Here is a 52,957-nt window from a genome sequence, read left to right as displayed (position 1 = left end):
AAACAAAGCGGGGAGGCCTGTCGGCCTCCCCGCTTTATACCCATTCTTGCCCGTTACAGGCTCGGGAAGGCGAACTGCGATGCCTCATGGCTGGCCCGCTGCGGCCAGCGCTGAGTGATTGCCTTACGGCGGGTATAGAAGCGCACACCATCCGGCCCGTACGCATGCAGGTCGCCGAACAGCGAACGCTTCCAGCCACCGAAACTGTGGTAGCTCACAGGCACCGGCAGCGGCACGTTCACACCCACCATACCCACTTCGATCTCGTCGCAGAACAGGCGCGCCGCTTCACCGTCGCGGGTGAAGATGCAGGTGCCGTTACCGTATTCATGCTCGTTGATCAACTGCATGGCCTGCTCCAGGCTGCTCACGCGCACCACGCACAGCACTGGGCCGAAGATCTCTTCCTTATAGATGCGCATGTCTGGAGTAACGTTGTCGAACAAGGTGCCCCCCACGAAATAGCCATCTTCATTGCCTGCTACGCGCAGACCGCGACCGTCGACCACCAGTCTGGCCCCCGCAGCCACACCGTCGTCGATGTAGCCAAGCACCTTGTCACGGGCAGCAGCCGTCACCAACGGCCCCATGTCCAGGCCACAGGAAGTACCTGCACCGATCTTCAGCGCCTTGATCTGCGGCTCAAGCTTGGCAATCAGCGCATCCGCCACCTGGTCACCCACGCATACAGCGACCGAGATCGCCATGCAGCGTTCGCCACAGGAGCCGTAGGCAGCCCCCATCAGCGCACTGACCGCATTGTCCAGGTCAGCGTCAGGCATCAGCACCGCATGGTTCTTCGCACCACCCAGAGCCTGCACACGCTTGCCGCGCTTGGTGCCCTCGGCATAGATGTACTCGGCGATCGGCGTCGAGCCAACGAAGCTCAGGGCTTTAACCTCTGGCGCCTCGATCAGCGCATCCACCGCTTCCTTGTCGCCATGCACCACATTGAGGATGCCTTTTGGCAGGCCAGCCTCCAGCAGTAGCTGGGCGATGAACAGGGTCGAACTCGGGTCACGCTCGGACGGTTTCAGGATGAACGCGTTGCCACAGGCGATGGCCAGCGGGTACATCCACAGCGGCACCATGGCCGGGAAGTTGAACGGGGTGATGCCGGCGACCACGCCCAGCGGCTGGAAGTCGGACCACGCATCGATGTTCGGGCCGACATTGCGGCTGTACTCACCCTTGAGCAACTCCGGGGCAGCGCACGCGAACTCGACGTTCTCGATACCGCGCTTGAGTTCACCCGCCGCGTCTTCCAGCGTCTTGCCATGCTCCTCGCTGATCATCTGCGAGATCTTCGCTTCGTTCTGCTCCAGCAGTTGCTTGAAGCGGAACATCACCTGGGCACGCTTGGCCGGTGGTGTGTTGCGCCAGGCCGGGAAGGCCGCCTTGGCCGAATCGATGGCCTGCTGGATAGTCGCACGACTGGCCAGCTCGACCTTGCGTACGGCCTGGCCGGTGGATGGGTTGAACACATCGGCGGTGCGCTCGCCTTTGGTAACCAACTCGCCGTGGATCAGGTGCTGAACGATGCTCATGCAGAACTCCCTATAAAGAAGGTGAAGGCGGGCGCGAGGTTTACGCGCCCGACGTCAAAATCGGAAAAGTCAGTCGACCTTGTTCAGGGCTTCGCCCACAGCGTCGAACAGGCGGTCCAGCTCTTGCGGCTGGGTATTGAAAGTAGGCCCGAACTGCAAGGTGTCGCCACCGAAACGTACATAGAAGCCGGCCTGCCACAATTTCATGGCCGCCTCGTAGGGACGCACGATCGCATCACCGTCGCGGGCGGCGATCTGGATAGCGCCAGCCAAGCCATAGTTACGAATGTCGACAACGTTCTTCGTGCCCTTGATGCCATGCAGCAGGGTCTCGAAATGCGGCGCAAGCTCGGCCGCCGATTGCACCAGGTTTTCCTTCTGTAGCAGGTCCAGCGCAGCGATACCTGCCGCGCAGGCCACCGGATGCGCCGAATAGGTGTAACCGTGCGGGAATTCCACGGCATATTCGGGGGTCGGCTGATTCATGAAGGTCTGATAGATCTCGCCGGTGGCGATCACCGCGCCCATCGGGATGGCGCCGTTGGTCACCTGCTTGGCAATACACATCAGGTCCGGGGTCACGCCGAAAGCCTCGGCACCGGTCATTGCGCCCATACGGCCGAAACCGGTGATCACCTCGTCGAAGATCAGCAGGATGTTGTGTTGGGTGCAGATCTCGCGCAAACGCTTCAGATAGCCCTTGGGCGGGGGTAGCACGCCTGCTGAGCCGGCCAACGGCTCGACGATGACAGCAGCGATGTTAGATGCGTCGTGCAGCTCGATCAGCTTGAGCATTTCGTCTGCCAGCGCAATCCCGCCCTCCTCCGGCAACCCCTTACTGAAGGCGTTGGCCGGCAGCACGGTATGCGGTAGGTGATCGACATCCAGCAGTTGGCCGAACATCTTGCGGTTGCCGTTGACGCCTCCCAGGCTGGTGCCGGCGATATTGACACCGTGATAACCACGGGCACGCCCAATGATCTTGGTCTTGGTGGCCTGCCCCTTCAGGCGCCAGTAGGCACGCACCATTTTCAGCGCGGTGTCGGCGCACTCGGACCCGGAGTTGGTGAAGAACACATGGTTCAAATCGCCTGGGACCAGGTTGGCGATTTTTTCAGCCAGTTGGAACGACAGGGGGTGGCCGAACTGGAAGGCAGGCGAGTAATCGAGGGTCGCCACCTGACGTGCGACCGCCTCGCTGATTTCCTTGCGGGTATGCCCTGCGCCGCAAGTCCAGAGGCCCGACAGGGCATCGAACACCTTGCGCCCTTTGTCATCGACCAAGATATTGCCTTGCGCCGCCACGATAAGGCGCGGATCGCGCTGGAAGTTACGGTTGGCGGTGTAGGGCATCCAGTGGGCGTCCAGCTTGAGCTGGCTGGCCAGACTGGCGTGGTCGGTTTCAGGCATGTTCATCGGCGGTTCCTCGGAATACGACTAAGCAACGATGGATGTTGTTGCAGCTAGTATTGGCACGGCGATAAAGTCTGGAAAACCCAACATTTCTAACCTTCAGTCAGTTACAGGCTAAACAGATGAGCCGACGCCCCGATGCCCTCGCCCAAGTCAGTGATTTCGATATCCGCTTGCTGAAGATCTACCGCAGCGTGGTCGAATGCGGTGGATTCTCTGCCGCCGAGAGCGTACTGGGCATCGGCCGCTCGGCCATCAGCCAGCAGATGAACGACCTCGAGCAGCGACTGGGCCTGCGTCTTTGCCAGCGCGGGCGCGCCGGTTTTTCACTGACGGAGGAAGGCCGCGAGGTGTACCACTCGGCCTTGCAATTGCTCGGCGCTCTGGAAAGCTTTCGCACCGAAGTCAACGGACTGCACCAGCACCTGCGCGGTGAACTCAACATCGGCCTGACCGACAACCTGGTGACCCTGCCACACATGCGCATTACCCACGCCCTGGCCGAGCTCAAGGATCGCGGTCCAGATGTACGCATCCAGATCCGCATGATCGCCCCCAGCCAGGTCGAGCAAGGTGTGCTCGACGGCAGCTTGCACGTCGGTGTCGTACCGCAGACCAGCCCGCTCTCGGGCCTGGAATACCAGCCGCTGTACAGCGAACGCTCGCTGCTCTATTGCGCGGTCGGCCACCCGCTTTTCTATGCCGATGACCATCAGATCGATGACCTGCGTCTCAACAGCCAGGATGCCATTGCCCCCACCTTCCGCCTGCCAGCTGAGATCCAGGCGCACTACCAGGCACTGCGCTGCACGGCCAGTGCCTCGGACCGCGAGGGCATGGCATTCCTCATCCTCACCGGGCGCTATATCGGCTACCTGCCCGACCACTACGCCAGTGTTTGGGTGCAACAAGGCCGCTTGCGCGCACTCAAGCCCACTCAGCGCTTCTACGACCTGAGCCTGAGCTGGGTGACGCGCAAAGGGCGGCGACCCAACCTGGTGCTGGAAAGCTTCCTCGACAGTCTGGCCGCGACACGCTGATGCCTGTCTCTGACGCAAACGCTTGTTACTTCAGCACAGGCAGGTAATCTGTCCGACATCCGTTGCCACCGACCCTGTACGGAATCGTCCATGACCCTAGAAGTCCCTGCGCATCGCCTCCTGGCCTCGGGCAAGCCCGCCGGCCGCATCCGCCAGAAGAACGAACAGGCCATCATCCAGGCCGCCGAGGACGAGTTCGCCCGCCACGGCTACAAGGGTACGAGCATGAATACCATCGCGCTCAAGGCCAACCTGCCCAAGGCCAACCTGCATTACTACTTCACCAACAAGCTCGGCCTGTACATCGCCGTTCTGAGCAACATCATCGAACTGTGGGACAGCACCTTCAACGCCCTGAACGCCGACGACGACCCCGCCCAAGCGCTGAGCCAGTACATCCGCACAAAGATGGAATTCTCTCGACGCAACCCGCAGGCCTCGCGGATCTTTGCCATGGAAGTGATTAGCGGCGGCGAGTGCCTGACCGAATATTTCAGCGCCGATTACCGCGAGTGGTTCCGTGGACGGGCTGCGGTGTTCGAAGCCTGGATGGAGGCTGGCAAGATGGACCGGGTCGATCCCGTGCACCTTATCTTCCTGCTCTGGGGCAGCACCCAGCACTATGCCGACTTCGCCACCCAGATCTGCCAGGTCACCGGCCGCAGCCGCTTGACCAAGCAGGACATGGAAGACGCCAGCAACAACCTTATCCACATCATTCTCAAAGGCTGCGGCATCACCCCGCCCGCCTGATTCGGACCTATGCCTTCTACCCTGCTCGAGCTCTGCGAATTCCGCGAGGAGATCCGCAAGAGCCGCTTCATCACCCTCGCCGGCCCGATCAGCAGCCCTGCCGAGGCCATGGCCTTCATCGAACGCCACAGCGACCTGGCGGCCACGCACAATTGCTGGGCGTGGAAGCTCGGTGCCCAATACCGCAGCAGCGACGATGGCGAGCCAGGCGGTACGGCCGGACGGCCGATCCTCGCAGCCATCGAGGCCCAGGACTGCGATCAAGTGGTGGTGCTGGTCATCCGCTGGTACGGCGGCATCCAACTGGGCACCGGCGGCCTGGCGCGAGCCTACGGCGGCGGCGCCAACAAATGCCTGCAACAGGCCCCAAAGCGACTGCTAGTGCAACGCAGCGAGTTCAGTTGCAGTTGCAGTTTCAGTGAACTGGCCCTGGTCAAGCTGCGCCTGGCCGAAGTGGACGGCCTGATACTGGATGAGCAATTCACTGCCAACGGCGTGGATTTGCACATCGCCCTAGGCGATACCCACCTGGACAGCCTGCAACAACAGCTGGCTGACCTGAGCCGCGGTCGGATCCTGCTGGAACGGCGCTGAGGCTTGCCCACAACTCCTGTGGGCGTGCTTGTGGATAAGCTTTGGGCTTTTCGACGCAGGTCTTGTACTACAAGGCTTTCAGCGTATTGAGCATATTTTGATCAGAGTTAGGTGACAGCCGCTTAAACCACGCAGGATCAGTGAGTTATCCCCAGCCGACTAGTCGCAAACCGCTAGATAGCGCCCTTTTCCGGCCTTCATGCTTGCTCACAGTAACTGTGGAGCAGCCTGTGGATAACCCGTTGAACAACGCGCTGCCCCCCAGCGAATGCGGGGCTCAGGCGCCGTTGATCATTTTTTGTTCAACCAAGCGTGCCTTAGGCCAGCACTTCAGCACCGCACAGAACAGTTCAAGTACCAAGCCCCCTGCGATCAAAGAAAGCGCAAGGCTAAAGCCTGGGGTATCCTCCAAGGTCAAGCCCGCTAATCTGCGAGGCCACCACCCTGCGAATCGGCCAACTGGCCCTGAATTACGCGGCGAACTTCGCCAACGCCTCGTGCAGGCCCGCCCACTTCGCCCCGAAAATCTTCAAGGAACATCGCAATGACCGAACACAAGACCGCGTTGATCATCGGCGCCTCCCGAGGCCTCGGCCTGGGCCTGGTGCAACGCCTGCACGAAGATGGCTGGAACATCATCGCCACCGTTCGCGACCCGCAAAATCCCGGCGCCCTCGCCGAGGTGCCGGGGGTTCGCATCGAACGCCTGGAAATGAACGACACCGCACAGCTTGACGGCCTCAAGCAGCGTTTGCAGGGCGAGGTGTTCGACCTTTTATTCGTCAACGCGGGCGTCATGGGTCCACTGCCCCAAGACCTGGAAGCCGTGAGTGTCGGAGACGTCGGCGATCTGTTCTTCACCAACGCCGTAGCACCGATCCGCGTCGCCCAGCGCCTGTCCGACCAGCTGCGTCAGGGCAGTGGTGTACTCGCCTTCATGAGTTCGATCCTGGGCAGCGTGGGCATTCCCGACGGCGGCGAGATCTGCCTGTACAAAGCCAGCAAGGCCGCACTCAACTCGATGATCAACAGTTTCGTGGTTCAACTACAGCGCCCCGACCTGTGCGTATTGGCCATGCACCCCGGCTGGGTGAAGACCGACATGGGGGGCGAGAACGCCGAGATCGACGTCCTCACCAGCACCCGCGGCATGCTCGAACAGATCAAGGCGCACAGCGGCAAAGGCGGCCTGCGCTTCATCAACTACAAGGGTGAAAGCCTCGCCTGGTAAGCCGCCAACGGCATAAGCGCTCGGATCGTCGGTCGAACGACAAGGGCCTGAGCGGGCGCATTGCCCGGCCAGGCCCTGTAGAATGTCGCTCAACCGTACCTGATCGAGACTTATACACATGTATGAATGGCTGAACGCCTTGCCCAAGGCGGAACTGCACATGCACCTGGAGGGTTCACTCGAACCCGAACTGTTGTTCGCCCTGGCCGAACGCAACAACATCGCACTGCCCTGGGCTGACGTGGAAACACTGCGCGCCGCCTATGCCTTCAACAACCTGCAAGAGTTCCTCGACCTCTACTACCAAGGTGCCGACGTGCTGCGCACCGAGCAGGACTTCTACGACCTGACGTGGGCCTACCTGCAACGCTGCAAGGCACAGAACGTGATCCACACCGAGCCCTTCTTCGACCCGCAGACCCACACCGACCGCGGCATCCCCTTCGAAGTGGTGCTCACCGGCATTACCCAGGCGCTCAAGGATGGCCGTGAGCAATTGGGCGTCGGCAGCGGATTGATCTTGAGCTTCCTGCGCCACCTGAGCGAGGACGAAGCGCAAAAAACCCTCGACCAAGCCCTGCCATTTCGCGATGCCTTCGTTGCCGTCGGCCTGGACAGCTCAGAAAAAGGCCACCCGCCCAGCAAGTTCCAGCGTGTCTTCGACCGCGCCCGCAGCGAGGGCTTCCTGACCGTCGCCCACGCAGGCGAAGAGGGCCCGCCCGAATACATCTGGGAAGCACTCGACCTGCTCAAGATCCAGCGTATCGACCATGGCGTACGCGCCATCGAGGACGAGCGCCTGATGCGACGCATCATCGACGAGCAGATTCCGCTGACCGTCTGCCCACTGTCCAACACCAAGCTGTGCGTGTTCGACCACATGAGCCAGCACAACATCCTCGACATGCTCGAACGTGGCGTGAAGGTCACGGTCAACTCGGACGATCCGGCCTACTTCGGCGGCTATGTGACGGAGAACTTCCACGCCTTGCACGAGCACCTGGGCATGACCCAGGACCAGGCTCGCCGACTGGCGCAAAACAGCCTGGACGCCCGCCTGGTGCGTTAACCCACCTGTCGGTTCGGCAACCGGGCAATCGCCGCGATCTGTCGGACGCCGAGCGGTACCACGCGTACCGCCCGGCTTTCTTCCTGCTCATGCACCCAGCCCGACTGGATGAACAACTTGAGCAACGCATACCCCAGGCTTCCGCCCAGGTGCGGCCCCTGGTCGCTCCATTCACTACAGTGACAGAGCGTGCAGCCGCGCGGCTGTCCGGGTGCCAACGAGTCGGTGAACACCCCCAGTGCCTCCAATTGCACCCGGCCCTGCGGGCTGACATTCAGGTGGTGCGGTTCGCCCTCCAGCCAGCCAGCCGCCAGCAAGCGCTGGAGCAGCTGCGCGGCAATCTCGCCACCCAGATGATCGCCGCACCGCCGGGCCTTGCGCATGGAAACGGGTATCTGCAACGGTGAGTGGGCACGCTCACCGTGTCGGTTGGCCAACTGAATACTGGCCAAGGCCTCGACCGCGGCACCGACTTCCGGCGTCGCCAGGCGGAAATGGCGTTTGCGCCCACGCACCTCGATACGCAACAAGCCGGCGGTGGCCAGCAGTGAAAGGTGCATGCACGCCGAAGAGGTGCTCAAGCCGGTGGTGATGGCCAGCTCGTCCGCCGCACGGGGCGCGCCATCGATGAGCGCCCAGAGCATGGCGCTGCGTTTTGGGTCGGCCATCATGCCAGCGACCCGAGTGATGCTGTTGACTGCATTCATGAATGCTCTAATCCCTGAGAGTTATCGTCTGGTTGCCATGACAGTAGGCGCGACTCATTCTGCCGTTACGCAGCAATCGCCGTGTGCGATGAGGGGGAAATGCCTCGGGCTTGCGCTAGCCGTCGGGCGCAGTATAAGCCGCGAGTTGCACAGCGTTTTGTAGGCAAAACGACCAACTCGCGTGGTCCGCCGAACGTTGCGCTCGACATGGCTTCTCGCATAAACCCCGCGTGAACGGAGCAAAAGCCCGCGCTAAAGCAGGCGTTTGGCGTACGACGTAAAATTTCCCACACCACGCGTACACCTTGCTCACGCCCCGACACCTAAAGTAAGGCACGCAAAGCAGAATGCTCCCACCCAAGACTGACCGTCAGTCAGACTACTGAGCGCGCTCATGGCAGGTAACCGAGGTCACGCTACACTTCATCGGCGCTTGCTCACTGGAGGTAGATCGCGATGAAGATTGTCGTCAGTGCGTCGAACCGAAACCCCAACTGCCCCTGGCTGGTGCAGATGGACCAGCATAGGGTCAGCTTTCGCAGTGAAGCCGAAGCCAGGGCCTTCGTCAGCTTGCTGGAAAGCCGACTGAAGGCGCCCCACTCGCTTACCCAGGCCGCTTGGCCTGAGCGCGCCGGACCAGCACTGCAACACTGACCACCAGTGCGCCGCACAGGCTGATCACCAGCGCCATGGGTACCGCGCTGCCATCGTGCAGCACGCCGACCAACGCCGCGGCCCCGGCCGCGACACTGAATTGCAGGCATCCCATCAACGCCGAAGCACTGCCTGCCCGGGCACCCTGCCCGTTCATGGCGCAAGCAGAGGCGTTGGGAATAATGCAGCCCAGGCTCGCGATACACACGAACAGCGGCACCAGCAATGGCCACAGCGCCGCTGGACGCAGCGCAGCCACCGCCAGCAGTGCAAGGCCTGCAACCCAGTACAGCCACACGGCCCGCGCCAGCAAGAAGGCAGGCCCCCGACGGGCGAGCAAGCGCGCGTTGACTTGCGCCACGAGGATGAACCCGGCGGCATTGGTCCCGAACAGCCAGCCATAGTGCTCAGGCGGCACGCCATAGAGCTTGATGAAGACGAAAGGCGAACCGGCGATGTAGGCGAACATACCCGCGATGGCGATACCGCCGGTCAGGGCATGCCCGATAAATACCTTGTCGCAGAGCAGACGCAGGTACTGGCGCAACGCGCCCGACAAGGGTTGGCGCGGCACATCGGCCGGCAAGCTCTCCGGCAGGCCCAGGCCCACTGCCAGCAGGCACAGAGCACTGAACAAGCCCAAGGTGAGAAAGATCGACTGCCAGCCGGCCAGGTTCACCAGCACGCCCCCCAGCATCGGTGCCAGGATCGGCGCCAAGCCCATGACCAGCATCAGTTGGGAGAACACTTTGGCCGAGGCGATGGCGTCGCACTTGTCGCTGACGATAGCGCGTGACAACACCATGCCCGCACAGCCTCCCAGGGCCTGGACAAAACGCGCCAAAATCAGGCTGTCGAGGTCAGGCGCAAAGGCACAAACCAGCGAGGCCACGGTGAACAGACCGACGCCGCACAGCAGCGGGATACGTCGGCCAAAGCGATCGGCGACCGGGCCGTAGGCCAACTGGCCAAGCGACAGGCCCAGAAAATAGGCCGCAAGAGTCGTCTGCACATGCTGCTCATCCGTGCCAAAGGCAAGCGCCATGGCCGGGAAAGCCGGTAGATAGAAGTCGATCGCCAAGGGCCCGAACGCACTAAGGGCGCCGAGAATCAGCAGGGTTCGCAGGTTCATGGAAAATCCATAGCAGGCTAAGCAAGTACGCTAGTTTACCTGCACCGGACACCACGGCGACGAAAACCTTTGTAACATTTGCACGACCCCGCTGCCCCGACGTGCCCCCAGTACCGTGCCAGCCAATCAGCCTGCCGCGACCTCCGCGGCGTAGCCTTCTTCACGAATCGCCGCCAGCAGCTGCTCGGCGCCCAGGGCGCTGTGCACCCGCACCTGCCGCGCCGCCAGGTCCACCTCGACCTGCGCCTGCGCATCTTGCGCCTGCACTGCGCGGGTCACGGCCTTGATACAGTGGCCGCAGGTCATACCTTGCACATTGAATACTTGCATCGAGGTTACCTCCTTCGGGATTTGGCCCAGTTTCGACCTTGCCATCGGGGCAAGGTCAAGTTCTGCAGCGAACTGCCGGGGTGGAAATCCGCGCCGGCCTCGGCCAAGCTGCGTGTTTGACGATTTTGGCAAGCAGGAGATTCTTCATGATCAGGGCAGCAATGGGCCTCGTCGGACTGCTGGGCACGCTGGCCGTAGTGCCGCCGGTCAGCGCCGAGGGCAACAGCGACTACAGCGTGCTGATCATTTCCCGGGAGCGCCTGGAAGTGGCCACCACCTGTGAAATCGGCGTGTACCTCAACGATCAACTGTCGGGGCGGGTGTTCCAGGAACAAGCGACCTCGTTCAACCTGCCGCCCGGCCCGGTGGATGTGCGCCTGCGCCTGCTGCCAGGACAAGCCCCAGGCTGCGCGCCTGGGATAGAGGACCAACGCAGTACCCGCCTGACCCTACAGGCGGGCCAGATCAACAAATACCGAATCGCCATGGGGCATGATGGCCTGGTGCTCAAACGGGCCAGCCTGGGCTATTGACCTTGACCACGTGACAAGGTTGATGCTGCTGGCATGTCCACGGAGGAAAGCGCCATGCCCGCATCCACGACCTTCGACCTGCCCATCGGCGGGATGACCTGTGCCAGCTGCGCCGGCCGGGTCGAGCGCGCCCTGCGCAACGTCACCGGTACCGAACAGGTCAGTGTCAACCTGGCCACCGAACAGGCCCGCGTCCAGGCGCCGGCCGACAGCCTGCCAGCCTTGGTCGGCGCCGTGCGCGAAGCCGGCTACAGCGTTCCCAGCAAAACCTTGGAACTGGCGGTTGGCGGCATGACCTGCGCCAGTTGTAGCGGCCGCGTCGAGCGCGCCTTGGCCAAGTTGCCGTGGGTCGAGCAGGTCAGTGTCAACCTGGCCAGCGAGCGGGCCCACGTGCAGGTCGTGCAAGGCATCGACGTCAGCCAACTGATCGCCGCAGTGGAAAACGCCGGCTACAGCGCCAGCCTGCCGCACAACGACCAGGATGATCGCCAACAAACCCAACGCCGCCTGCGCAAGGAGCGCCTGACGGTCGCGGCCGCGCTCGTGCTGGCACTGCCCTTGGTCCTGCCGATGCTCGCGCAGCCGTTCGGCCTGAACGGGATGCTGCCGGCCTGGGTGCAATTCCTGCTGGCCACCCCGGTGCAGTTCATCCTCGGCGCACGCTTCTATGTGGCGGCCTGGAAAGCGGTGCGTGCCGGGACCGGCAACATGGACCTGCTGGTGGCCCTGGGCACCTCCGCCGGCTATGGCCTCAGCCTTTACCAATGGGCCAGCGCCCACCCAGGCATGCAGCCACACCTGTATTTCGAAGCCTCGGCAGTGGTGATTGCCCTGGTGTTACTGGGCAAATACCTGGAAAGCCGTGCCAAGCGCCAGACGGCGAGCGCTATCCGCGCGCTGGAGGCCCTACGCCCAGAGCGCGCGCTACGGATCATCGACGGGCGTGAAGAGGACGTGGCTATCAGCCAGTTGCGTCTGGACGATGTGGTCGTGGTCAAGCCCGGCGAGCGCTTCCCAGTCGATGGCGACGTGCTCGAAGGCTCCAGCCACGCCGACGAAGCGCTGATCAGCGGTGAAAGCCTGCCGGTGCCCAAGCGACCCGGCGATACCGTCACCGGCGGGGCAATCAACGGCGAAGGCCGGTTGCTGGTCAAGACCCGTGCGCTTGGCGCCGAGACCGTGCTGGCGCGCATCATTCGCCTGGTCGAAGATGCCCAGGCCGCCAAGGCGCCGATTCAGAAACTGGTCGATCGGGTCAGCCAGGTGTTCGTCCCCAGCGTGCTGGGGCTGGCGCTGCTCACCCTGCTGGGCTGGTGGCTGGCCGGGGCGGGGCTCGAGACCGCGCTGATCAACGCCGTGGCCGTGCTGGTGATTGCCTGCCCCTGCGCCCTGGGCCTGGCCACCCCGACCGCGATCATGGCCGGTACCGGCGTGGCCGCTCGCCACGGTATCCTGATCAAGGACGCCGAAGCCCTGGAACGTGCCCATGCTGTGAACCGGGTGGTGTTCGACAAAACCGGCACCCTGACCTCGGGCAGCCCACGCATCGTCCATCTGCAATCGACCCACAATGACAACGACGAGCCACTGCGCCTGGCCGGTGCGCTGCAACGGGGCAGTGAACACCCCTTGGCCAAGGCCGTGCTGGACGCCTGCGCCGAGCGTGGCCTGGACGTCCCGACAGTGAGCGACAGCCAATCGTTGAGCGGACGCGGCATCGCCGGCCAGGTACAAGGCCGCACACTGGCCCTGGGCAACCGCCGCCTGCTCGACGAAAGCGGGCTCCCGGCCGGCGACCTGGCCACCAGCGCCAAGGCCTGGGAGGCCGAAGGTCGCACCCTGTCATGGCTGCTCGAACGAGCCCCACAGCCCAGGGTACTGGGTCTGTTCGCCTTCGGCGACAGCCTCAAGCCCGGCGCCGCCCAGGCCATCGACGCCCTGCATGCACGCGGCATCAGCAGCCACCTGCTGACCGGCGACAACCGTGGCAGTGCCGCCGTGGTGGCCAAGGCTCTGGGCATCGACGACGTGCACGCCGAAGTGCTGCCCGCCGACAAGGCCGCCACCGTGGCGCTGCTGAAACAGAACGGCGTGGTGGCCATGGTCGGGGATGGCATCAACGACGCACCGGCCCTGGCCGCTGCCGATATTGGCATCGCCATGGGCGGTGGCACCGATGTGGCCATGCAGGCCGCAGGCATCACGCTGATGCGCGGCGACCCGCGCCTGGTTCCCGCCGCCCTGGAAATCAGCCGCAAGACCTACGCAAAAATCCGCCAGAACCTGTTCTGGGCGTTCATCTACAACCTGGTGGGCATTCCCCTGGCCGCCTTGGGCTACCTCAACCCGGTACTGGCCGGCGCCGCCATGGCCCTGTCCAGTGTCAGCGTGGTAAGCAATGCCCTGTGGCTGAAGACCTGGCGCCCCACCGACACTCACCCGGAGGCCCCATGAACATCGGCCAGGCCGCCCGCCACAGCGGGCTGAGCGCCAAGATGATCCGCTACTACGAGTCCATCGGCCTGCTGCGCCCAGCCAAGCGCAGCGACAGCGGCTATCGCCTGTACCAGCAGGAGGACCTGCACAGTCTGGCGTTCATCAAGCGCTCCCGCGACCTGGGCTTTTCCCTGGATGAGGTCGCCCGTCTGCTGACCCTCTGGCAGGACCGCCAGCGCGCCAGCGCCGATGTGAAGGCCCTGGCCATGCAGCACATCGACGCACTCAATCAGCGCATCGAAGAGTTGATGAGCCTGCGCGACACGCTCGGCGAGCTAGTCGCCGACTGCCAAGGCGACGACCGCCCGGACTGCCCGATCCTCAAGGACCTGGCCAACGGAGCCGGTTGCTGCCGCTGAACGTCTGCGGCGCCCTTCGAACAGCATGCGGTATGCCGTAATAGCCTAAACACGACATTTTTTCGCCCGAATACGCCCTTCACCCACTAAATGCGGCATCTGCCCTTTAAAACCGCATGCCCTTGCCGATGCAGTGAATACCTGCCTTGCGTAATGAAAAGAAGAAACTGGGAGCGTGGATGAACATCAAGCAAAAATTGACTTGGGCCTTTGCCGTCATCGCCGGCCTGCCCATCGTCCTGGTCGCCAGCCTGGTGATCCTCAACCTGCGCGGTGAAGCACGCGACAATTTCCTCGACAACAGCAGTCGGGAAATCCGCCAGGTCGGCAACGCCATGAACATCTTCTTCCAAGGCATCGACCAGAACGTCGAGTACATTGCGTCCCAACCGCTGATCGCCGCCACCGGCAACGAACTCAACAAGTTCATGAGCGCCAATCCGTCTTACGAGTTGGGCGAGCGCGCCACACAAGTGCTCGACTTCTTCACGCGCCTGGCCGACTCGCACCCCAGCTACGCCTACATCTCCTACGGCGTCGCCGACGGCGGCTACGTCGGCTGGCCGGCAGGGCAGAAATTCGTCAACTACGACCCGCGCCCGCGTCCCTGGTACCAGTTGGCCATGGCCAACCCCGGCAAGACCCTGCGTACCAATGCCTACTACTGGGCAGCGGACGACGCAGTCCTGATCAGCACCGTGCGCAGCGTACCCAACCAGCTCGGCAATAACGGCGGTGTAGTCAACATCGACGTATCGCTCAAAGGCCTTACCGAGATCGTCAAGAAGATCAAGCTGGGTGATAGCGGCTACCTGATGCTGGTGGAAAGCAACGGCAACGTGATGGTCGACCCACGCGACGCCAGCCACAATTTCAAGCAGCTCTCGAGCTTCGGCGAGGGTTATGCCGAACTGGCCAAGGCCGGCAAGGGCCTGGTCGAGGTCGAAATCGGCGGCCAACGCTACATGGCCAACGTGTATCCCGACGAGCAACTGGGCTGGACCTTCATCGGCCTGATCCAGGAAAGCGAAGTGATGCAGACCACCACCCGCCTGACTTGGCTGATCGGTATCGTCGCCCTGGTGCTGGCCGCCCTGTTCGCCGTGGTCGGCGCCACCTTCGCCAAGCTCATCGTGCGCCCGATCAACAGCGTCACCAATGGCCTGGAAGACATCGCCCAAGGCGAAGGCGACCTGACCCGCAACCTGGAAATCCGTGGCCGTGACGAAACCGCACAGCTGGCCAGCTGGTTCAACCAGTTCCTCGGTGCCATCCGCAGCCTGATCCAGCACATCGGCTCGGCAGCGGGCAAAATCCTCAGCACCTCCAGCAGTTCCACGCGGGTCTCGGCCGACATGTCCGAGGCTGCCGGTCGCCAGCGTGAAGCCGTGGACATGGTCTCCACCGCCTTCCACGAAATGGTCGCCACCGCCAACGAAGTGGCGCGCTCGTGCAGCCAGGCGGCGATGTCCGCCGACAGCGGCCAGCAGCAGGCCCGCGAAGGCCAGCAGCAGATCGACGCAGCGGTACAAAGCGTCGATCGCCTGAGCCAGGAGATCGAGCAATCGGCGCAATCGATCCAGCAGTTGGAACGTGACAGCAACGCCATCCAGTCGATCCTCGGGACCATCCGCTCGATTGCCGAGCAGACCAACCTGCTGGCGCTCAACGCGGCCATCGAAGCCGCACGCGCCGGCGAGCAAGGTCGAGGCTTTGCCGTGGTCGCCGACGAAGTCCGTGCCCTGGCCAAGCGCACCGCCGACTCCACCGCGGAAATCGACGGCCTGCTGGGTAACCTGGCCAGCCGCACCGCGCAAGTGGCCGAGCAGATGCACGCCAGCATCGAAGTGTCGCAGCAGTCGGTCAGCCGCATCGGCATGGCCCGCGACAGTTTTGGCCAGATCCGCGAGTCGGTGGACGTGATCCGCGACATGAACACCCAGATCGCCACCGCCGCCGAAGAGCAGCATCAGGTGGCCGAGGACATCAATCGCCACATCAGCCAGATCCATGGCGATGCGCAACTGGTGGCCGAACTCGCCCAGGCCGCGCGTCAGGATTCGGAAAGCCTGGCGGGACTGTCCAACGAGCTGGATGCACTGGTGCGACGCTTCCGCACCTGATCGAACGCATCGCGGGGCGCTCGCCCCGCGATGTCCCTCAGCGCTCGACGATAGCCGTCACCCCCTGCCCGCCCGCCGCACAGATCGAAATCAATCCACGCCCCCTGCCGCGCTCGGCCAGCAACTTGGCCATATTGGCCAGGATACGCCCGCCCGTGGCGGCGAAGGGGTGCCCGGCCGCCAGCGAGCTGCCCTTGACGTTGAGCTTGCTGCGATCGATAGCCCCCAGCGGCGCAGCCAACCCCAGCCGGGTGTGGCAATAGTCTGGATCCTCCCAAGCCTTCAGCGTACAGAGCACCTGCGCAGCGAAGGCTTCATGGATTTCATAGAAATCGAAGTCCTGCAGGCTGAGGCCATTGCGCGCCAGCAGACGCGGCACCGCGTAGACCGGCGCCATCAGCAACCCCTCCTGGCCATGCACGAAGTCCACCGCCGCAGCTTCGCCATCTACCAGGTAGGCCAGCACACGCAGGCCCTGCGCCTCGGCCCAGCCCTCGCTACCCAGCAACACCAGCGACGCGCCGTCGGTGAGCGGCGTCGAGTTGCCGGCGGTCAACGTGCCTTGGCCACTACGCTCGAACACCGGTGCAAGCTTGGCCAATTGCTCGAAGCTCAGCCCTGGACGCAAGTTGTTGTCGCGTGTCAGGCCCAGATAGGGGGTGAGCAAATCATCATGCCAACCGTCGGTGTAGGCCGCCGCCAGGTTGCGATGGCTGAGCAACGCCAGTTCATCCTGGGCCGCGCGCTCGATCTGCCAGGTCTGCGCCATAAGCTCGCAATGCTCGCCCATCGACAGCCCCGTGCGCGGCTCGCCATTGCGCGGCAGCTCAGGTTTGAAGTGGCGCGGGCGCAACTTCAGCCATGGCCTCAGCCGTTCGCCCAAGGTCCTGCCACGGTTGGCTTGCAACAGGATCTGGCGCAGCCCTTCGCTGATCGCGATCGGCGCATCGGAGGTGGTGTCCACGCCCCCGGCGACAGCGCAGTCGATCTGCCCGAGGGCGATCTTGTTGGCCACCAGCAGCGCCGCTTCAAGGCCGGTGCCACAGGCTTGCTGGATGTCATAGGCCGGTGTCTGGGGCGATAGCCGCGAGCCGAGCACACACTCGCGTGTCAGGTTCAGGTCACGGGCATGCTTGAGCACAGCGCCCGCCACCACCTCGCCCAAGCGCAGCCCATGCAGGTGGTAGCGCTCCACCAGGCCCTCCAGCGCCGCAGTGAGCATCGCCTGGTTACTGGCCTTGGCATAGGCGCCATTGGAACGGGCGAAGGGGATCCGGTTGCCTCCCAGGATCGCGACGCGGCGGGTTGGATACATGCCTGTTACTCCTGTAACAAATTGATCGATAAGCCTAGGCGGTTTTTCGCCGGTTCGAACGACCTGCACGCAATCATGGTCCACACTGCATGCTTGCCTTCAGGGAGACCCCGTACATGAGCGATCGCTACCTCGGCTTTGCCACCTCCAACCTTGGCCGGCGCCTGCTTGATGCTCTCGGCCTGCCCTGCCCAGTGCCGCTGGAGCGCTGGCAAGCCGGGCGCCTGCGGCCGGTGGAGGGCGCCTTGGTGCTCGGTGGCGGGCCACTGGCTCGCCAGGTCGAGACGTTCGCCGCACGCTTGACCAACGAATGCTATGGCTTCAACACTGACAGCCTCGCCTTACCGGCATGGACCGCAGGCCTGGGGCCTCAGATCAAGGCGCTGGTGTTCGATGCCAGTCACCTGTCCGACAGCGATCAGCTCCAGCAGTTGCGCGCGTTCTTCCAACCGCTGCTGCGCAGCCTGGCGCCCTGTGCCCACGTGTTGATACTCGGGCGCGCCGCGCCGCCTAACAGCGATGTCCAGGCCTGCGTGACCCAGCGCGCGCTCGAAGGCTTCAGCCGGTCGCTGGGCAAGGAACTGCGTAGCGGCGCCACCGCCAACTTGCTGTATGTCACTCCCGACACCGATCTTGAAGGCGCACTGCGCTTCTTCCTGTCGCCCAAAAGCGCGTTCGTCAGCGGCCAGACCTTGCACCTGGGCGATTGCACCGATCAGGTCCAGGACTGGACCCGTCCGCTGGCCGGACGCCACGCCCTGGTCACTGGAGCAGCCCGCGGGATCGGCGCGGCCATCGCCGAGACCCTTGCCCGTGACGGCGCCGAAGTGACCTTGCTGGACGTGCCTCAGGCGCAGTCCGACCTGGACGCGCTGTCCGCACGCCTGGGCGCCAGCGCCCTGGCCCTGGACATCTGCGCCGCCGACGCCGCGGCGCAACTGGTACAGGCACTGCCGGGCGGGCTGGACATCCTCGTACACAATGCCGGAATCACCCGCGACAAGACCCTCGCCAACATGACGCCGGACTACTGGGACGCGGTCATGGCGGTCAACCTCAAGGCCCCGCAGGCACTTACCCAGGCACTGCTGGACGCCGACAAGCTGCACGACGGGGCACGCATCAGCTTACTGGCCTCGGTCAGCGGCATCGCCGGTAATCGCGGCCAAACCAACTACGCGGCGAGCAAGGCCGGGCTGATCGGCCTGGCCCACAGCTGGGCACCGATGTTGGTCAGCCGTGGCATGAGCATCAACGCCGTGGCGCCGGGTTTCATCGAGACGCACATGACCGCCAGCATGCCGATGGGCTTGCGCGAGGCCGGACGACGCCTGAGTTCGCTGGGCCAGGGCGGGCAGCCACAGGATGTCGCCGAAGCCATCGCCTGGCTTAGCCAACCGGGTTCCGGCGCGGTCAACGGCCAGGTACTTCGGGTCTGCGGTCAAGCACTGATGGGGGCATGACATGAAACGCACCTGGCTCGATCTGCACGCCACCGCCCCACGCGCCAGCCTCTACTGGCGCGCCTTGGGTAAACGCAAGATCAGCGGCGAACAGTTGCCCGAGCAGGGTCTGCGTTGCTACCTGCGCGTGGACCAGGCCAACCTTGGCGCCTACCGCAGGCTTTGCCACTTCGCCGACGACGGCCGCCTACCGGGCACCTACCCACACGTCATGGCCTTCGGCTTGCAGTTGCAACTGCTCACCGCTCACGACTTCCCCTTCCCACTGCTGGGGCTGGTGCACCTGGCCAACACCATCGAGGTGCTGCGTCCACTCGGCGGCATCGACGGTCTGCGCTTTGCGGTGCACAGCGAAAACCTGCAACCCCACGCCAAAGGCGGCACCTTCGACCTGATCACCGAAGCCGAGGACGGGCTGGGCCTGCTGTGGCGCGAAACCAGCCGCATGCTGGTGCGCGGGCTCAAGCTCGATGCCAATGCCGTGGTCGAGCCACACGCACTACCCCAAGCGTTGCCCGAAGCCACGCGCTGGTATGCCGATGGCGATATCGGCCGGCGTTACGCACGGGTGTGCGGCGACTACAACCCGATCCACCTGACCGTGCTCAGCGCCCGGCTGTTCGGTTTCCCCAGTGCCATCGCCCACGGCATGTGGAGCAAGGCGATGGCACTGGCCGCACTCAAGGGGCACCTGCCCAAGGCCGGCTACGGCTTCGAGGTTGAGTTCAACAAGCCCGTGCGCCTGCCCTCGGAAGTGATGCTCGGCGCCAGCGAGGCAGGCGCGACGGGTCAGTTGCGTCTGGACGGTCATGCCGGGCTCGTGCATATGGTTGGCAACTGGCGTTCGCTCTGACACATACGGATGTCACTTGCTTTACATCGGACCCCACCGGAAGCTATGCGGTATGAGGAGACCCCGATGAACCTGCAAGAACTGACCGAACGCCTGCACCGCATCCGCGACAACAACGACTGGCGCGCCTTCCACAGCCCGAAGAACCTAGCCATGGCCGCCAGCGTCGAAATGGCCGAACTGGTTGAGATCTTCCAGTGGCTGAGCGAAGACCAGTCGCGCCAACTACCCGCCCAGCAGTTGGCGCATGCCGGCCAGGAGGTCGGCGATATCGTCCTGTACCTGTTGCTGCTGTGCAGCGAACTGGGCCTGGACATGAACGAAGTGGTGCGGGCCAAACTGGCCGACAGCGAGAGGCGTTTCGCCAAATGAACGACCGTCATTTCGATGAGCTGGCCACCCGCTTCGCCGAGAAGATCTACGGTGGCGCCAAGGGCGCGATCCGCTTGGCGGTGCTGCAAGCGGACCTGGCCGAAACGCTGCCCGACCGCCCGCTGCGCATACTCGACATCGGCGCAGGGCTCGGCCACATGGCCCTGTGGCTGGCCCAGCGCGGCCACCAACTGACCCTGGCAGAACCCGCAGCGCCGATGCTCGAAGGTGCCCGAGCGCGCTTTGCCGAAGCCGGCCAACAGGCCACCTTCATCCAGGCCCCCTGGCAAGACCTGCTCGGCCAGCTCACCGAACCCTATGACCTGGTGCTATGCCACGCCGTGCTCGAATGGCTGGCCGAACCCGAGAGCATCCTGCCGGTGCTACACCAACTGACGGCCCCCGGCGGCTGGCTGTCGCTGGCCTTCTACAACCGCGATGCACTGGTCTACCGCAACCTGCTAAAGGGGCATTTCCGCAAACTGCGCAGCAATCGGCTGGCCGGCGAAAAGCAGAGCCTGACCCCGCAGAAACCACTTGATCCGCGTGAACTCAAGGCGCAACTTGAAGCCTTGTGGCAGGTCGAAAGCGAAAGCGGGATTCGCGTATTCCATGACTACATGCCCAAGGAATTCCAAAGCAAGGCCGAGCTGCTCGATCTGCTCGAGATGGAGCTGGCGCACCGCCGCCACCCAAGCTTCGCCGGACTGGGTCGCTACCTGCACTGGATCTGCCGCCCGCACTGATTGCCACCACCAGGAGGCCCCATGCCGTACCGTCCGCTGTGCCTGGTCCTGCTCCCCCTGACGCTGGCCGCCTGCCAGGGCAGCAACCCGTACGTGGCCAGCGGCAACCCCATCCCGCCCGCCCCCGCGCAGGCCGCTGGCACGTTCGACGCCAGCGCCTATCCAGCCCCGGCACGGGATTACGGTCGTTACCGCAGTTGGGCCTGGCGCGACAGCCGCTCGCCTACCGGCATGCCCAGTACCGACCCCGGCCAACTCGCCGATGCCGTCAGCAACGCCCTCGACCAGCACGGCCTACGCCCCGCACACGGCGCACCGGCCGATTTGCTGGTAAGCGCCGACATTCGCCAGGAACGGCGCCTGCGCCAGGTACGTGACTACGATTACGACCCCTACTACGGCCCCACTGCCGGTGTCGGCTTCGGCGGCTACCGGCATGGCTACGGCGCCTACGGCAGCGTACCGGTAGTGCGCACCTACGCGGTCGAGGTCATGGTGGTGCGCATCGAGCTGTTCGATGCGCGCAATGGCCAGCCGGTATGGAGTGCCAGCGCCGAAAGCGGCAGCAGCAAGGACTCGCCGCGTGACCGCGAAAACGCTCTGCGCGAGTCCGTGAGCAAAGCGCTGAGCGGCTATCCTCCCAGTTGATCCTCGATCGGAGAACCATCATGTTGCGCCGCCTCGTTCTACTGTCTTGCGTGTTGTGGCTTGCGGCCTGTGCGAGTAACAACGTCCAGCATGACTTCGATGCCAGCCGCGATTTCGCCGCCTACCGCAGTTGGGCTTGGCAGGAGCCTGGGTTGCAGTACCGCCCGGATGATCCGCGAATCAAGAGCGACCTCACCGAACAGCGCATCCGCCAGGCAGTCGCCGACCAGCTCGACCAACGCGGCCTGCGCCCGGTGCAGGGCAACGCCAAGGCCGACGTGAACGTGCGCGCGTACCTGATCGTCGAGCAGCGTCAGCAGCAGGTCACCACCAACTACGGCGGCGCCTGGGGGGGTTATTGGGGTGGCTACTGGGGCGGGCCGATGTACAACGAGACACGCAGCGTCGACTACAAGGTGGCGACCATCCAGGTCGACCTGTTCGATGGCAAGGACGGCAAGCTGGTCTGGCGCGGCAGTGCCGAACAGATCATGAACAACTATCCGCCCAGCCCGCAGGAGCGCAACGTCGCCATCCAGAAGACCGTGACGATGGTGATGGGTAACTACCCACCCCGTTAAGCCCACCGCTGCTCCTGTGTAGGAGCGGCCTTGTGTCGCGATAGGACCGCAAAGCGGTCCCGGCAATGCTATGCGAGGCCGATTTCTCGGGGCTGCTTCGCAGCCCTTTCGCGACACAAGGCCGCTCCACAAAGCACGCACCGCTTTCAGGCGCCCCGCGCACAGGCACCCTGCCATCATCTTGGCTACACTCTTTGCACAGCAGCCGCGCTGCCGGGCCTCAGGCCGGCAAAGGAGTGCCCCGTGGTTCCCCGCTTCGCTGCGCGCCAACACGGCGCGATCGGCCTGATGGCTACGCTGACCCTGGGCCTGGCCCTACTGTTCATGTTGCTGGCCGTCGACGGCGGCCGCCTCTACCTCGAACAACGCAAGCTGCAACGCGTCGCTGACATGGCGGCCCTGGAAACCGCCGAGCATGGCGGTGTCTGCACCGGTAGCAGCCCGCAAGCCACGGCCTTGGCGCGGACCGCCGCCACGCGCAATGGCCACGCCGCCAGCAACCCGCTGGTCGCCAGTTGCGGCTACCTGCAAACCGGCGTCGGCAGCGTGCGCAGCTTCGTGAACGACAACACGCGCCCCGAAGCGATTCGCGTCGAGGTCAGCAACACCGTCACCACCAGCGTGGCCGGCGGCCTGTTCACCCTGGTCGAGGGCAACTTTGCCCGCACGACCACCCTGCATGCCCGTGCGGTAGCGGCCAAGCCCCTGCCGCCGCAGGCGATGCTGAGCCTGCGCACGACCCTGGCAACGGTCAGCTCAAGCCAAGGCCCACCGCTGAGCGGCTTGGTCAATGCACTGGGCGGCAACCTGCAACTGGACCTGCTCGGCTGGCAAGGCATCGCCAATACCCAACTGAACCTGCTCGATTACCTCAACCAACTGGCGCTCGACCTGAATCTGAGTGCAGGCAACTACCGACAAGCGCTGGCCTTCGAAACCAGTGCCGGCAAGCTTTTGCAGGCAGCCGCCAAGGTGCTCCAGCGAGGCGGTGCGACGGCCGACGTGCTCACCAACCTGGCGAAGATCGGCGCGCAATTGCCCGCTATCGATAACCTGCAACTAGGCGACCTGCTGGATGTGCAAACCGGCGCCGTGCAATCGGGCCTGAATACCAACCTGCAACTGCTGCAATTGGTGCAAGGGGTGATACAGCTGGCGGCCAAGGAACATGGCGCCAGTGTCGATCTGCCGATCAACCTGCTGGGGCTGGCCAAAGGCAAGGTGCAACTGCGAGTAATCGAACCCCAACAGATCTCGGCGGTGGGCGATCCACGGACCGACGATCTTCGCGTACATACCGCACAGATACGTGCGTTGATCTCCCTTGACCTGCCACGGCTCACTGGCGTCGCAGGGCTTACCAACGCCGTGCTCGACCTGGCAGCGCCACTGACCAACGTACTCAACAACGTGCTCGGCCTGAACCTGATGGGCACGGTGCAGTCGCTCACCTGCGCCTTGGGCGTGCCGTGCAAGGTCAGCGATATCAAATTGCTTGATGAGGTGACCCACATCGACATTGGCCTGGAAGTCGCCGAGGCGACCAGCCGCCTGCGCCCGATGCCGCCCGATGCCTACAGCTGCTCGCCAAAGACCCTGACCACCGTCACCCAGCGCTCGGCAGCAGCGATTTCGGTCGGCAGTTTCGGCGCCAATGCAAGCAAGTTCCTCACCGACGGTAGCGCCAGCACGCCCGTCCAGGCGCTGCGGCTGATCGATATCGGCACCAATGTGTGCAGCGGCTTGCTGATCCTGCCGCCCTCCTGCGGCACCCGCGTGCCTGGCGTGGGCGGCGGCCTCGGCCTGCGGGTAAATACCAAGGTCCTGGCCAGTAGCCCAGCGGAAAAACCGCTGGTGTTCAACAACCCACCCAACATTGGCCTGGCACCGGCCTACCAGAACCTGGATACCGACCAGTCGCAAGTCGTCACGAGCCTGGCCGACACTTTGGCCGGCATTCACCTGGAGGCCTATCGCCCGACCACCAACAACGGCCTGGGCCTGGTGATGAATGTGACCGCAGGCCTGCTCGATGGCGTGCGTGCGCTCATCGACCCGCTGATCCGCAACCTGCTCGGCCCGCTGCTCGACCCTGTGGTCAACAGCCTGCTCAAGGGGCTGGGGGTCGACTTGGCCACCGGCCAGGTCGGGGCCAACCTCAGTTGCAGCAGCGGCCACGCTCAACTGGTGCTGTGAAGCGGCAACTCCACGCAGAAACACGCGCCCTGCTCGCCATTGGCCACGCTCAGGCAGCCGGCCATTTGACTGACGATGCCATGGCTCACCGACAACCCCAGGCCCGTGCCGACACCCGCCGGTTTGGTGGTGAAGAACGGCTCGAAGATACGCGCGTGCAGGTCGGCGGCGATACCGCCTGCGTTGTCGTCCACCAGCAGGCGCACACACGCTCCATCCAGGGCCTGACGCACACGGATCCACGGCTGCGCAGGCCGTTGTTCGAGCAGCGCATCGCGGGCATTGACCAACAGGTTGATCAGCACCTGCTCCAGTTGGTCTGGGTGGCCGAACACCAGCCCCTGCTCGGGCGGCACCTCCAGGTACAGGTTCACGCCCTTACCGTGCAGGTTTTCCTCCAGCAGCGCCCGAGCGCCCTCCACCGCGTCCCAGGCGGCAAAGCACTGGCGCTCGTGCATGGAGCGGCGACCGTACACCCGCATATGCTCGACCAGGCGCTCGGCACGGGCCACCTGAGCCTCGATACGCTGTAGCTTCTGCACCAGCCACGCGGGGTCGGCACTGCCCTGGTCCAGTCGGGTGAGGGCATTGCTCACGGCCATGCGCATGACATTGAGCGGCTGGTTGATCTCGTGCACCAAGCCTGTTGCCAACTCGCCCAAGGTGGCCATCTTGGCGCTCTGGAGCAATTGCTGCTGGCTGCGGCGCACCTCGGTGTTGTCGCGGCCCACGGCCTGGATCTCCAGCAGCTGGCCTTGCTCATCGAACAGGCCACGGTCAGCCCAGATCCACCAGGCGTGCTCACGCCCGGGTAATTGCAGGCAGATTTCCGCACTGCTGACCGGCTGCGCCGGGGTCAGCCCCTGCAAGCGTTGCACGAAGGCCTCGCGCTGGCTGGTTGACAGCCATTGCCCAAGGTCGGCGCCCACCAGTTGCGACACCGGGCATTGCAGGTACTCAGCCAAAGGCCGGTTGGCGAACACCAGGGTCAGGTCAGGGCGATAGCGGCAGATCATCGCGGGGGAGTCTTCCACCAGCACCCGATAACGCTCCTCGCTCTGGCGCATACGTTCGGCCGCATCCGCCGCCTCCGTGACATCCAGCCACAAGCCAACCACTTCGCGCGGCTGGCCCAGATCGTCACGCAACAAGCGCGCCTCGTCGAGCATCCAGTGATAACTGCCACGGGCATCGCGCAACCGGTAACGACAGCGGACGTGGCCATCGTGCAGCAGGCTGCGGGTGCGCTCCAGCCACAGCGAGCGGTCGTCCGGGTGCACCGCCAGACCCGGCTGGCGCGCCTGCTCGCTGTCGGTGCTCCAACCCAGCAACGGCGCCAGGCTTGCGCTGAAAAAATCCCCATACAGCGCGCCTTCGGCGTAACGCTGCACATAGATCACTGCAGGCGAACTGGCGATCAGGTTCTCCAGTCGCGCCTGGGCCGCAGCGGCATGCTGCTCTTGCTGCTTGAGCGCGCTGATGTCGAGCAGAAAACCGCGCAGGCGAGTGCCTTGGCGCTGTCCGGCCCAATGCAGCCAGCGCGGCGACGCGTGCGCCAGGCGCAGGCCGATGTTCAACCCCTGGCCTTCATGGGCCTGCGCCAGAGCCAGTTGCGCCGCCTCGCGGTCAGCCGGATGCACCTGCGCCAGCCACTGCGCCTGGCTCATTTGCTGGGGCAGCTCGAACGACGCGGCGACGGCCGGGTCCAGTTGCAAGTCGGCCCCTTCCGGCCACTCCCACCAGCCAGCGCCCAATTGTTGCTGGAGGTCATCCAGTTGCCCCGCCTGACGACGTAACTGCTGGTGGCGGTGGCGAGCCAGAAGCGGCTCGATCAAGGTCCGCGCCAAGGCCAGGGCCATGTCAGCCGGCGGCGCCTGGGCTGGCGCCGCGCACAGCAACCAGGCCTCGGCATCCCGGCCTTGGCGATAAGGCACCACATACAGCGCAACGCCACCGCACAGCGCCTGTAACTCGGGTTCGTCGCGGATTTGTTGCGGTACGGCGGCCGGTAGGCGTTGCAACCAAGCCTGCAAACGGCTGTCATCGGGCCAGGGCCAGTATCGATCACTGTCGGCATAGTGGCGCCAGCCACCGGGATCACGCAGCATCAGGCGCAACGCTCGGGCCTGCCAGTGCTCGGCCAATAGTTGCAACTGCTCGCAGGCGGTCTGCTCCAGGCGTTCGGCACCGCACTCACGTAGGGCGTGGCCGATTTCACTGAACAACGGTCGCTGGCGGTCCCAGCGTTGCTCGCGCAGCAGATCGCCGACATCGAACAATTGCAACAGCCACCCTTCGGCCTGGCGCTGCAACCAGCCACGGGTGGTCAAGGCATGCCCGACCACGGTCTGAAAATCCAGGTCCAGCGCCTGGCCCTGCCAGTCGGCAGGCTCGCCTTCGAGCACCAGCCAGCTGTGCGGTAGCAGATAATCGTGCACGCGCGCGCTCGGCTGCGTGGGCAAGGCCAGCAAGGTGCGCAGCGGGCCGCCCAGGCGTAGCACCCGGCCCTGATCGTCGAGCCACACTTGCAGGCCGACCGGCGCGGGCGGCTGGGCTGGCTCGATAGGCGCAGGGGCCGCGCGCCAGCGGTCGAAAAGGCCGCCGCTCACAGTTGCAGGCTCGCTTGGGCTTGCAGGCGTTCAGGCAGTTTCGGCACAGAGCCGATCACCGGCAGCACCAGCACCGGCACCACGCGCTCAAGGCGCTCGCGAGGGTAGTCGATGGCCACGGTTAACAGCTTGTCGGCCCCTATCGTCACCCGGGTATCGCTGCTCACGCTGAAGCCCAGCGCGCTCGGCATCCAGGCCAGTTGCTGGCCGATCACCTGGCGCGCCAGGCCCTGCACATCCTGGGCATAGGTGGCACTGGTCGGGTCAACTGCCACGCAGCGGCGCACCGCCTCGCTGCTGGCCTGGTTGAACGCTTGCAGCATCAACATCGGCAAGGCGTAGCTGACCAGTCCATAGAACACCGCGAAAAACACCATGAATACCGCGACAAACTCGATGGCTGCCGCGCCTTTTTGCTTCCGAACTGGGCTTGCCTGCATGTTCGCGTCTACCCTGACAGTAAGACTTGTCTGAGAGCATAGAACCGTTCAACGAATAGGGATGGCGATTAGCCAATGCAAAGCATTGTTCTCCTGATGTGGCTTGCCTTGTGCACCGAACAAGATGTCCGTGAACGGCAGATCTCCAACGCCCTCACCCTGGGTGTAGCGTCCTGCGCGCTGGTCTGGCTGTTCGCCACCGGTCATAGCTGGATCGGGGCCGATGCCAGCGATGCTGGCTGGGCCTTGGCCATCGTCATGCTGCTCACCCTGCCCGGCTACATGCTCGGTCGCTTCGGGGCCGGTGACGTCAAGCTGATGGGCGCACTGGCCCTGTCCACCAGCCCGCAGTACGTGCTAGGCACCTTCATCGGCGCCGGCATCACCGTTGTGGCGTGGCTGCTGGGCCGCCGCCGCCTGTGGACGCTGCTCAATCCCAAGCTGAAAAAACGCCTGCAAAAGCTTGCCGAAGAGGTGGGTGACAAACAGCCATTCGCCCCCTACGTCTTGGCAGGCTTTCTGCTGACTGCCGTCTGGATCCAATAAAACTACCGTACAGCAGAATGCAGGCAACCTGCCATGACAGAACCGTAAAGCGCGACTAGCTTTCTTGCTGCCAGAGAGACTGGTCCGGGAGCAGGGCCGATACAACAGGGAGTTGAATGTGAACAAGCCGGTCAGTGAGGTAAAAGTGCTGGTAGTCGATGATCAACCTTTGATCGTCGAGGAGTTATGCGAGTTTCTCGAAAGCCAGGGGTATCGCTGTGTCCCGGCCAACTCCAGCGAGCAGGCGATCGAGCGCTACCGAGGCGACGACGCAATTGGCCTGGTGCTGTGCGACCTGCATATGCCCGAGCGCGATGGTATCGAGCTGGTGCGGGCGCTCAAGCAGATCGCCGGCAACCAGCGAATGTTCGAAGCCATCATGCTCACCGGACGCGCCGACAAACAGGACGTGATCCGAGCCCTGCGCGAAGGCTTTGCCGACTATTACCAGAAGCCCATGGACTTGGACGAACTGCTCGAAGGGCTGCGCCGCCAGGAACAGGCTTTGCTCGAGCGGCGACGTAACTTCCGCGAGCTGGGTAGCCTCAACCAGCGCTTGCAGGAGCTTGCCGACTCGATCGAGGAACTCTACCAAGACCTCGAAAAAGCCCGCGGCCAAGGCGTGCACCGCCGTGCAGGCGACCATGACGAGAGTGATCCAGAGCTGCCGGCTGCGTTCGAAAAACTGTCGCCACGTCAATTGGAGGTGGCCAAGCTGGTGAGCAAGGGCAAGACCAATTATCAGATCGCCTGTGAGCTGGGCATCACCGAAAACACGGTCAAGCTTTACGTCTCACAGGTACTGCGCCTGACCCACATGCATAACCGCACGCAGCTGGCGCTGGCGTTGTCGCCAGGCGCCTCGCCGATACATCAGCGCTTCACCACCCACTAAACACGCCGCCCCCCGAGCCACGGCATCGGCCTCAGCGCCAGATTCTGCGTGTGTATTGGGCGCGGCGCTGGGTGGCTTGCACAACGGCCCCACTCAGTTGTTCGATGAGTTGATCTTGCTCCAACGGTAGAAATCGGGAATCGCGTACTTGTAGCTGTCCAACCAACGCTGCATCGCCTGGTCACGCTCCTTTTCAGTCTGTACCTGCGGCACCTTCGATGCTTCGCGATTGCTGGCCTGGAGCGTCAGCCAAGTCTGCGTCTCGCGCTCGGGGCGTACCGGGTGGGTGGCGTCTTCGGCCATCGCGAGCGCAGGCAAGGCCAGACAGGCCAGTAACGTCGCGTACTTGAGCATGTTCACCTCCCGATCAGTTGACTACCGCCGTGGCCTGCGTGGCGGCGGCCAGCGGGCCACGTCCGCCGGCCTTGAGCTGCTGCGCACGGGCCTGAGCCTGGGCGAACTGCGCTGGTGCCAGGTGCAGGCGCTTGACCAGATCCTCGGCCTGGGCCCAGTTGTCCTGGACCAGCGCCAAAGCCACCAGGTTGATCGCCGGCAGCGGGTTGTCGTCCTTGAGTTCGATGGCCGTGAGAAACTCGAACCGCGCCTGTTCGGCGTGCCCCAGGTTCATCTGCACCACGCCCAGGTCATTGCGCACCTTCTCGTTGGTGGGTGCCAGACGCACGGCGCGTTGCAGGTGGCTCAGCGCCTGTACCTCATCGCCCCGTGCCGATGCCAGTTGCCCCAGGCCATGCTCGCCTTCAGCCGCCAGGCAACCACCCAGCAGGCTGCGGTACAGCGGCTCGGCCTGACTGCGCCCGAGCAGGCGCAGCACCTTGGCCTTTCGCAGGCGCACCTGATCGAGGCCATCGGGCAGTTGCTCAAGGTGCGCCAGCCCCGCATGGGGGCGCCCCTCGGCAATCAGCTGGTCAGCCATGTCCAAGCTCATCTGCTGGTTCGCATCCGGCTTGGCGCAGCTGTCGCCACCGAACATTGCCCCCAGAACAGTGGACTGTTGACCGGCGCAGCCGCTCAGCAGCAAGCCAGTGAGTACCATGATCGCTCGCATCGTGCCCTCCTTCAGGATCCCAAAGCCCGCGCCAGCGCGGAAAACCCAGGCCCGGCCAGAACGATGAGCAAGGCCGGGAACAGGAACAGCATCATCACCGCCGACATTTTTGCCGACATCTTCGACACACGCTCCTGCAACCCGGTCAGGCGCCGGTCATCGAGCAGCGCTTTGAGTGCCTGCAACGACTTCATCGAACCACTGCCCTGGGTCAACAGTTGCTGGAGGATCACACAGGTGTCAGTGAACTCCTCCACTGCCAGCAGGCGCGCAGCCTTATCCAACGCCGGCCCCAAGGCCAACCCCGAATCCACCCGTTGCAGCACCAGGCGTAGTTCGCTGCTGACCTGCGGCAACAGCGTGCGCCCCTCGTGGGCCAACACCCGCAACGCCTGCTCCACCGCAAGCCCGGTCTCGAACAGGATGCGCAGCAACGGGATCAACATGCTCACTTCACTGGCAATCTGGCGCTGGCGCCGCGCCGCAGCCGCCGCTAGCAGGCGCTTGGGCAGCAGATAACCGGCGCCCAGTGCACACAGCACCAAGACGCCCCAACTGCTGCCGCGCGCCCCCGACAGGCCGTGAGCCATCAGCCACGCCGCCCCACCGGCCAGCAGCGGCAAGCCCAGTTGCAGCGCCGCGAACAACGCACGCTGGCGGGTAAGTCGCCAGCCAACGCGATCGAGCAGCGCTTGGGTCTCGCCATCGAGCCGTTGCAGGCGCTGGCCCAGCGCGCTGTTGCCCAGCCACAGCAACCAGTCGCCCAGGCGCTCTTCGCGCCCCAGCTGCCCTTGCAGGCGCCGCGCCACGCGTTGCTGGGCGCGCCACTGCCGGGCGCTCTGCCAGGCCAACAGGGCGAACCCGGCAAGCAGACACAAGGCGCACACCAACCAGGCCATGCTCACAGGCTCCTCATCATGCGCCACAGCACCAGGCAACCCATGGCCTGCAAAGCGAAAGCCAGCAGCAGCATGCGCTGCCCGCTGGGGTCTTGCCACATGGCCAGCAGGTAACCTGGATTGGCCATCAGGAAATAGCCCACCATCCCCAAGGGCAAGGCCCCCAGTATCCACGCGGTAATCCGCGTTTCACCGGTCATCGCGCGCAGCTGACGCCCGCCCTGCTCACGCTCGCGGATCAACTTGATCAAGCTCTCCATCAGTTCGCTGGCGTTGCCGCCATGTCGCTGATTGATACGCAGGCCCAGCGCCAGCAGGCGCAACTCGTCCGCACGGTACAGTTCAGCCCACTCATTGACGGCATCGTGCAACGGCACGCCGAGTTGCACGTTGCGCTGCACGCGCTGCAGGGTCGAGCGCAACGGCTCGCGAGTGGCCTCGATCGCGCCAAGCACCGCGTCGTTCAGGGTACGCCCGGCCTTGAGGCTGCGCACGCTATAGTCCAGCAGGCCAGGCAATTGCTCGATGATCTGGCGCAACCGACGCTGGCACTGCCAGCGCAGAGCGAAATACCCCAGTAACGGCAATCCGAGCAGCGCCAGCACCGCCGCCCCGGTGCCCGCCAACAATCCCGTCAGCACCACCGTCGCGAGCCAGGCGAGCAACCAGGTGCGCAAGCTGAACGCGCCCTGTGCCAAGCCCGCGCGCTGCAAAAGCGGGTCGAGCCAGTCGTGCTGCACCGCACGCGAGCGCACCACCTGGTAGGCCCGTCCCAAGCGCTCCAGGATGCGCTCCTCGCCGCGTTTTTGCCGGGCCAGGCGCAGCAACAGCAGCGCCACCCCCAACAGCAGTGGCGACAGTGCCAGCAGCAACGGCCCCATCAGCGCAGGCCCTCATGGCGCAGCTTATCCCCGACCGGCTGCGGTGCCTCGCGCAGGAAGCCGTCGCCGCCGTGGCGGTCGAGGCGAAACAGCACATGGGTCACGTAGACATCGTCACGCACCCCGACCACTTCGAGGATTTCACTGACACAGCGCCGACCGTCAGCCAGGCGAGTCAGTTGAATCACCACATCCAGCGCCGCGCAGATCATCTGCCGCAAGGTCTTTTCAGCGACTTGCCGGCCAGTCAGGCCAACCAGCGTCTCCAGGCGCAACAGGGCATCCTGGGCGCTGTTGGCGTGCACTGTGCTCATCGAACCATCGTGGCCGGTGTTCATCGCGGTCAGCACATCGACCACCTCGGCGCCTCGGATTTCGCCCAGGATGATCCGGTCCGGGCGCATGCGCAGGGCATTGCGGATCAGTTCGCTGGCCTTGATCTCGCCGTGACCCTCGGCATTCGGCGGACGGGTCTCCAGGCGCACCACATGCGGATGGTTCAACTGCAACTCAGCCACGTCCTCGATAGTCACCAGACGCTCCTGAGCCGCGATCATCTGGCTGAGGATGTTCAGCAAGGTGGTCTTGCCGGTGCCGGTGCCGCCGCTGACCAGGATGTTGCAGCGCCGCCCCACGGCACGTTCGAGGAAGTCGAAGATGGCTTGGTCGATGGCCCGAGTCGCCAGCAGGTCGGCGCTCTTGAGCATGTCCTGGCGGAACTTGCGGATCGACAGGCAGGGCCCATCGAGTGCCACCGGCGGGATGATCGCATTGACCCGGCTGCCGTCAGGCATACGCGCATCGACCATCGGCGAGGACTCGTCCAGGCGCCGCCCCAACGGCGCCAGAATGCGCTGCATGACCCGCTCTACGTGGTGAGCGTCGATGAAGCGCAGGTCGGTGCGCTGCAACAACCCGGCGCGCTCGACGAACACCCGATACGGGCCGTTGACCAGAATTTCGGTCACGCTCGCATCGCGCAGCAGCACCTCCAACGGCCCATAGCCGGTCAGTTCGTCGACGATTTCCTCGCCAAGGCGCTCCATTTCATAGCGCGACAGGGCCAGGCGCAGACGCGCCACGTAGTCGCCCACCTGCTCCAACACGAACTGCGCCAAAGCCGGGCGCGCCCCTTCGAGCAGGTTACGGCCACTGTCCTCGATCGCATCGATCACGTGCCGGTGCAAAGCCCGCTTGAGCACCTGCGGATCATTGCCCGCATGACGCGTGCCGCCAAATGGCTGGTCCTGGCTCATCGGCTCCCCCACAGTCGGCGCAGCCAGGTGTAGCTGGGCGTGGCGAGGTTTTCCGAACGCCGCGCCAGGCGCTCGCCAAGGCTGCGTAGCGCTTGGGTGAGCGCTTCGCGTGGGGCCAGTTCGAACAGGCTCAGGCCCTGGTTCTTGGCGTTCAGGCGCAGCTCGGGGCTGTAGGGCATGATGCGCAGCAGCGGCAAACCATAGCGCTTGGCCAAGGCCTCGGCATCCGGGGCCACGTTGCGCATGAAACGATCGACCAACAGGCTTGCATGATCGAGCTTGATGCCACGGTCACGCCATTGTTCGAGCACTTCCAGGTTACGCCGGCAATCCAGGATGTTCTGGTCGGTGTAAACGATCAGCTTGTCGCAATGGCTGGTGATGGTGCGTACAGCCTCGCTGTCCATCTGCCCGGTGAGATTGACCACGATATGCTGGAAGTGCTGGCGTAAGGCACTGAGCAGCATGTACAGCTCGGCCGGGCTGGTTTTCCTCAGGGGCTCGTCGTCACTGGCGTAGGCGAGGATGCGCAGCCCGCCCTTGTCGCGTGCGAAGGCGCTGTCGATCAGGGTGGTATCGAGTCTGCGCAAATGGCGCAGCGCATCGCCGAAATGAAACGAGGCCTCCAGCCCCAACAGCGCCAGGCTGTCGCCGCGTGGCAGGCCCATGTCCAGCAGCAGGGTTTGCTGGCCGCTCTCCTGCACCACCCGCGCCAGGTGCGTGGTGAGCAGCGCGCCGTCAGCGCTGCGCTGGGCGCCGAACACCACGGTAAGGCCACCCAGACTCGGGTTGTTGGTCACCGTCGGCAAGCGCTTGCCCAGGCGTCGCACCAGTCCAGCCACTTCGCTGGCGCGCGAGCCGTAGGCGACAAAATCCCGCGCCCCCGCGCGCATGGCGTGGAGCACCAGCTGATTGTCCATGCCATCGCCCAGGGCCACGACGGCCAGCATCGGCTTGGCCTCCAGCATGCCTTCGATCAGCGCGCATTGGGCCACCAGTTGCTCGCGATCCAGGCCGATGAACACCAGGTTGCTGAAGGTCACATCGACCAACGCCAGCAACTCGTCGAGGCTGCCACCGCTGGCACCGATCACCTGCCCCAACGGCGCCAGGGCACCCTGTAGCCAGAGCAGGTCGTCCTCGTTGCGGGTCAGGGCCAGGTAGGTGTGGTTGTGCTGTTCGTTCATTGGGACAACCCGTCACGGCTTTCAAAGTGGCCGTTTTCCATAAAGAACAGTTGCCCCCAGCTGGGGTCGTAGGTACGCAGTGCCTCGCCCGGCAACGCTGGCAGCCGGGCATTGGCTGCCAGCGGCTGAACCAGGTGCGGGGTGACGATCATCAGCAGCTCGGTCTCCTCGCGGTTGAGGGTCGACTGGCGGAACAGCGCGCCAATGATCGGCAAATTGCCCAGCCCTGGCAGCTTGTCCACGTTCGAACGCACGTTGCTGCTGATCAGCCCGCTGATGATGAAACTTTCGCCATCGGCCAGCGAGATGCTGGTGTCGGTGCGCCGTACGCTCAGCGCTGGCACTCGGGTACCGGCGATGGTCACGGCGTTGCTGAAGTCCAGCTCACTGACCTCCGGCGCCACCTTGAGGGTGATGCGGTCACGACTGACGACTGTGGGGGTCAACGCCAGACGCACGCCGAACTCCTTGTACTCGATCGACACGTTGTCGCTGCCACTGCTCGGCACCGGGATCGGCACCTCGCCGCCGGCCAGGAAACTGGCGGTCAGGCCACTGAGCACGGTCAGGCTGGGGCGCGCGAGGGTGTAGGCGAAACCGCTGTTCTCCAACGCGTTGATCATCGCCAGGAAGCGTCCGTTATTGCCGCCAAGGACGATATTGAACACCTCGTCATTCAGCGCGACCCCAGGTGTCACGTTAGGCCGTGCGGTGGCCCCAGGCACCGTTCCGGGCGAGCCGATCAGGCTGTTGGAGCCCTTGAAGAACAGCCGCGCACCGGCTTCCTTGTATTGGCTGCGGCGCACTTCGACGAAGCGGATATCGGCCTGGACCTGGGTCGGCAGCTCGGCCTGAGCGCCCGCCAGTGGCATGGCTTCGGCCATGTCGGCGCTGGCCCGGCCCTTGACGAACAACATGGCCCGGTGCGGCGCCGCGCTACAGGCGCTCCACAACATCAGGCTGGTGCTGCCCTGCCCCACGGCCGTCAGCAACACCGCCCGCTCGCCACTGGGCTGAACATCGGCGACCTTCGGTTCACCGACCGCCGCCCGCGTGATGGCCACCGGTAGCCGCAGCTCCTGTTGCAGGCCTTGGTCGATCTCGATCACCGACGGCAGTTGGTCGAACCCGGCGCAGCGTTGCGTGGCCGCCTGGGCATCAGGCGCCAAGGCCAGGCACAGCAGTGTCGAGAGCGGCGTGAAGCGGCGCAAAGTACTACGCATACGTGCATCCTTGCCGGTTCAGGGCGTGGGGTTCGCCGGGCCCGCCTGGGCACCGCGAATGATCTGCATGGCTGGGGCGCCAGCGACCGCAGCCGGGTTAGCCAGGGGCACCTGGGACAACTGGCTGAAGCGGTACAGTTCGCGCTTGGCGGCGCCCACCTGGGCCTCGCCCTGCTCGCCAGCCCAGTAGCGCGCCAGCAGTTGCTCATCGGCGCTACGCACCGCCAGGCGCAAGGTGCCGACCTGCGCCGCCAGCATCAGCCGACTGGCCAGGGCCTGGGGCACAGCCAGCCCCACGTTACGTATCGCGCTGCCGCTGCTGGCACGCAGGTCGCGGCTGGCCTTGAGGTCTTCGGCGCTCTGGGCCGGACGGCCATCGTTGGCAAGGCCGGTCTGCAAGTCGACGCTGAGCACCCGCAAAGCCGGCAATACCACCTGGGCGGACGACTGCGGATTGTTGTTCTCCTCACGCAGAAACAGCAGCACGTCCACATAGTCGCCAGGACGCAACTGACCGCCTGCGCCAACCACATCGTCCACCGCCACCGCCACCGCTCGCTCATTGGCGCGAATCATGCGCGCCAGGGGGCCGCCGCTGGTAAAGCTCGACGCGTCAAGCCAGGTTCCTGCGGCCAAGGTGCGCGTGCTGCTGCGCCCCAGTACCTGCTCGACCTGCTCGAAGGCGCCCTCAGGTACGACCTGCAAGCGCTCGATGAGGACGTCGTCAGCGCTGATCGGGGTGTTGGCTGGCAACGTCTTGCGCAGCACCACGATGGGTGAGCGCGCCGGCTCAGGCGGCGCGGCGGGTGCCGGCGCAATCGTCGGCTCAGCGCTGCTCGCAGCGACGACGGGCACCGCTGTCGGCGCAGCCGCTGGCGGACGACTCAGGCGCAAGCCCCAATAACCGGCCAGCAGGGCGGCGAACAAGAACAGGCCCGCAAGCATCATGGTCAAGCGACTGCTCATTTGCGCCCTCCCTGTGCTCGGCTCGCTACTGGCATAAAGTAACTATTTCGCTATTGCAAGGTAGCCGAACCGTTCCAATCCGCCATTACCCACCAAGCGTTTTTCGAGCCATGAAATTGACACTTCCATAAAACAGAAACTTACAAAGTCTGTTGCGGCCCCCTACTTTTGGAATAATGCCTTCATACACTTGCAGGTTGGCCAAGCAGGGCAATGATGATGGCAAAGGGGTGTCATTCCGACGCCAACTACCGGCGCCTCGCCGCGCAAGGAGCAATGCCATGCTGCTGCAACAGATCCTCCTGCATTGCAAAACCTTCATTCAACGCAAGGACGGTGCCTCCGGCATCGAGTACGCGGTCATCGCGGCCATGGTCGCGGTGGTATTGGCCGGTTTCGTCACGCCGATCTCGGGCGAGGTGGAAAACATCATGAACACCATCAAGAACGCCATTACCCAGTGATCCGCTGAGCTTCGGGGGCCCCCATGCCGATGCTGCGTGAACAGATTCTGCTGGTGGACGATGAGCAAGAGGCGCTCGAGGAATTGGCCGAGTTGCTGGAGCACCAGGGTTTCTGCTGCTTTACTGCCAGTTCGGTGTCGCAGGCGTTGAAACAGCTGACCCGCCACCCCGACACAGCACTGGTCATCACCGACCTGCGTATGCCCGAGGAAAGTGGCCTGAGCCTGATCCAGCGCCTACGCGACCACACCGCACGCCAGCACCTGCCGGTGATCGTGATGTCCGGCCATGCTGACATGGACGATGTCAGCGACCTGTTGCGCCTGCAAGTGCTCGACCTGTTCCGCAAGCCGATCTACCACGCACGCTTACTGGAAACCCTGGACAACCTGTTCCCCAAAGCGCTGCAGCAGCAGGTGAGATGAGCCGGCCTGGCACGTCCTGAAACCTTGATAAGCGCGACAAGCCCGATGCGGTCCTGCAACAATGGCCAGCCCTGTGCCCGGACGCCCATCGAGGACCTGCACCGCTAATGCCTGCCCACGCTTTGCGCCAGTCGATCGAAGCTGCCATCGCCACCCACGGTCTGCCGACGCGCAGCATCGGCCAGGCCACCCGCCTCTATCGGGTGCAGCACGCAAGCTTCGACAGCCCCCTCTACTACAACCGCCACTCCGATACACGCTATGGCGATCCGCAGCACATTATCGGCGTGTGCTATGTGGCCCTGAGCGACATCGTCGCCGTGGCCGAAACCCTGCAACACGGCCGCGCCGGTTTCGCCAGCCCAGTGCTGCGCAGCGAAATCGCGGCATTGGCGCTACATCAAATGGAGGCGGTACGCGAGATACGGGTGGTCGATGCCGGCGTCTTGGCACGCAATGCCGGCAAGCGCCTGAAGAGCATCGTGGCGTCCAAGGGCCAGGGCAGCGAGGGCTATCGCTACACCCAGGTGCTGAGCGACGTGGTCATGCGCCACGCCGCACAGGTAGATGGGATTCTCTACCCCTCGCAGGTCTACCCCATCAGTGGCAGCCTGGACGGCTGTAACCTGGTGCTGTTCGAAGGTCGTGGCGTGCAACTGGCCGCCGTATGGCGCTTGCCGCTGGAAGAACTGCTGCTGAGCACCGACGAAACGGTCGGCGAGGCGCTCTGGCGCATGCAGGTGCCGGTGGAGTGAGTGCCGCGCCGATCAGCGCCCCATGTTCAGGCGGTTGGTGAAGTCGCGCACGATGATGGCGAACGCGCCAGGCTCGTCCAGCAAGCGATAACGCGGCCGAACGTGGGCGGGCTGGCCTGGGTTGGCGTAGTCCATGTCTTGCAGCAAAAAACCCAGCAGCAGGTTCACCTGCGCTGCGTTCCTGGGGTCGATGCCGAGCGCCCGGACCAACTCGGCGACCTCCGCCTGCACTGCATTAGCGGCGAACTGAAACGCCGGATAATGCTTGCGCGCGCCCTCGCTGTAGGCCAGCACCTGCCCTTGCAACACGCGCTTATTGAGCGCTTGGCGGGTGATACCGAGAATGGCGCAGGCGGTTTTCGAATCGAGCAGCTCGTAGCCGTCGCGGATCTGCTCGAACGCCAGCGCCTTGCCCTTGGCATAGGCGAGCTGGTTGCGCACCTTCGGGCTGGTCGGCTGCTGGCCAGGACGCGGCAAGCTGGCCTGTAGCGCATCGAAGTAATCACGCCCGGCGCCGCGTTCGGCCAAGGCCGCAAGCTGAGGCTGCGAGAGCTGATCAAGAAATTGCTCGAAGCCCTCCAGCAACGCGGCCTTGGCCTTATCGGAGGCGGACTTGGAAAGATAGGCGGTAGGGGCTTCGGCGATTTTCATGGCTAGGCCTAATCGAAGGTGACGTCGATGTGAAGAGCCTATAGCGCCGCCCCCATCACGTCAACCTGTCAACCTGTCAACTTGTCTTAGAGTTGATAACTGAAGCTCAGGGTCAGCCGTGGCCGTCGGTTGAAACTGTCCAGGGCCATGTCGGACATCGGCTTGGCCACTTCGACGGCAATGTTGTAGTAGTGCATGTCACCAAACCGCAGGCCAAGTGCGGCGGACGACATCCGTACCTTTTGCACGTCGAGCTGGTTGAACCAGGCCCGGGCCGCATCGACAACCCCATAGGGTTGCAGCACCTTCACCCAGGTCCCGTCGCGCTGGAAGCTGTAGTTGACTTCGTAGGCCAGCCCCCAGCCCTTGTCGCCCGAGGCCTGGTCGCTGGGGTAGCCACGACCGAAGCTCTGCCCGCCGAACACTGCTCGCTCGCTGTCAGGCAGGCTGTCGTTGCTCCAGTAGGCGGCCGCCGAGGCGACACCCTGCCAGCGTTCGCTGAAGTTGTCGCTTTGCACGCCGGCCAAGCGCAGGCGCAAAAAATCCAGGTCCAGGTCGGCGTTGCTGCGTGCGCCGAAGTGGTCCAGCCCCTGATATACCCCGGCACTGAGGATGCGTAGGCGCCGGGCCTCGGCCTTGCGCCAGTCGCCTTCGAAAGACAGCGCCCGAATATCGGTCTGGCTGTCGAACTGCACAGGAGCGCCCACGACCCGATAGTCAGTTCGGTCATTGACTGCGTAGAAGCGTCCGATCACCTCCAGCGACTCGTTGGGCGAGGCGATCAATGCCTGGCTCAGGCCAATCGAGTAACGCTCGTTCTCGCGGTGCTGGGTCAGGTCAACGCCATTGTTCAGGCGCAGGCGCGCCTGCGGGTCACTGCGATAGCGCGCTGCCGAGAGTTGCAGGCGCGAGCCTTCGTCATCTATGAATTGGCTGTAGTCGAGGCGATAGTAGTGCTCCTTGTCATCCCCCGGAGGCACCAGCACATAGCCGCTGAGCTGCTCGCCGTAACGGGTCTGCGCGTTGCTGCTGGCCCCCAGCAACGCCTGTAGGTCATCGCGGCTGCCATCGTTGAGGTTGAGGCTGGTGGTGAAGGGTTTGCGGGTGGCCACGGCCATCAGCCGCGTGGCGCCATCGGTGGTGGTAGGCGGCGGCACCTCGGCGCGGAACGTGATGCCGGGGATGCGGCTGACCAAGGTGGTGTAACGCTCGAAGGTCTGCCGCGTCAGCGGGCGCTCGGCCTTGAGCTTGTCCAGCAAGCGTTCGACATAACCCAGGGCCGGGCCGATCTCGCCCTGCACCTGGTAATCGCGCACGTAGCCCTCGACCAGCACCACTCGCAGGCGCCCGTCGGCAAAATCCTGTGGTGGCAGGTAGGCGTAGGACAACAGGTAGCCATCGTCCTGATAGCGCTGGGTCAGGCGCCGGGTGAGGTCGATCAGTTCGGCCAAGCTCGACTCGCGCCCGATCACTGCTTGATAGTGGTCGCGCAACTCGCTCAGCGGATAGACCGTACCGCCTTCGAAACGCACTTTGCGCACCTGCACCCGAGTGCTCATCAGCAACGGTTGCTGCTGCGCAGTCCCAGGCACTGGGAGTTGCGGCGTCGCCACGGCAGGTCGATAGGCATCCACCGGCAAGTTCGGCGTGGGCAGGCGGCGTTCGGTCTCGTTACTGTTGAGAAAACTGGGCAGGGGCTCGGCGTGGGTCAGGCCGACCCCGCACAGCAGTAAAGTCGCGGCCAGTAGGCGCATGCGGACACTCCATGATCCGGTCAAGCCAGGGGCGCCGTGCGACGCCCCTGGCGCTGCTGCAAGCGTAGGTGCTGAGCCGCTGATCGGCCACTAACGGCTACCACCCAAACCGCCCAGTACCCCACCCAGGCCAGTACCGGAGGTACTGCCATTGACCAATGTGCCAGCCTGACCAACGCTGCCGCCCAAGGCCCCGACCGTGCTGCCGAGCTGGCTCACCACCGGGTTGCCCGTGGCACTGCCCAGTTGTGTGCCGACATTGCTCACAGCGCCACCCGCCTGGTTGAGCAGCCCGGCCACGGGCGCACCAACGCCGGTGCTGGCACCGACTTGCTGGGTCAGGCTGGCGACGCCGCCGACCACAGGGTTAAGCCCGCCGCCGACCTGCTGGGTAAGGGCGGCCACTGGCGCACCGGCGCTGCTGTTGGTCACGCCATTGCCGCCCAGCACCGTGCCGAGGCTGGCCACGCTGTTGCCCACCTGGGCCGTGCTACCGCCCAAACTGCCCACGGCAGTATTGCTGGTGCCTGCGGTCAACCCGGCACCTGCGCCAGCGACCACGCCACCAACGGTTTCCAGCAGCCCGGTACGGGCACTGCCGGTTGTCGGCGATAGGCCTGCCGAGACACCAACCAGCGTGCCAAGGTTGCTGACCAACTGCCCGGTCGTGTCGGTCAGCGGGTTGCCGTTGCCCGCGCCGGCTACCTGCTGGCCTGCCTGATCAAGCGCATTGCCGACACCGTTGAGGGTCTGGTTCAAAGGACCGGCAAGGCCCGTTTGGCGCGTAACGTTCGCCGTGGTGTTCTCGACCAGCGATACCACCGGCACCAGTGTGTCGCTGACGCCTTGGGTAGCGCCGGCCAGAGGGCCACTCGTGCCGATGGGCGTGAGCGTGTCGCCGAGCATGGTCACCACTTGGCCCACCTGATTCACGCCCTGCCCTGCCCCGGCCACCACCTGATTGACCACCGGGACCTGCTCGAGCGCAGAACCAGTCGCGAGCGCCTGCAAGCCCTGCCCCAGCCCTGAAACACCGGTACCCAAGTCTGCCGTCGCAGCACCGACCCCACCCACGGTAGTACCCAGTGCATTGCCCCCAGAGCCCAGTTGTCCCAGGCCGTCGCTCAACCCGTTGCCGACGCTGTTCAGCGCCGTGCCGGTGGAGGACACCAGCGCCCCGACCCCGCCGGTCAACACCGTGCTGCCGGCCACGGGCAACGAACCGATTGCTTGGCCAAGCGCACTGACGCCGTCGCCCAGGCCAGCCACCGTGGTGCCCGCTTGATCGACCACCTGCGCCACCACCAAGCCGTCACCTACGCTGCCACTGCCACCTCCACCACCGCCGCCGCCGCCGCCGCCATTGTCACCACCGCCATCGGTGCCGCCACCTCCGCCTGCGTTCCCAGACGAACCACTCACCGCGCTGTGGTGCCCGCCACCGCCGCTACTGCATCCCGCAAGGCCCAGCGCCATGACCATGGTCAGCGCCGTGGCCGCCTTCATCCACGCTTGATTATTCATGGGAAGACTCCTGCCGCTCATTGTTGTTGAGTCGCCGCGCTTCAGTTCGCGCAGGCTTACCCCTACAGTCAGCAGTGAAGTCCTCAGGGTTCGAAACGAATAGCTCACAACTTGCGACTAACCCTATTGGCAGGGCGTCATTGGCGCTGGCAAACACTCGATTTTTTAATCAGTTGCGTAACCTGCGAGGCAGCGCATCACCTAAGGTGTAACCCCAAGCGACTAGTCACCGCAGCATGCTCACGGTGTCACCTGGAACTCCACACGGGCTGTCTCGCCACTTTCGTCCAGGGCGCTGAGTTCGATGCGCCCGGCCTGTTCGAAGCGCACCGCCAGGCTTTCCTGGCCTTGGGTCTCACCGAGCGGTGCACCATTGAGGAACCACCAGCGCCGACCATTGCCCCCCAGCGCCGACACCCTTAGTTGCAACGCCTCGCTGCTGGTTGCCGGACGGCGCAGGCTGTCGCCCGGACGCACGCCAACAATCGACAGCGGCGGCGCGCTGCCCGCGCCCTGCGGCGGACAGCTTGGGTCGGGCGCAGGCAGCCGCGCAGCACGGCGTTCGGCCTTGGGTAACCAAGGCTCCAGCGGTGCGGGCCACAAAGCAACCTCATGCTTCATCGCACCGGGGCAGGTGGAATCGACGCGCAACCCTTGGGCGTTGACCCACACCACATCGCGCAGCCCCAGCCCCAGTGGCTGATCGGCCGCCTGCAAGGTGGGCGGCGTGGTGCCGTCCAAGGTCCAGGCGAAGCGCTGCCGGCGGCAGTTCGGATCTTGCCGATTCATCGGCTGGCCCAGCGGCCAGCAGATCGCCGCGACACCCACCGAGGCCGGCACCGCCTCAACCGGCACCTGGATACCGCGCTGGGCATCGCGATTGCTGAGCAGATCGTGCACCTGCAACATCAGTGGCGCCGCCGAGGCCAGACCGAACTGTCCCGGAACCGGCGTGCCGTCGGGGCGACCGATCCACACACCAATCAGGTAACGCGGCCCGACACCCACCGACCAGGCATCACGAAAGCCATAGCTGGTGCCGGTTTTCCAGGCCAGCGCAGGCCGCTGCACCAGCTCGGCATTCCGATCACGGTCCGGGCGCGCCAGGCCGCTGAGGATGCGCCGGGTGATCCACGCCGAACCCGGCGACAGCAGGCGCTGCTCGACCAACGGGTCCTGAGGCTGCAAGCGAATCCGTGCACTGCGCCCCTCACGGGCAAGAGCCGCATAGCCACCGACCAGATCCTCCAGACGGCTGCCGGCCCCGCCGAGAATCAACGACAGGTTCGGCTCGGCCAACGGTGGCAGCACCAAGGGCACGCCGCCCATACGCATCTGTGCGGCGAAGCGCTTGGGGCCGTAGGCTTCGAGCAACTGCACCGCTGGCAGATTGAGCGACAGCGCCAGGGCGGCGCTGGCCGACACCGGGCCACTGAAGCCCATCGAGAAGTTGCCTGGGCGGTAATCGCCGTAGCGCCGGGGCACATCCTGCAACAGCGACTCGGAGTGGATCAGGCCATCGTCCATGGCCATGGCGTAGAGGAATGGCTTGAGAGTCGAACCAGGCGAGCGCAGGGCATGAATCATGTCCACATGGCCGAAGCGTCGCGCATCCCCCAGGTCGATGGAGCCGAGGTAGGCGCGCACGGCCATGTTCTGGGTTTCAACCACCAGCAGCGCCGCCGACGTGCGCTCAGGCAAACGCGCGCGCCAGCCCAGCAGCAGGTCTTCCAGGCGGCGCTGCAACGCGGCGTCCAGGGTGGTGCGGATCAGCGGCGGACTGTCGCGGGTGTTGAGCCTGCGCGCCAGCAGTGGCGCCAACGCGGGTTCTTGTCGCGGCGCCAGCAGCAGGGGCTCTTCGCGGGCCTCGGCGATGCGCAGGTCCGGCCATACCTGGTATTCGGCCAGGCGTTGCAGCACCTTGTCGCGGGCTCGCTGGGCGCGCTCTGGGTGACGGTCCGGGCGCAATCGGCTCGGGGCCTGGGGCAACACCGCAAGCAAGGCAGCCTCGGCAGGGGTGAGGTGTTTCGGGGACTTGCCCAGGTACGCCCAACTGGCCGCCGCCACCCCCTGCAAGGTGCCACCAAATGGCGCACGGTTCAGGTAGACCTCCAGGATCTCGCGCTTGGACAGGTGCCACTCCAGTTGCGCGGTACGCCACAACTGACGCAGCTTGCCCGTCAAGGTGCGGTCATGCGGGTCGAGCAGGCGCGCCACCTGCATCGACAACGTGCTCCCCCCCGACACCACCCGCCCGCCGCGCAGGTTCAGCCAGGCCGCCCGAGCCAGGGCCATAGGGTTGACCCCGGGATGCTGATAGAACCAGCGGTCTTCGTAGGCCAGCAGCGCCTCCAGGTACAGCGGCGAGACCTCCTCAGGGCTCACTGGATAGCGCCACACACCGTCGGCATCGGCGAAACGCCACAGCGGCGTACCGTCCTCGGCCAACACCACCCGCGCCAGATCGTCGCCTGGCATCGGCAGCGGCCAGAGCCGGTCGGCCAGCCACAGCAGCATCAGCAACAACAGCCCGCCAACAGCCAGCCTGCGCAGCATTCTTTTCAGGCGCAGGCGGGCTAAGCTTGGCATCGGGAACCGACCGGGCCGGGTAGCGGCCAAAGGCTTTGAGCGTTCATCAGGAAGCGATTATGCATGTAGAAGGTTTTTTCGAATGGCTGGGCCAGGCACTGGGGGCGGTGATCCGCTTTATCGTCGATGCCCTGAGCGGGTTGTTCAACCTGCTGGCCAATGCCGGTGGTAATTTTATCGACGGCCTGGCCCGTACCTTGGGGATGGACACTTCGCTGGTCAGCATCCTCGCGCTCATCGTTGGCCTGATGCTGCTGTACTCGGCCGTGCGGGCGTTCATGCGCGCATCGATCGTGCTCGGGATCATCTGGGCGTTGTTAGGGTTGTGGGTGCTGAGCTGGGTGGTGCACTGAAAGCAGCTACAAGCTACAAGCTGAAGGGCGCCGGCGCTTCTTCTTGTAGCTTGCAGCTCGCAGCTTGTGGCTTGCTCAGCGGGCACGCACGGTCATTTCTCCTTGGCTCGCGCCAACCGCTTGCAGGTTCGGCCGATACATCGACTCGACCTGCGGCGGCGGGATGCGGTAGCTGCCTGGGGTAACCGCACGGGCCAGGTACAGCAGGTGCGTGGTGCCATAGCTGTCCAGCTTGAGTGCAGCGACGTAGCGATCATCGCGGTACTCCTGGTGCACTACGCTTGCATTCTGCATCGACTCGCGCCACTGCTTCACCGCGCTGCTAGCGTTATCCAGGCTGGCAGCACTCTGCGCCAGGTTCTGGTTCTCAAGCTCCAGGCCGGCTGGCAGCAGGTCGACCACCAAAGCGTCGGGCACCGGGTCTTTTGCCTTGAGCGCCAGGTGCACCAGCACCAGGTCGCCACTGCGCAGGTTACCCAGATCCAGCGCCTGACCGTTCATGCCCAGGTACTCGCGGCGGATCTCCATGCCATTGCCACTGGCAGCCGGGGCCTGGCGCGGATAGCCAGACAGCGTCAATTGCTGGTACAGCGTATCGCTGCCTTGGTTCTGTACGGTCAACGGCGAGGCCAGCAACGAACCTTCGAGCTTCATCCCCGAATCACTGTTGTCGAATTCGCGAATCTCGCCCGCGCTATCCAGACGCGCCTTCCAGTTGCCCTCGGGCTTGCCGAGCAGACCGCGACCGGCCAGGAACAGCGCGTTGCGCTCTTGCGTGGACAGCCAGCGGTTGGCCGCCAGTTCATCCGACAGGGCAAACAAACGTTGGTCGACCTGGCCTGCGGCGAGGCTGTTTTCCTGCAATAGCGCCAGGATCAACGCCTGGTCACGCAGGGCACTGCCGTAGTCGGCCATCCAGCCTGCGCTGCGGCTGACCGCAAGCCCTGCCTGCAACGCCTGCTGCGCACGCGGTTTGTCGCCCATCTTGTCCAGCGCTACCGCCAGCTGTACCAGCGGCAGGCCCGAGCGCGCATCGCTGCGGCGCTCGAACAGGCTGCGCAAGGCACCGAGCGGCGCCTGCTGGCTACGCGCGAGCACTAGCGCTGCGTACGCCTGCACGGCAAAGCGGGTGTGATCGGCGTCCTGGCTGTAGTCCACCTCGATCAGGTTGCGCTCTTGCACGTAGCGCAACAGGCGCTCGCTGGCTTTTTTCAGCGCGTCGGCGGGTACGCCATAACCTTGCTCACGGGCGCGCAGCAGGAAGTCGGTGACATAGGCCGTCAGCCAGTATTCTTCTTCGCTGTCCGAACTCCACAGACCAAAGCTGCCGTTGTAGCGCTGCATGCCTAGCAGGTGCTCGATGCCCATTTCGATCTTGCGCTTGCGCACCTCGGCGGGCTCGCCCTTGATACCCAGGCGTTTGAGAGTCTCAGCGTCGGCATACAACGATGGGTACAGGCCACTGGTGGTCTGCTCCAGGCAACCGTAGGGGTAGGCCTCCAGCGCGCGGATCTGCTCGGCGAGGTTCAGCGGCGGACGACTCGACAGCGCCAGGCTGGCTTCAAGCCCAGCCGGTTCGAATTCGGCCAGATCGCTTTCAGGCAGGCTCCAGGGCTGGTCCTTCAAGGCCACACGGTAGTGCTTGAGCATCGCCGGGTAGGCCGGGCGCACGCCCAGGGTCCACTCACGCGCGAAGACCTGGGTTGGCTCGCCAGGCAATTGCAAGCCACTGACCTGCACGCGGACCTTGCCCTGGCCCAGGCCGCCCTGGGCCTGCACCGGGATCATCAGCGTGCTGCGCTGGCCCGCACCAAGGGCGATGCTCTGCTGCGCGCCGCCGACCAGCGACAGCTGGCCTTCGGTGCCCAGTTGCACGCTCAGTTGCTGGGTACGGCCGGACAGGTTGGCAAGGTCCAGCGCCAGCTGGGTGCGGTCGCCACCGGCCAGGAAGCGCGGTGCCGACAGCTCGGCGATCAGCGGCGCGGCGACCACGGTCTTGCCCTCGGCCATGCCGAAGTGCTCGTCGGTCCAGGCCTGCGCCATCAGCCGCAGTTCGCCGTTGAAGTCGGGAATGTCGACCGTAGCTTGGCCTTCGCCCTTGTCATCAAGGGTCACCGGCAGGCTCTGCTGGGCAACGATAGTCACCGTGGTGTTGGGGCGCTTGCCGCCCTTGGCCATGGCCGCGTCACCACCGAAGGCCAGGCTCGCCAGGCGGCCCTGGCCGGCCTCGATCAGTTGGCCGTAAATGTCCAACTGGTCGGCCCCATACGCCTTACGCCCGAACAGGCTGGCGAACGGGTCGGGGGTCTTGAAGTCGGTGATGTTGAGAATGCCGACGTCCACCGCCGAGAGCAGCACATGGACTTGCTTGGGCACGCTGCCGTCAGCGTTGGCCGCCTTGAACTTCACCGTCAATGGCTGTTTAGGGCGCATTTTCTCCGGCGCCTGCAGGGTCACGGCGAGCTTGCGTTCAGCACGGTCCAACGGCAGGTGCAACACGCCCACGGCGCGTTTCGGGGTAGCGTTGGCCTTGCGCTCGCCGGGGCGAATCACCAGGGCACTGATGTACAGGTCGTGGCGCGCCCACTGTTTGTCCAACTGTACATCGAAGGTCTTGCCCTCGGCCGGGACGTCGATCTCCTGCCACCACAGCGGGCCGTCAGCGGACTCGACCATCAGGTAGCCACTGCCAGCAGCAGGCGGAGTGACGGTGACCTTGGCGCTGGCGCCATCGGTGTAGGCCGGTTTGTCCAGGGCGATTTTGACCTGGTCGGGGCGCACGGCGCCGCCTTCGGCGTTGTCCTGGGCACGATAGCCGGCCCAGAACCGCGCACTGGAAACCAGCCCGGTCTGCGGGTCTTCGACCTCGACGCGGTAGGGGCCCCATTCCACCTGGAAGTTCAGCTTGGCAGTGGAGCCGGCTTTCACGCTGAGCGTTTCCTCGTTCTGGGTGAGGAATTTCTCGTTGTAGTTGTAGCTCCAGCCGTCGCTTTGCGAGTAGTTCCAGTAGTAGTCGCGGCGCTCGCGGATCAACCGCACCTTGAGGTTGTCGGCGGCCAGCTTGTTGCCATCGCGGTCGGCCACCAGGAACTCGAACTCCACCGGGCCATCACCGTCGGTCTCGTCACCGTCGAACAGGCCACGCAAGCCCGGCAAACGCTCAGCCGGCCAGATTGGCTGATCCAGACGACGGGTGATCGGCCGGCCACCGGATTCCTGCAAGCTGGCCTGTACGGTCAGTTGCAGCGGCGAACGCGCTTCGCTCCAGCGGCTTTCGATGTCGATGCGAGCCTTACCGGCCTGGTCGAGGGTCACTTCATCCAGCTCCAGGTCCTGGGCCAGATCGGTTTCGGTGACGGCGCCGAACTGATAGCCCGGCAACGCCTTGACGGCCTCGCGCAGTGGGCGTACGTAGGCTTGGCCGCTGAGGCGATTGCCAGCTGCGGGGGCGCCATAGAGGTAGCGCCCATTGACCTGGATAGTCGCGGTGTCCTCGGGCGACAGCGGCGTGTCGCGGCCTTTGAGTTCCAGCGCCAGGCGCTCGGGCAGGAAGTCCTCGACGAGGAATTCGTACACCTGCTTGCGGCCACCGCCCAGGTCCAGCAGCAACTGCCAGCGGCCGGTCGGCGCTTCGCTAGCCAGCTGCAATTGGTATTGGAACAAGCCGTTGGCGTCAGCTTCCCAGACGAACTTGCGGCTGACCTGCTCGTCGGGGCGACGCACCTCGACGTTCACTGGCTGGGCCTTGAGCGGCTTGCCGTCCTGATCGCGCAGCAGGCCATTGAGCAGCACCGTTTCGCCCGGTCGATACAGGTCACGCGGGCCAAAGATGAAGAACTGCAACGGGTTGGCCTGGGGGCCGGTGATGTCGAATTCGGCCAGGTCCAGGGCCGCAGTGTTCAAGCGCAGCAGGGTCGTGTGCACGCCTTGCGTGGCGATCAGGGTATCGGCCTTGGCCGTGATTGGCAGTTGGGCGTGGCCGTCGCCATCGGTCTTGGCCTGGGCCAGCAGCTTGCCCTTGTCATCATGCAGTTCGAGGGTGACGTCCTTGAGTGCCTTGCCGCCTTCCAGGGCTTGGGCGAACACGTCCAGACGGTCGCGGTAGCGGTGCGCGGACAGGCCGATATCGCTCAGGGTGAACAGCGTCGCCGGCTGCGAATAGTCGTAGGTGCCCGAGGCACGCATCACCGCCAGGTACACGCCAGGTTCTTGCAGGGGCTTGATCCCCGCGATCGGCAACAGCACCGTCTCGCGGGTATTGCGCGCAGGGTTCAGGTCGAAGCGGCCGCTATAGACCAGCTCGGCCATCGCCAGGGTCTCCTGCGACTGGTAGTAGTACAAGCTGGAGTTGCGCCCCCAATTGGCCAGGAACGTGGAGAGCATGTCGGGCTTGACCCGGAAGAACTCTACATCGACCTTGTCGACGTTCAGTGCGATCACCGGAAGGCCTTCGGCCAGGCGGGTGGGCAACAGCGAGCCACGGCTGGCGAAGCCCACGGTGGGCTGCATATCGCGGGTTTCGAAACGGCTGACGGACTCGGCCTCAAGGCTGTTGCCATTGACCGACAGCAAGCCCTTGTCGATGGTCAGGACCATCTTGCGTTGCGGCTCCAGGTGGCGCAGGCGCAGCTCCATCTGGTTGTCGGAGAGTTCCCAGGCGCCGTCGACCTTGCCTTTGACGGTGTCTACCAGGTGCAGCTTGGCGGCGAAGTCCTGATTGGCGTCCAGCGGTGCCGAGAGGCTCACCGACAGGGTGCTGGCGCCATCGAGCTGCACCTCCGAGACATCCACCACGGTGAGTTCGCGCCCGGCATAGCGCTTGGCGAGCACAGCCGGATCCTCACGCCTGGCGGCCGGTTTTTCAGCGCTCGCAGCGGCCACCGGCTTGTCGACCTGTGCCGGTGGTTTGTCCTGGTTGGAGGAATCACAGGCACTGAGCAGGGCCAGCGCGCAGGCCAGCAACAATCCTTTGTTGAGCATTTGAGAATGAACTCTTCGGCAGCGTGTACGTAAGGGCACCAACTATAGCGCAAGACCGTTCGGCTTACCTGGCGATGCGTGGCAGGTGAGACCCGGTTCGCGCGAATGGGTTGCCTGATCGGTACAATGATTTCGCAATCGCACCCCACTGGAGCCCACATGCCGTCACTGTCCACCGCCTGGCACCACCGCCCCACCCACCGCAAGGTCTGGGGCCTGGCCGCGCCGATGATCCTGTCGAATGTCTCGGTGCCGCTGGTGGCACTGGTCGACAGCACGGTCATCGGCCACCTGCCCCACGCCCACCAGTTGGGGGCCGTGGCGGTAGGTGCCACGCTGTTCACCTTCATGGTCGGGCTGATGGGTTTCCTGCGCATGGGCTCCACCGGTTTCGCCGCCCAGGCAGCTGGTCGCGCCGATGGCGCGGCATTGCGCCAGGTACTGGTGCAGGGGCTGCTATTGGCGCTGGGCTTCGCCGTACTGATCGGCCTGCTGGCCCTGCCCTTCAGCCAACTGGCCCTGCATGCAATGCAGCCGAGCGAGGCGTTGCACACCTCTACCGAAGCGTTCTTTCACACGCGCCTGCTCGGGCTGCCGGCGGCGCTGGCCAGCTATGCCCTGGTGGGATGGTTCCTCGGCACCCAGAATGCCCGCGCACCACTGGTGATCCTGCTGACCACCAACCTGCTCAACATCGCCTTGAACTTGTGGTTCGTGCTCGGCCTGGATTGGGGCGTGGTGGGCTCTGCGCGAGCCTCGGTGATCGCCGAGTGGAGCGCGGCGCTGCTGGGCCTGGCGCTGACTCGCCCAGCCCTGCGCGCCTATCCGGGGCAGATCGTCTGGTCGGCCTTGAGCCATTGGCAAAGCTGGCGGCCACTGCTGTCGGTGAACCGCGACATCTTCCTGCGTAGCCTGGCGCTACAGCTGGTGTTCCTGCTGATCGCCGTGCAGGGCGCACGTATCGGCGAGGCCACGGTGGCGGCCAACGCGCTGCTGCTCAACGGCTTGCTGCTGACCGCCTATGCCCTGGATGGCTTGGCCCATGCGGTCGAGGCGCTGTGCGGGCATGCCATCGGCGCACGTGAACGTGAATCGCTGCGGCGGGCACTGGTGGTGTCGTTTGGCTGGTCGCTGATCGTAAGCCTTGGGTTTGCGGCGCTGTTCCTGCTGGGCGGCCATCTGTTCATCGACCTGCAAACCGACATCGCCAGCGTACGCGCGGCGGCGTATCCGTACCTGCCCTACCTGGCGCTGCTGCCGCTGATTGCGGTGTGGAGTTATCTGCTCGACGGGCTGTTCATCGGCGCCACCCGGGCGCGGGAGATGCGCAATGCGATGCTGGTGTCAGTGCTGATCGCCCTGCCCTTTGCGTTGGGGCTGAGCAGGTTCGGCAACCACGGGTTGTGGGTGGCGTTCCTTGGGTTCATGGCACTGCGGGCGGCGACGCTGGGGTGGGTGGCTTGGCGGCTTAAAAATCGCGGCTTGTGGCTCACGTAGACATCATCAATAGTTAAAAGGGCCCCTGAGCGATGCCTGATCGTTATGAAATGTCCTGCACATCACCAAGTCCAGGGTGGTCCAAGGGCGCTACGGCAGGCTGGTCTTGGTATCGCAATCGTTCAAAATGTTGTTGTGGCTGCACAGCCCCGTCTCAGGTCGCTTCGCTGCCGCTGATAAATACGCCATGAACAATGCAGCCCCATAAGGAAAACTGCGAGTAATCAACATCACGCTCCACACTACCGAGGACAATGTCAGTGTTGACGAGCACATGACCAGTAATGCACAAACGATCAGCATGGCCAATAACAACGCCTCTCCCGCACAGCTACTCAGCACTTTTCCTAGCGAACTGCCAGCCGTCTGTTTGGGGGTCACGACAAACCTGGTTGACTTCGACCACAGTGAATAAAACACCGCCTGTGCGACGATATGGTTCAACGCATGACTTGCAAGAATCGACAGCCACGCATTGTAAGTACCATCCGGACTGTAACGTACATACAAGACCATTTGAGCTAAAAGCGTAACCACAAAGGCCAGGACCAGTGAGCTCGATATAAGCAGTGGGTAGGAAGACACGCCCGGAGGTGCCAACAGGGAAAGAGCCGACCATGCAATAAGCGCACTGGTCATCAAGAGTCCTCCCGCTTGGGACAGCCAATGCGTCCATCCGATGATGAATTGATAGCGCTGCGCCCACGAGAGCTGTTCATTTTTTCGAAAAATCGCTTTTGCATGTCCCATCAGGATCTGCACTGCGCCCCTCACCCAACGGAAACGTTGGCGCTTGTAGTCATTAAAACTATCCGGCATCAAGCCCTTCCCGTAAGAAACCGGGATATACCTCATCTTGTGCCCCTGTTGAAGAATTCTCAAGCCAAGCTCGGCATCCTCACAGACACACTGCTCCGACCATCGGAGCGCCCTCAGTACACGCGCGCGGATCAACGTCATGGTGCCATGGAGGATGATGGCATTAAAATTATTTCGAATCGGCATACCGACATTGAAGAAACTCTTATATTCGTAATAGCACAACCTTTTGAACAGCGAAACTTGGTCGCGATAATCCTGCGGCGACTGCAGAACAGCAATCTCGGGGTCATCAAACAGAGAAGTCAGCCCTAGCCAGTCTTGCTCGATCTGATAGTCCGAATCAACCACAGCAATGACATCAACGTCCTCAGACGTCTTCCCCAACAAGAAATTCAATGCCCCACCCTTATTACCGGAAATCTTCTCAACCCGCCAAAAATTAAACTTATCCCCCAAGGCAAGACAGTGTGCTTGCACCGGCTCCCAGAAACTCGCATGGTCGGTATTGTTGTCAATGACATGAACTTCATAATCCCCGTGAAACAGCTCACTGATTCGAGACAGTGTATCGTTCACCATCGTGGGCGGCTCATTGCTGCACGGGATGTGAATAGCGACTTTATAAGAACCTCGTCCCTCGCCTTCAAGCGGTGAAAAAAGACTATTGTTCCGTGGCATCAAGTACCCGTCGACTGTTTCGTGTAGCGAAATCAAGAGCACGCTGATGCACCACACGCACCATACACCGGTCGCAACCAGCTGATAGGCCGGAGACAAAGGTGAAAGCTCAAGCCATACCCTTTCGGCAAGCGCAAGCAGAATGGCTAGCCCGCTGCACAGTAATAGTTTTCTACCTAGCGCGCCTCTACAGAATTCGTACAGAAATACATGACCCCCTTTAACAGGGACTGAGGTCTTTCCGCCAAGCGCAAACTTCACCTTCCCGTTACTTTTGAACATCCCCCAATGCCGGCCCACCGTGCCTTCCGAGCGTTTCCAGCGCTGATCAAATGCTTCTAT

Annotated in this window: 46 protein-coding genes and 1 pseudogene (1 of these 47 running past the window's edge); 25 read left to right on the top strand and 22 right to left on the bottom strand. The window is 64.1% G+C overall.

Annotated features, from left to right (window positions below):
* Positions 1–53: 53 nt before the first annotated feature.
* Together FEM01_RS20380 and FEM01_RS20375 are read right to left on the bottom strand one after the other, a co-directional pair.
* Entirely contained in the window at positions 54–1,547 is a 1,494-nt protein-coding gene (locus tag FEM01_RS20380; RefSeq protein WP_138221276.1) for a CoA-acylating methylmalonate-semialdehyde dehydrogenase, read from the bottom strand.
* A 69-nt stretch (positions 1,548–1,616) separates the two neighbouring features.
* Entirely contained in the window at positions 1,617–2,963 is a 1,347-nt protein-coding gene (locus tag FEM01_RS20375) for an aspartate aminotransferase family protein (RefSeq protein ID WP_138221275.1), read from the bottom strand.
* Between the two features lie 119 nt (positions 2,964–3,082).
* On the opposite strand from FEM01_RS20375, the gene FEM01_RS20370 reads away from it, so the two are divergent.
* The 5 genes from FEM01_RS20370 to FEM01_RS20350 all read left to right on the top strand — a co-directional run bounded on the left by FEM01_RS20370 (position 3,083) and on the right by FEM01_RS20350 (position 7,647).
* Positions 3,083–4,000 (top strand): LysR family transcriptional regulator, encoded by a 918-nt coding sequence (locus FEM01_RS20370; RefSeq protein WP_138221274.1) that lies wholly within the window; start codon positions 3,083–3,085, stop codon positions 3,998–4,000.
* Positions 4,001–4,090: 90 nt separating this feature from the next.
* Positions 4,091–4,753: a TetR/AcrR family transcriptional regulator gene (locus FEM01_RS20365; protein ID WP_138221273.1), complete on the top strand. Its 663-nt coding sequence runs from the start codon at positions 4,091–4,093 to the stop codon at positions 4,751–4,753.
* A 9-nt stretch (positions 4,754–4,762) separates the two neighbouring features.
* On the top strand, positions 4,763–5,347 hold the full coding sequence (locus FEM01_RS20360; RefSeq protein ID WP_138221272.1) for an IMPACT family protein: 585 nt from the start codon (positions 4,763–4,765) through the stop codon (positions 5,345–5,347).
* A 544-nt stretch (positions 5,348–5,891) separates the two neighbouring features.
* Entirely contained in the window at positions 5,892–6,578 is a 687-nt protein-coding gene (locus FEM01_RS20355) for an SDR family oxidoreductase (protein ID WP_138221271.1), read from the top strand.
* Positions 6,579–6,696: 118 nt separating this feature from the next.
* Positions 6,697–7,647 (top strand): adenosine deaminase, encoded by a 951-nt coding sequence (locus tag FEM01_RS20350; RefSeq protein WP_138221270.1) that lies wholly within the window; start codon positions 6,697–6,699, stop codon positions 7,645–7,647.
* On the opposite strand, the gene FEM01_RS20345 is transcribed toward FEM01_RS20350, so the two are convergent.
* Positions 7,644–8,354 carry an ArsR/SmtB family transcription factor gene (locus FEM01_RS20345; RefSeq protein ID WP_138221269.1) on the bottom strand — a complete coding sequence of 237 codons (711 nt, stop codon included), beginning with the start codon at positions 8,352–8,354 and terminating at the stop codon, positions 7,644–7,646. The two genes, FEM01_RS20350 and FEM01_RS20345, sit on opposite strands and share 4 nt — an antisense overlap.
* Positions 8,355–8,810: 456 nt before the next feature.
* Here FEM01_RS20345 and FEM01_RS24445 point away from each other — a divergent pair, with 456 nt between their 5' ends.
* Positions 8,811–9,008, top strand: coding sequence for a hypothetical protein (locus tag FEM01_RS24445; RefSeq protein ID WP_138221268.1), 198 nt, complete (start codon positions 8,811–8,813; stop codon positions 9,006–9,008).
* Here the strand turns inward: FEM01_RS24445 and FEM01_RS20335 are convergent.
* Positions 8,959–10,140 (bottom strand): multidrug effflux MFS transporter, encoded by a 1,182-nt coding sequence (locus FEM01_RS20335; RefSeq protein ID WP_138221267.1) that lies wholly within the window; start codon positions 10,138–10,140, stop codon positions 8,959–8,961. The two genes, FEM01_RS24445 and FEM01_RS20335, sit on opposite strands and share 50 nt — an antisense overlap.
* Before the next feature lie 126 nt (positions 10,141–10,266).
* Entirely contained in the window at positions 10,267–10,470 is a 204-nt protein-coding gene (locus FEM01_RS20330; RefSeq protein WP_138221266.1) for a heavy-metal-associated domain-containing protein, read from the bottom strand.
* Between the two features lie 146 nt (positions 10,471–10,616).
* Here FEM01_RS20330 and FEM01_RS20325 point away from each other — a divergent pair, with 146 nt between their 5' ends.
* From FEM01_RS20325 to FEM01_RS24825, 5 genes and pseudogenes are all read left to right on the top strand, one after another.
* Complete coding sequence (locus FEM01_RS20325; RefSeq protein WP_138221265.1) at positions 10,617–11,003, top strand: hypothetical protein; 387 nt, start codon at positions 10,617–10,619, stop codon at positions 11,001–11,003.
* Between the two features lie 54 nt (positions 11,004–11,057).
* Positions 11,058–13,457, top strand: coding sequence for a heavy metal translocating P-type ATPase (locus FEM01_RS20320; protein WP_138221264.1), 2,400 nt, complete (start codon positions 11,058–11,060; stop codon positions 13,455–13,457).
* On the top strand, positions 13,454–13,858 hold the full coding sequence (cueR, locus tag FEM01_RS20315) for a Cu(I)-responsive transcriptional regulator (RefSeq protein WP_138221263.1): 405 nt from the start codon (positions 13,454–13,456) through the stop codon (positions 13,856–13,858). Before FEM01_RS20320 ends, cueR begins: the two co-directional genes overlap by 4 nt.
* Before the next feature lie 179 nt (positions 13,859–14,037).
* Positions 14,038–15,123 (top strand): annotated as a pseudogene (locus FEM01_RS24830) (HAMP domain-containing protein); the annotation flags it as partial.
* Positions 15,124–15,213: 90 nt separating this feature from the next.
* Positions 15,214–15,981: a methyl-accepting chemotaxis protein gene (locus FEM01_RS24825; protein WP_431188616.1), complete on the top strand. Its 768-nt coding sequence runs from the start codon at positions 15,214–15,216 to the stop codon at positions 15,979–15,981.
* Between the two features lie 37 nt (positions 15,982–16,018).
* Here the strand turns inward: FEM01_RS24825 and FEM01_RS20305 are convergent, their stop codons facing one another.
* Complete coding sequence (locus tag FEM01_RS20305) at positions 16,019–17,296, bottom strand: acetyl-CoA C-acetyltransferase (RefSeq protein WP_138221261.1); 1,278 nt, start codon at positions 17,294–17,296, stop codon at positions 16,019–16,021.
* 116 nt (positions 17,297–17,412) lie between these two features.
* Between FEM01_RS20305 and FEM01_RS20300 the strand changes: the two genes are divergently transcribed.
* From FEM01_RS20300 to FEM01_RS20270, 7 genes are all read left to right on the top strand, one after another.
* A complete protein-coding gene (locus FEM01_RS20300; RefSeq protein ID WP_138221260.1) occupies positions 17,413–18,759 on the top strand; it encodes a 3-oxoacyl-ACP reductase in 1,347 nt (448 codons plus the stop codon).
* A 1-nt stretch (position 18,760) separates the two neighbouring features.
* Positions 18,761–19,612: a MaoC family dehydratase gene (locus FEM01_RS20295; RefSeq protein ID WP_138221259.1), complete on the top strand. Its 852-nt coding sequence runs from the start codon at positions 18,761–18,763 to the stop codon at positions 19,610–19,612.
* A 66-nt stretch (positions 19,613–19,678) separates the two neighbouring features.
* The gene (locus FEM01_RS20290) at positions 19,679–19,984 is read left to right on the top strand and encodes a MazG-like family protein (RefSeq protein WP_138221258.1); all 306 of its coding nucleotides are present in this window, start codon (positions 19,679–19,681) and stop codon (positions 19,982–19,984) included.
* On the top strand, positions 19,981–20,730 hold the full coding sequence (locus FEM01_RS20285; protein ID WP_138221257.1) for a methyltransferase: 750 nt from the start codon (positions 19,981–19,983) through the stop codon (positions 20,728–20,730). Before FEM01_RS20290 ends, FEM01_RS20285 begins: the two co-directional genes overlap by 4 nt.
* Positions 20,731–20,751: 21 nt before the next feature.
* Positions 20,752–21,378 carry a DUF4136 domain-containing protein gene (locus FEM01_RS20280; RefSeq protein WP_138221256.1) on the top strand — a complete coding sequence of 209 codons (627 nt, stop codon included), beginning with the start codon at positions 20,752–20,754 and terminating at the stop codon, positions 21,376–21,378.
* A 20-nt stretch (positions 21,379–21,398) separates the two neighbouring features.
* On the top strand, positions 21,399–21,959 hold the full coding sequence (locus FEM01_RS20275) for a DUF4136 domain-containing protein (protein WP_138221255.1): 561 nt from the start codon (positions 21,399–21,401) through the stop codon (positions 21,957–21,959).
* 243 nt (positions 21,960–22,202) lie between these two features.
* Positions 22,203–24,155: a pilus assembly protein TadG-related protein gene (locus FEM01_RS20270; protein WP_240791777.1), complete on the top strand. Its 1,953-nt coding sequence runs from the start codon at positions 22,203–22,205 to the stop codon at positions 24,153–24,155.
* On the opposite strand, the gene FEM01_RS20265 is transcribed toward FEM01_RS20270, so the two are convergent.
* Both FEM01_RS20265 and FEM01_RS20260 read right to left on the bottom strand, forming a co-directional pair.
* Positions 24,140–26,764, bottom strand: a complete 2,625-nt coding sequence (locus FEM01_RS20265) for an ATP-binding protein (RefSeq protein ID WP_138221254.1) — start codon at positions 26,762–26,764, stop codon at positions 24,140–24,142. The two genes, FEM01_RS20270 and FEM01_RS20265, sit on opposite strands and share 16 nt — an antisense overlap.
* Entirely contained in the window at positions 26,761–27,204 is a 444-nt protein-coding gene (locus FEM01_RS20260) for a TadE/TadG family type IV pilus assembly protein (RefSeq protein ID WP_138221253.1), read from the bottom strand. The genes FEM01_RS20265 and FEM01_RS20260 overlap by 4 nt, the downstream gene beginning before the upstream one ends.
* Positions 27,205–27,279: 75 nt before the next feature.
* Between FEM01_RS20260 and FEM01_RS20255 the strand changes: the two genes are divergently transcribed.
* The gene (locus FEM01_RS20255) at positions 27,280–27,750 is read left to right on the top strand and encodes an A24 family peptidase (protein ID WP_138221252.1); all 471 of its coding nucleotides are present in this window, start codon (positions 27,280–27,282) and stop codon (positions 27,748–27,750) included.
* Positions 27,751–27,868: 118 nt separating this feature from the next.
* Positions 27,869–28,645, top strand: a complete 777-nt coding sequence (locus tag FEM01_RS20250; RefSeq protein WP_138221251.1) for a response regulator transcription factor — start codon at positions 27,869–27,871, stop codon at positions 28,643–28,645.
* A 93-nt stretch (positions 28,646–28,738) separates the two neighbouring features.
* Here the strand turns inward: FEM01_RS20250 and FEM01_RS20245 are convergent, their stop codons facing one another.
* Genes FEM01_RS20245 through cpaB form a run of 8 tightly spaced genes read right to left on the bottom strand, consistent with a single transcriptional unit; the run spans position 28,739 to position 36,123 of the window.
* A complete protein-coding gene (locus FEM01_RS20245; protein ID WP_138221250.1) occupies positions 28,739–28,999 on the bottom strand; it encodes a DUF3613 domain-containing protein in 261 nt (86 codons plus the stop codon).
* Positions 29,000–29,012: 13 nt separating this feature from the next.
* Positions 29,013–29,711, bottom strand: coding sequence for a tetratricopeptide repeat protein (locus tag FEM01_RS20240; protein ID WP_138221249.1), 699 nt, complete (start codon positions 29,709–29,711; stop codon positions 29,013–29,015).
* An 11-nt stretch (positions 29,712–29,722) separates the two neighbouring features.
* On the bottom strand, positions 29,723–30,610 hold the full coding sequence (locus FEM01_RS20235) for a type II secretion system F family protein (protein ID WP_138221248.1): 888 nt from the start codon (positions 30,608–30,610) through the stop codon (positions 29,723–29,725).
* 2 nt (positions 30,611–30,612) lie between these two features.
* Positions 30,613–31,494 carry a type II secretion system F family protein gene (locus FEM01_RS20230; protein ID WP_138221247.1) on the bottom strand — a complete coding sequence of 294 codons (882 nt, stop codon included), beginning with the start codon at positions 31,492–31,494 and terminating at the stop codon, positions 30,613–30,615.
* Positions 31,491–32,747, bottom strand: coding sequence for a CpaF family protein (locus tag FEM01_RS20225; protein ID WP_138221246.1), 1,257 nt, complete (start codon positions 32,745–32,747; stop codon positions 31,491–31,493). The genes FEM01_RS20230 and FEM01_RS20225 overlap by 4 nt, the downstream gene beginning before the upstream one ends.
* Positions 32,744–33,934, bottom strand: a complete 1,191-nt coding sequence (locus tag FEM01_RS20220) for a pilus assembly protein (protein WP_138221245.1) — start codon at positions 33,932–33,934, stop codon at positions 32,744–32,746. Before FEM01_RS20220 ends, FEM01_RS20225 begins: the two co-directional genes overlap by 4 nt.
* Positions 33,931–35,157 carry a type II and III secretion system protein family protein gene (locus tag FEM01_RS20215; protein ID WP_138221244.1) on the bottom strand — a complete coding sequence of 409 codons (1,227 nt, stop codon included), beginning with the start codon at positions 35,155–35,157 and terminating at the stop codon, positions 33,931–33,933. Before FEM01_RS20215 ends, FEM01_RS20220 begins: the two co-directional genes overlap by 4 nt.
* A gap of 18 nt (positions 35,158–35,175) precedes the next feature.
* The gene (cpaB, locus tag FEM01_RS20210) at positions 35,176–36,123 is read right to left on the bottom strand and encodes a Flp pilus assembly protein CpaB (RefSeq protein ID WP_138221243.1); all 948 of its coding nucleotides are present in this window, start codon (positions 36,121–36,123) and stop codon (positions 35,176–35,178) included.
* 281 nt (positions 36,124–36,404) lie between these two features.
* On the opposite strand from cpaB, the gene FEM01_RS20205 reads away from it, so the two are divergent.
* The 3 genes from FEM01_RS20205 (at position 36,405) to FEM01_RS20195 (ending at position 37,767) form a co-directional block, all read left to right on the top strand.
* On the top strand, positions 36,405–36,587 hold the full coding sequence (locus FEM01_RS20205; RefSeq protein WP_138221242.1) for a Flp family type IVb pilin: 183 nt from the start codon (positions 36,405–36,407) through the stop codon (positions 36,585–36,587).
* A gap of 23 nt (positions 36,588–36,610) precedes the next feature.
* The gene (locus FEM01_RS20200) at positions 36,611–37,012 is read left to right on the top strand and encodes a response regulator (protein ID WP_138221241.1); all 402 of its coding nucleotides are present in this window, start codon (positions 36,611–36,613) and stop codon (positions 37,010–37,012) included.
* A 107-nt stretch (positions 37,013–37,119) separates the two neighbouring features.
* Positions 37,120–37,767 (top strand): RES family NAD+ phosphorylase, encoded by a 648-nt coding sequence (locus FEM01_RS20195; protein WP_138221240.1) that lies wholly within the window; start codon positions 37,120–37,122, stop codon positions 37,765–37,767.
* A 12-nt stretch (positions 37,768–37,779) separates the two neighbouring features.
* Here FEM01_RS20195 and FEM01_RS20190 read toward each other — a convergent pair whose 3' ends face one another.
* From FEM01_RS20190 to pbpC, 4 genes are all read right to left on the bottom strand, one after another.
* Positions 37,780–38,418, bottom strand: coding sequence for a hypothetical protein (locus FEM01_RS20190; RefSeq protein ID WP_138221239.1), 639 nt, complete (start codon positions 38,416–38,418; stop codon positions 37,780–37,782).
* Between the two features lie 86 nt (positions 38,419–38,504).
* Positions 38,505–40,172: a ShlB/FhaC/HecB family hemolysin secretion/activation protein gene (locus FEM01_RS20185; RefSeq protein WP_138221238.1), complete on the bottom strand. Its 1,668-nt coding sequence runs from the start codon at positions 40,170–40,172 to the stop codon at positions 38,505–38,507.
* A gap of 90 nt (positions 40,173–40,262) precedes the next feature.
* Positions 40,263–41,696 carry a collagen-like triple helix repeat-containing protein gene (locus tag FEM01_RS20180; protein WP_138221237.1) on the bottom strand — a complete coding sequence of 478 codons (1,434 nt, stop codon included), beginning with the start codon at positions 41,694–41,696 and terminating at the stop codon, positions 40,263–40,265.
* A gap of 240 nt (positions 41,697–41,936) precedes the next feature.
* Positions 41,937–44,285: a peptidoglycan glycosyltransferase PbpC gene (gene pbpC / locus FEM01_RS20175; RefSeq protein ID WP_138221236.1), complete on the bottom strand. Its 2,349-nt coding sequence runs from the start codon at positions 44,283–44,285 to the stop codon at positions 41,937–41,939.
* Positions 44,286–44,344: 59 nt separating this feature from the next.
* Between pbpC and FEM01_RS20170 the strand changes: the two genes are divergently transcribed.
* Positions 44,345–44,638 (top strand): hypothetical protein, encoded by a 294-nt coding sequence (locus tag FEM01_RS20170; RefSeq protein WP_138221235.1) that lies wholly within the window; start codon positions 44,345–44,347, stop codon positions 44,636–44,638.
* A 75-nt stretch (positions 44,639–44,713) separates the two neighbouring features.
* On the opposite strand, the gene FEM01_RS20165 is transcribed toward FEM01_RS20170, so the two are convergent.
* On the bottom strand, positions 44,714–49,618 hold the full coding sequence (locus FEM01_RS20165) for an alpha-2-macroglobulin family protein (protein WP_138221234.1): 4,905 nt from the start codon (positions 49,616–49,618) through the stop codon (positions 44,714–44,716).
* A 159-nt stretch (positions 49,619–49,777) separates the two neighbouring features.
* On the opposite strand from FEM01_RS20165, the gene FEM01_RS20160 reads away from it, so the two are divergent.
* Entirely contained in the window at positions 49,778–51,115 is a 1,338-nt protein-coding gene (locus FEM01_RS20160; protein ID WP_138221233.1) for an MATE family efflux transporter, read from the top strand.
* A 90-nt stretch (positions 51,116–51,205) separates the two neighbouring features.
* Here the strand turns inward: FEM01_RS20160 and FEM01_RS20155 are convergent, their stop codons facing one another.
* Positions 51,206–52,957, bottom strand: partial view of a glycosyltransferase gene (locus FEM01_RS20155; RefSeq protein WP_171031000.1) — the 3' portion only. It continues 804 nt past the right edge of the window; 1,752 of the gene's 2,556 nt are visible here — the last part of the coding sequence; the start codon falls outside the window, past its right edge; the stop codon is at positions 51,206–51,208.

The sequence above is a fragment of the Pseudomonas mosselii genome (genome assembly GCF_005796105.1).
GTDB classification, from domain to species: Bacteria; Pseudomonadota; Gammaproteobacteria; order Pseudomonadales; family Pseudomonadaceae; genus Aquipseudomonas; species Aquipseudomonas mosselii_C.
The sequence above is the reverse complement of the archived record's forward strand: the minus strand, read 5'-3'. Positions and strand labels throughout refer to the sequence as shown.

What these genes read in the sequence shown, in the direction of transcription:
- FEM01_RS20380 (WP_138221276.1), bottom strand. Translation starts at nt 1,547, where the DNA reads ATGAGCATCGTTCAGCACCTGATCCACGGCGAGTTGGTTACCAAAGGC.
- FEM01_RS20375 (WP_138221275.1), bottom strand. Translation starts at nt 2,963, where the DNA reads ATGAACATGCCTGAAACCGACCACGCCAGTCTGGCCAGCCAGCTCAAG.
- FEM01_RS20370 (WP_138221274.1), top strand. Translation starts at nt 3,083, where the DNA reads ATGAGCCGACGCCCCGATGCCCTCGCCCAAGTCAGTGATTTCGATATC.
- FEM01_RS20365 (WP_138221273.1), top strand. Translation starts at nt 4,091, where the DNA reads ATGACCCTAGAAGTCCCTGCGCATCGCCTCCTGGCCTCGGGCAAGCCC.
- FEM01_RS20360 (WP_138221272.1), top strand. Translation starts at nt 4,763, where the DNA reads ATGCCTTCTACCCTGCTCGAGCTCTGCGAATTCCGCGAGGAGATCCGC.
- FEM01_RS20355 (WP_138221271.1), top strand. Translation starts at nt 5,892, where the DNA reads ATGACCGAACACAAGACCGCGTTGATCATCGGCGCCTCCCGAGGCCTC.
- FEM01_RS20350 (WP_138221270.1), top strand. Translation starts at nt 6,697, where the DNA reads ATGTATGAATGGCTGAACGCCTTGCCCAAGGCGGAACTGCACATGCAC.
- FEM01_RS20345 (WP_138221269.1), bottom strand. Translation starts at nt 8,354, where the DNA reads ATGAATGCAGTCAACAGCATCACTCGGGTCGCTGGCATGATGGCCGAC.
- FEM01_RS24445 (WP_138221268.1), top strand. Translation starts at nt 8,811, where the DNA reads ATGAAGATTGTCGTCAGTGCGTCGAACCGAAACCCCAACTGCCCCTGG.
- FEM01_RS20335 (WP_138221267.1), bottom strand. Translation starts at nt 10,140, where the DNA reads ATGAACCTGCGAACCCTGCTGATTCTCGGCGCCCTTAGTGCGTTCGGG.
- FEM01_RS20330 (WP_138221266.1), bottom strand. Translation starts at nt 10,470, where the DNA reads ATGCAAGTATTCAATGTGCAAGGTATGACCTGCGGCCACTGTATCAAG.
- FEM01_RS20325 (WP_138221265.1), top strand. Translation starts at nt 10,617, where the DNA reads ATGATCAGGGCAGCAATGGGCCTCGTCGGACTGCTGGGCACGCTGGCC.
- FEM01_RS20320 (WP_138221264.1), top strand. Translation starts at nt 11,058, where the DNA reads ATGCCCGCATCCACGACCTTCGACCTGCCCATCGGCGGGATGACCTGT.
- cueR (WP_138221263.1), top strand. Translation starts at nt 13,454, where the DNA reads ATGAACATCGGCCAGGCCGCCCGCCACAGCGGGCTGAGCGCCAAGATG.
- FEM01_RS24825 (WP_431188616.1), top strand. Translation starts at nt 15,214, where the DNA reads ATGTCCGAGGCTGCCGGTCGCCAGCGTGAAGCCGTGGACATGGTCTCC.
- FEM01_RS20305 (WP_138221261.1), bottom strand. Translation starts at nt 17,296, where the DNA reads ATGTATCCAACCCGCCGCGTCGCGATCCTGGGAGGCAACCGGATCCCC.
- FEM01_RS20300 (WP_138221260.1), top strand. Translation starts at nt 17,413, where the DNA reads ATGAGCGATCGCTACCTCGGCTTTGCCACCTCCAACCTTGGCCGGCGC.
- FEM01_RS20295 (WP_138221259.1), top strand. Translation starts at nt 18,761, where the DNA reads ATGAAACGCACCTGGCTCGATCTGCACGCCACCGCCCCACGCGCCAGC.
- FEM01_RS20290 (WP_138221258.1), top strand. Translation starts at nt 19,679, where the DNA reads ATGAACCTGCAAGAACTGACCGAACGCCTGCACCGCATCCGCGACAAC.
- FEM01_RS20285 (WP_138221257.1), top strand. Translation starts at nt 19,981, where the DNA reads ATGAACGACCGTCATTTCGATGAGCTGGCCACCCGCTTCGCCGAGAAG.
- FEM01_RS20280 (WP_138221256.1), top strand. Translation starts at nt 20,752, where the DNA reads ATGCCGTACCGTCCGCTGTGCCTGGTCCTGCTCCCCCTGACGCTGGCC.
- FEM01_RS20275 (WP_138221255.1), top strand. Translation starts at nt 21,399, where the DNA reads ATGTTGCGCCGCCTCGTTCTACTGTCTTGCGTGTTGTGGCTTGCGGCC.
- FEM01_RS20260 (WP_138221253.1), bottom strand. Translation starts at nt 27,204, where the DNA reads ATGCAGGCAAGCCCAGTTCGGAAGCAAAAAGGCGCGGCAGCCATCGAG.
- FEM01_RS20255 (WP_138221252.1), top strand. Translation starts at nt 27,280, where the DNA reads ATGCAAAGCATTGTTCTCCTGATGTGGCTTGCCTTGTGCACCGAACAA.
- FEM01_RS20245 (WP_138221250.1), bottom strand. Translation starts at nt 28,999, where the DNA reads ATGCTCAAGTACGCGACGTTACTGGCCTGTCTGGCCTTGCCTGCGCTC.
- FEM01_RS20240 (WP_138221249.1), bottom strand. Translation starts at nt 29,711, where the DNA reads ATGCGAGCGATCATGGTACTCACTGGCTTGCTGCTGAGCGGCTGCGCC.
- FEM01_RS20235 (WP_138221248.1), bottom strand. Translation starts at nt 30,610, where the DNA reads ATGGCCTGGTTGGTGTGCGCCTTGTGTCTGCTTGCCGGGTTCGCCCTG.
- FEM01_RS20225 (WP_138221246.1), bottom strand. Translation starts at nt 32,747, where the DNA reads ATGAGCCAGGACCAGCCATTTGGCGGCACGCGTCATGCGGGCAATGAT.
- FEM01_RS20220 (WP_138221245.1), bottom strand. Translation starts at nt 33,934, where the DNA reads ATGAACGAACAGCACAACCACACCTACCTGGCCCTGACCCGCAACGAG.
- FEM01_RS20215 (WP_138221244.1), bottom strand. Translation starts at nt 35,157, where the DNA reads ATGCGTAGTACTTTGCGCCGCTTCACGCCGCTCTCGACACTGCTGTGC.
- cpaB (WP_138221243.1), bottom strand. Translation starts at nt 36,123, where the DNA reads ATGAGCAGTCGCTTGACCATGATGCTTGCGGGCCTGTTCTTGTTCGCC.
- FEM01_RS20205 (WP_138221242.1), top strand. Translation starts at nt 36,405, where the DNA reads ATGCTGCTGCAACAGATCCTCCTGCATTGCAAAACCTTCATTCAACGC.
- FEM01_RS20200 (WP_138221241.1), top strand. Translation starts at nt 36,611, where the DNA reads ATGCCGATGCTGCGTGAACAGATTCTGCTGGTGGACGATGAGCAAGAG.
- FEM01_RS20195 (WP_138221240.1), top strand. Translation starts at nt 37,120, where the DNA reads ATGCCTGCCCACGCTTTGCGCCAGTCGATCGAAGCTGCCATCGCCACC.
- FEM01_RS20190 (WP_138221239.1), bottom strand. Translation starts at nt 38,418, where the DNA reads ATGAAAATCGCCGAAGCCCCTACCGCCTATCTTTCCAAGTCCGCCTCC.
- FEM01_RS20185 (WP_138221238.1), bottom strand. Translation starts at nt 40,172, where the DNA reads ATGCGCCTACTGGCCGCGACTTTACTGCTGTGCGGGGTCGGCCTGACC.
- FEM01_RS20180 (WP_138221237.1), bottom strand. Translation starts at nt 41,696, where the DNA reads ATGAATAATCAAGCGTGGATGAAGGCGGCCACGGCGCTGACCATGGTC.
- pbpC (WP_138221236.1), bottom strand. Translation starts at nt 44,285, where the DNA reads ATGCCAAGCTTAGCCCGCCTGCGCCTGAAAAGAATGCTGCGCAGGCTG.
- FEM01_RS20170 (WP_138221235.1), top strand. Translation starts at nt 44,345, where the DNA reads ATGCATGTAGAAGGTTTTTTCGAATGGCTGGGCCAGGCACTGGGGGCG.
- FEM01_RS20165 (WP_138221234.1), bottom strand. Translation starts at nt 49,618, where the DNA reads ATGCTCAACAAAGGATTGTTGCTGGCCTGCGCGCTGGCCCTGCTCAGT.
- FEM01_RS20160 (WP_138221233.1), top strand. Translation starts at nt 49,778, where the DNA reads ATGCCGTCACTGTCCACCGCCTGGCACCACCGCCCCACCCACCGCAAG.